Source organism: Streptomyces sp. NPDC059477 (genome assembly GCF_042749375.1).
GTDB lineage: Bacteria > Actinomycetota > Actinomycetes > Streptomycetales > Streptomycetaceae > Streptomyces.
The window spans coordinates 1-56,996 of the sequence record NZ_JBHYUG010000028.1 but is presented as its reverse complement, the minus strand read 5'-3'; the positions used below and the strand labels follow the sequence as shown (position 1 = coordinate 56,996).

Sequence of the window (56,996 nt, the reverse complement as noted above, 5' to 3'; positions counted from 1 at the left end):
AGCTGGGCCTTGAAGGCGGCGAAGGACCCGAACGACTCGGCGATGGCGTCGGCCAGATCCCCCACGCCGTCGGCGGCCAGCGGTTCGCCGCCGCCGTCGCCGGTCATGTTGTGCCAGTAGATGGAGTGCAGGATGTGGCCGGAGAGGTGGAAGGCGAGGTTCTTCTCCAGGCCGTTGATGGAGCCCCAGGTCTCCTTGTCACGGGCCTCGGCGAGCTGGTCGAGGGTGTCGTTGGCACCCTTGACGTAGGCCGCGTGGTGCTTGTCGTGGTGCAGCTCGATGATCTCGGGGCTGATCACGGGGGCGAGTGCGGAGTAGTCGTACGGCAGTTCAGGCAGCGTGTAGACAGGCATGCGGTCCCCTTGGACTTAATTGCAACTGATGTGCATCTGCACGCTAACAGCAGCAGGCCGCGGATGCCGATCAGGCGTTGGACCTAGGTCCCGGTCCGGCGGGATGTCACCGGCCCGGAAACCGGCATGACAAACGCCCGTCCGGCGAGTGCCGGACGGGCGTTTCTCATCAGGCCCCGATCGGCCCGTCACGCCTCCTTGATGACCTCTACCTTCTTGTCACCCGCGGCGGCGTGCGCCGGGGCGGTGGCGCCGAGGGCGAGGAGCGCGGCGGCGAGAGCGGCGAGGGCCGCGATGCCGATACGGCGGATGGTCATGGTTCCCCCCATGTGGTCGGTCCGGTCGATGTCCGGTTCGTCCGGGGCAGCAGAGTCCCATGCCCACCCACCGCGGACAAGACCGGGCGGTCACCGGGCGGCCCCGGCTGTCGTCGCCGGTCAGGCGGACTGCTCCGCCGCCTGCTCCGCCGTCAGCCGGGGCTCCGCCGTCGCCGAGCGCATGGCCAGGGTCGTGGGGGCGGGTGTGGGGTCGGCCGGGCGGCGGGTGTGCCAGTCGGTGACGGCCTGGTACGCGGCGACGACCTCCAGGAGGCGGTCCTCCTCGTAGGGCTGGCCGCCGAGGATCACCCCGGAGGGGACACCGCCCACGAACCCGGCGGGGAAGCCGATCTGCGGCAGCCCCAGCAGGTCGAAGGGGACCACATCGGTCTGGAACACCACGTCGCAGTCGTCCAGGATGCCGTCCAGCACCTCGCGCAGCAGATGGTTCTTGGCGCGCTGGGCGGTGATCCACTCGTCGCCGGAGAGCATCAGCCCCTGGAGCCAGCTCAGCAGGGACACCCCGAACTTGCGGGGGTCCTCGCGCAGCCAGTGCCGGAAGGGTTCCGTGCGCTCGGAGAGCCGGGCCGCGTTGAAGGCACCGGTCAGCAGGGACCAGTCGTCCGGGTAGGTGATGTCGACCAGGGTCACCCCCGGGATGGAGTCGAGCTTGGCCAGCAGCGCGGAGCGTACGTCGGCGGCGGAGGAGAGAAAGTTGGCCGGGACGCCGATGCGGGTGGCGTGCCGCAGCTGGACGGTGCCGCGCTTGGAGCGGACCGGGGTGGCGGCCTTGACCAGGTCGGGTACGGCGGGCAGGCCCAGGGTGCGCGGGTCGTTGGGGTCGGGTCCGGCCATCACGGAGAGCATGAGCGCGGCGTCCATGGCGTCGCGGGCCAGCGGTCCGGGGTGATCGCGGGTGAAGGACAGCGGGATGACGCCGTATACGGAGGCCCGGCCCATGGTGGGCTTGAGACCGGTGAGATTCTGCCGGTTGGCCGGCAGCACGATGGATCCGCCGGTCTGGGTGCCGATGGCGGAGGCCGCCATCCGTCCGGCGACCGCGCAGGCGGAGCCGGTGGAGGAGCCGCCGGGGTCGGTCGCGGGGTTGTTCGGCGTCCAGGCGTTGACGGTGGTGACCGTGCCGTTGGGCAGGGTCGCGCGGGTGGTCGCCAGCGGCCCCATCTGCCCCTTGCCGAGCACGATCCCGCCGGCCCCGGTGAGCCTGGCGACGGCGGTGGCGTCGTACGCGGGGACGAAGTCCTCGAAGATGTACGAGTTGCAGCGGGTCGGCACGTCCTTGGTGAAGTAGTTGTCCTTGATGCAGAGCGGGACGCCGTTGAGGACCCCGGGCCTGCTGCGCTTGTCGGCGGCCCGCGCGGCGGTGAGCGCCCGGTCGGCGGTCACCTCGGCGAACGCCTTGTAGACGGAGTCGAAGGACCCGATCCGGTCCAGGTACGCCTCGACCAGGGTGACCGAGGTCAGCTTGCGCTGCCGCATCAGCACGGCGGCCTCGGTGAGGGTCGCCTCGGTCGGGTCCCGGCGGGCCGCGTCCCGTACGGCGATGTCGGGGAGGTAGGGCGTCGTGCCACCGCCCGCCGTCACGGGGGCGGCGACGGCCGGCGAGGGAAGGGCGATGCCTCCGGCCACCGCGCCCGTGACGGCGGCGGAACCGGCGAGGAACGTACGGCGATTGAGGGCACGGCGCTCGACGCCGGGCGTGACGTCGCCGCTCACTTGACGGGCGCTCACCTGTCGGCCACTCACTTGGCGTCCGCCTTTCCGGTCCAGGACTCGGTGATGGACGGGTAGAGCAGGGGCGCGGCGGCCTGCTGGGCGTAGGCGGGCGCGGGCTCACGGGCGGCGGGCGGAATCCAGCCCGCGATGGACACCGGGGACGTGGTCACGAACGTCCGCAGGGAGGCGAGGGCCTGGGCCCGGGTGGGGACCCCGGTCTCGGCGTCGGGGGTCTCGGGCAGCATCTCCAGATCGAACCCGGCGAGCGCGAGTCTGGTGCGTATGTAGGCGTCCACCTGTTCGGTGGTGGGCGGCTGGGGCTGGCTCAACGTATCCTCCCTCGGTCTGCGTGGGGGGCGGACAACTTGGCCAGACTTCATCACCCATCCATATCCGCCCCATTAAGCCCGCGTGTCACGGTTGTTGCCCACATTCCCGCCCCCCTCTCCCCCCTTCGGCCGGCCCGCGTCAGCGCGGGGCGAGGATCGCGCTCACCCCGAACTCGAACCGCTCGTCGAAGGACGCCGGGGCGAGGTGTCCGGCCACGCGGTGCAGGGAGGGGTGGGTCGTCGCGGAGATCGCGCTCGCCAGGAGGTCGCCCAGCGGGCGGTGGTCGACCGCCTGTTCCTCCTGGGTGAGGCCGAGGGTGAAGTAGATGACGGACCAGGCGGTCCAGGCGACCTCGCGGTCCCCGAGATCGCAGCCGAGCACCGCCTCCACCAGGGCCTCGGCGAAGCGCAGGGTGTTCGCCTCGGCCGCGTAGGTCCCCACCACCAGCATCGCGCCGTCGCGGTGCGACAGCAGGGCGCGGCGGTAGCGGCGGGCCAGTTCCCGGGCGCGTTCGTCGGGGGCGTCCGGGAGGTCGCCCAGCGGGATCTCGCCGAGGACGGCGTCCGCCATCAGTTCCAGCATCCGGGCCTTGGTCTTCACATGCCACTGCACGGTGTTGATCCGGACGCCGAGGCGGTCGGCGACCGCGCGCGTGGACACCGCGTCCAGGCCCTTCTCGTCCAGAAGGTCCAGCGCCGTACGGATCACCGTGGCCGGATCAAGTCGTTCCTGTTGCCTATTGGTCACTGACCTAGTTTACTGCACCCACATGCTCTAGGTCAGTGACCTAGAGACTCCCCGGCGGCAGCCCTGCCGCCGCGCACCCCGAGGTGGTCGCATGGAAACGCAGCAGGTCGTCATCGCCGGAGGCGGACCGGTCGGGCTCTGGCTCGCCGCCGAACTACGGCTCAACAATGTCTCGGTCACCGTCCTGGAGCAGCGCACCGAGGTCGACCAGCGCTCCAAGGCGCTCACCGTGCACCCACGCGGCGTGGAGGTGCTCGCCTCCCGCCAGGTGCACCAGCGCTTCCTGGACGAGGCCCTGAAGATCTCCACCGGCCACTTCGCCAACCTCGCCGACCGGCTCGACTTCTCCGTCCTGGACACCCCGTACCCCTACACCCTCTTCATCCCGCAGGCCCGCACCGAGGAACTCTTCGAGGAGTACGCGCTCGGACTCGGCGCCACCATCCGGCGCGGCCACCGCGTCACCGGCCTCACCGAGCACCCCGACACGGTGACCGTCCAGGTGGAGGGCCCGCAGGGGTCGTACGAGATACAGGCCGAGTATCTGGCGGGCTGTGACGGCACCCGGAGCACCGTGCGCCAGGCCGCCGGGATCGACTTCCCCGGCACGGACTCCACGTATCTGGGCTGGCTCGGCGACGTGCTGTTCGACAACCCGCCGCCGCCCGGCTTCAACCGCTTCACCGAGCACGGCGGCCTGATGATCGTGCCGCTGCCCGACAACCGGTGGCGCATCGCCGGTACCGATCCGCAGAGCGCGACCACCGAGTGGCCCGGCGACTTCACCATGGAGGAGCTGCGGCGCAAGACCCGCACCATCGCCGGGGACGACTTCGGCATGCGCGACCCGTCCTGGCTCTCCCGGTTCGGCAACGCCACCCGGCTGGCCACCCACTACCGGCGGGGCCGGATCGTGCTCGCGGGCGACGCGGCCCACCAGCACTACCCCACCGGCGGGGTCGGCATGAACGTCGGTGTGCAGGATGCCTTCAACCTGGGCTGGAAGCTGGCGGCGACGGTCAACGGCTGGGCCTCGGACGGTCTGCTGGACAGCTACCACACCGACCGTTACCCGGTCGGCGAGCAGCTTATGGAGCACAGCCGCGCGCAGACCTATCTGTTCCACGCCTTCTCCCCCGAGGGCCTCGCCCTGCGCGATCTGCTCAGCCGGATGGTGCCGCGATCGCGGGAGTTCAGCGATTTCCTCGCCGGGCGGCTCACCGCGCTCGACGTCACCTACCCCGGCGCCGACCCGGCCGCCCACCCGCTGACCGGCGTCCGCGCCCCCGACCTCACCTTCACCGGCACGGACGCCGACCTGTTCGCGCTGCTGCGGGCGGACTCGTACCTCCTCGTCGACCTCACCTCCGGCGGGGTGCTCGCGGGGCGCGGGCAGGAGCGGATCGCCGTGCGGGGCGGGGCGCTGGACCGCGTACCCGAGGGCTGGGACGGCGTGCGCGCGGCCCTGATCCGGCCCGACGGCCATGTCGCCTGGGCCGGGACGGAGCCGGACGACACCAAGCTGGCCGCCGAGGCGGACACCGTCATCGCGAGCGCCCTCGGCCGCGCGTAGCCCCTCCGGAAGGAACGGCACGATCATGGATCTCGCACTGAAGGACCGGGTGTACGTCGTCACCGGCGGCACCCGAGGGCTGGGCCACGCGGTCGCCCGTGAGCTGGTCGGCGACGGGGCCAAGGTGGTCATCACCGGCCGCGACGGGCGGCGGGCCGCCGAGGCCGCGGCCGAGCTGGGCCCGAACGCGGCCGGGGTCGCCGTGGACAACGCCGACCCCGAGGCGCCGGGGCGGCTGATCGCCACCGCGCGGGAGCGGTTCGGCGGCTTCGACGGCATCCTCGTCAGCGTCGGCGGACCGCCCGCGGGCCGTCTCGCGGACAACACCGACGCGCAGTGGCAGGCGTCGTTCGACTCGGTGTTCCTCGGCTCGGTCCGGCTCGCCCGTGCCGCCGCCGCCGAACTGGGCGACGGCGGGGCCATCGGCTTCGTGCTGTCGATCACCGTGCACGAACCCGCCACCGGCATGGTCATCTCCAACGGGCTGCGGCCCGGACTCGCCGGTTTCGCGAAGTCCCTCGCGGACGAACTGGGGCCGCGCGGCATCCGCGTCTTCGGCCTGCTGCCGGGCCGGATCGGCACGGACCGGATGCGCGAGCTGGACGGACTGGCCGCCGACCCGGGCGCCAGCCGGGCCGCCAACGAGTCGGGCATCCCCCTGCGGCGCTACGGCACCCCCGAGGAGTTCGGCCGCGCGGGCGCCTTCCTGCTCTCCCCCGCCGCCTCCTATGTGACCGGCGTCATGCTTTCGGTGGACGGCGGCGCCCGGCACGGCTTCTGACCGCCGGTCGCGGTGATGCCGGGGCGGCAGGAGGGGCAGGGGGGCACCCCGAACGGCCCTATCATCACCCTACGTGCGAGTGCGGCTACCGGCGGTCGTGAACTATGTGGAGTGGTTCGGCCGCCGCCGGCCGCACCCGCGCGCCATCCCAGGCACGAGCGGAGCCCGGCGGGTGCGCGACGGAGCGTCGCCCGTCCGGGCGTGAGGAGACGGACACATGGCGAAGGCGAAGTTCGAGCGGACCAAGCCGCACGTGAACATCGGCACGATCGGGCACGTGGACCACGGCAAGACGACGCTGACGGCGGCCATCACCAAGGTGCTGCACGACGCCCATCCGGAGCTGAACCCGTTCACGCCGTTCGACGAGATCGACAAGGCGCCCGAGGAGCGGCAGCGCGGCATCACCATCTCCATCGCGCACGTCGAGTACCAGACCGACGCGCGTCACTACGCGCACGTCGACTGCCCGGGCCACGCGGACTACATCAAGAACATGATCACCGGCGCCGCCCAGATGGACGGCGCGATCCTGGTCGTGGCCGCGACGGACGGCCCGATGCCGCAGACCAAGGAACATGTGCTGCTGGCCCGGCAGTCCGGGGTGCCGTACATCGTCGTCGCGCTGAACAAGGCCGACATGGTGGACGACGAGGAGATCCTGGAGCTGGTCGAGCTGGAGGTGCGCGAACTCCTCAACGAGTACGAGTTCAACGGCGACGACGCGCCGGTCGTGCAGGTCTCGGCGCTCAAGGCGCTGGAGGGCGACAAGGAGTGGGCCGAGAAGCTCCTCGGTCTGATGAAGGCCGTCGACGAGCACATCCCGCAGCCCGAGCGCGACACCGACAAGCCGTTCCTGATGCCGATCGAGGACGTCTTCACCATCACCGGCCGCGGCACGGTCGTCACCGGCCGGATCGAGCGCGGTGTCCTCAAGGTCAACGAGACCGTCGACATCATCGGCATCAAGACCGAGAAGGCCACGACCACGGTCACCGGCATCGAGATGTTCCGCAAGCTGCTCGACGAGGGCCAGGCCGGTGAGAACGTCGGTCTGCTGCTGCGCGGCATCAAGCGCGAGGACGTCGAGCGCGGCCAGTGCATCATCAAGCCGGGCACGGTCACCCCGCACACCGAGTTCGAGGCGACGGCGTACATCCTGTCCAAGGACGAGGGCGGCCGTCACACCCCGTTCTTCAACAACTACCGTCCGCAGTTCTACTTCCGCACCACCGACGTCACCGGCGTCGTGACCCTCAAGGAGGGCATGGAGATGGTCATGCCCGGCGACAACGCCGAGATGACCGTCTCGCTCATCCAGCCGGTCGCGATGGAGGAGGGCCTGCGCTTCACCATCCGCGAGGGCGGCCGGACCGTCGGCGCCGGGCAGGTCACCAAGGTCAGCCGGTAGATCGGGGCACACCGGAAGGCGCGGCTACGGGGTTCCGGACCGGTAGGCGCGCCACGCCGGGCGGACACCTTCGTGAACTCACGCGTTCGGCGGTGCGAACAAGACGGACACCCCGGTGAGGGATACCACCCGGAAAACTGCTCCGGCCGGTCCACATGTCCGGGCCCGGCGGCGTTAGGGTTGTCGTACGCGGCGGCTGGCGGCCGGGCCTTCGGAGCGCGGGCGCCACGACCGTCCCGGTCCCTCGCCGCGTCCCCGAAACGAAGGTGTCATGCCCGCTGTGAACGCCCCCGGCCCCGGAAACCTCGACGACGACGACTACCCCGCCTACACCATGGGCCGGGCCGCAGACGTGCTCGGCGCCACCCCCGCCTTCCTCCGGGCCGTCGGCGACACCGGACTGATCACGCCCCTGCGTTCGCAGGGCGGGCACCGCAGGTACTCGCGCCGCCAGCTGCGCGTCGCCGCCCGCGCCCGCGAACTGGTCGGCCAGGGCACCCCCGTCGAGGCCGCCTGCCGGATCATCGCCCTGGAGGACCAGCTCGACGCCGCGCTGCGCCAGAACCGGGACATGCGCCGCCGGCTCGACGCGTTCGGTGCGCACGGTGGTACGCACGGTGGTACACGCGGCGCGGATATCTGATCCCGCCGGTACAGAAACAGCTCCATCGGCGGCATCAGAATTCCCGGGACGCCCCGGAAAGCGCATCGCCGCCTCCGGCCGACCTGTGTTAGCTTGATAGCAGTTGCAGTTTTGGTTGCCAGAGATTTATCTTTGCAGAGCTTTCCGGATCTTTCCGGAGGGGTGATCATCGCGGCGACTCGGCTCCGTAAAGTGCGGAGTCCGGTACTGCCCCCCAAGGGAGATTCAATATGGCATCTGGCACCGTGAAGTGGTTCAACGCGGAAAAGGGCTTCGGCTTCATTGAGCAGGACGGCGGCGGCGCCGACGTGTTCGCGCACTACTCGAACATCGCCAGCTCCGGCTTCCGCGAGCTTCAGGAAGGCCAGAAGGTTACCTTCGACGTCACGCAGGGTCAGAAGGGCCCGCAGGCCGAGAACATCGTTCCCGCCTGACGCTGACGCGAAATCGTCGCGAGCCAGTGGCTCGCGCATCACCATGAACTGGGGCCCGCGCTCTTGGGGTGCGGGCCCCAGCTCATTGTTTTCCGGACTTCCGCTGGCCCGCGTCGCCTCTCGGCCGCATTCCCGGAATTCCCGGTCCATCGATAGACCCGGCCCCATTCACGGGCCCGGCTCTTCTTTTTTCTTCGGCTCATTCTTGCGAATCCGCGTGCGGCAACGCCGCCGGACGGAATTCCTCGATACGCCGCATCGAGGAAGGTTCCCATGAACCGCACCCGTCGCACCGGCGGCACTTCCGGTGGTTTCCGCGCGGACCGTCAGTCCGCGCGCTCGTCCGGCTCCGGCTCCAGCCGTGGCAGCCGCTTCCGTGGTCAGGAGAGCGGCCGTCAGGGCCCGCGTCCCGGCAAGGGCGGCGGGGGCGGCTCCCGCTCCGCCGCGCGCCCCCAGGAATTCACGCTGCCGGTCACGCTCACCGAGCCGCTGCCGGCCGTCGAGACGTTCGCCGAACTCGACATGCCCGAACGGCTGCTGGCCGCGCTCACCGCCGAGGGCGTGACCGTGCCCTTCCCGATCCAGGCGGCCACCCTGCCCAACTCGCTGGCCGGCCGGGACGTCCTGGGCCGGGGCCGCACCGGCTCCGGCAAGACGCTCGCCTTCGGCCTGCCCCTGCTGGCCCGCCTGGACGGACAGCGGGCCCAGCCCGGCCAGCCGTTCGCCCTCGTCCTGGTACCGACCCGGGAACTGGCCCAGCAGGTCACCGACTCGCTCACCCCGTACGCCCGCGCCCTGCGGCTGCGGCTGGTCACCGTGGTGGGCGGCATGTCCATCGGCCGCCAGATCAGCGCGCTGCGCAGCGGCGCCGAGGTCGTCGTGGCGACGCCCGGCCGCCTCAAGGACCTGATCCAGCAGGGCGCCTGCCGGCTGGACCAGGTCTCCGTGACCGTCCTGGACGAGGCCGACCAGATGGCCGACATGGGCTTCATGCCGCAGGTCACCACGCTGCTCGACCAGGTCCCGGCCACCGGGCAGCGGCTGCTGTTCTCGGCCACCCTGGACCGCAACATCGATCTGCTGGTACGCCGCTACCTCCACGACCCCGTGGTGCACTCGGTCGACCCGTCCACCGGGACGGTCACCACCATGGAGCACCACCTGCTGCACGTGCGCGACACCGAGAAGCACGACACCGCGACGGAGATCGCCGCCCGCGACGGACGCGTCCTGATGTTCCTGGACACCAAGCACGCGGTGGACCGGTTCACCAAGCAGTTGCTGTCCGTCGGGGTGCGCGCCTCCGCGCTGCACGGCGGCAAGTCCCAGTCCCAGCGCAACCGGACGCTCGCCCACTTCAAGGACGGCCATGTGTCGGTTCTGGTGGCGACCAACGTCGCCGCCCGAGGCATCCACGTGGACGACCTCGACCTCGTGGTCAACGTCGACCCGCCCGGCGACCACAAGGACTATCTGCACCGCGGCGGCCGTACCGCCCGCGCCGGCGAGTCCGGCACCGTCGTCACCCTCGTCCTGCCGCACCAGCGGCGCGCGGTGGACCGGCTGATGGCCGACGCCGGGATCGCGCCGCAGAACCTCCGGGTCCGTCCGGGCGAGCCCGAACTGAACCGCATCACCGGCGCCCGGACGCCGTCCGGCGAGCCGGTCACCATCACGGTCGCCGCCCCGGCCGACACACGACGCGAGGGCAAGGGCTCCTCCGGGCGCAGCCGCCGGGGACGTGGCGGCGGGTCCGGTGGCGGCAACGGCCGTGCCGCCGGGTCCGGTGGCAGTGGCCGCAGCGGCGGTGGCTCCGGCGGGAGCGGCCGTACCGGCGGTGGCGGTTCCGGCACCGGTGCCGGTGCCGGCGGTCGTACCGGCGGTGGTCATGGCGCGGCCGGGCGGAGCGCGGGGCCGGGTGCCGGCGCCCGGACCGCCGGCCGGGTCCGTCGTGCCGCCCCGCGGAACAACCCCTGACCCGAGCACGGGGACACGCTCCCAGCAGCGGTCGGGACGGGCTGCCGCCCGTTCCCGGCCGCGTCCACGACGAGGAGAGGCCCTTGACGTCACCGATGCTCCTTTCCACCGGGACACCGCAGGCCGGTGCCCCCGGTGACTTCGCCGATGGCACCGGGCTGACCGCGCGTGACGCGATGGGCGCTCCCGGGCCGCAGGTCGACGACCACATGGCGGTGGACGTGGCCCTGTCCGTGCTCATCGGCGCGCGCGTCCACCATCTGCTGCTCCGGGACGAGGACGGGCGGTGCACGGGTCTGGTCACCCGGGCCCAGCTCGCCGCGCACCGCGGCGGCACCTGGTACGGCGACCGGACCCGGCTGCGGGACATCCCGCTGGACCGCGGACCGTTCACCGCGTCCGTCTCGACGCTCGGCGAGGCGGAGGACGCCATGCGGGTCCGGACCCTGGATGTGTCCCCCGTGATCGACGAGCACGGCTACGCCCTGGGCGTGCTCACCCTGGTTCCCTGACCGCCGAGCCGGTCGCGCTCGCGCGGCCGGCCTCTTCGGAGTTCTTCCCCACCCTTGTGGAGGCAGCCATGCGCTGTGTCATCGCCCGTTTCCCCTTCGACCTCACCAAGAGCGAGGTCGAGCAGTCGATGAGCGGTATCACGCCCGAACCCGTCACCGGTGTGTCGGTGACCATCGACGGCCAGGTGTACCCCGTGATGCAGGTCGGTGAGGTGGTCACCAGGCTCGACCGCCGTGACTTCACGACCGTCGAGATGCGCCGCGCCCTGACCCGGCTCGGCTTCCCCTGCCACGAGTCCCGCCCGGCCGCGCCGGCCCGCGACCCGCTCCTCGGCGAGGACGCGCTCGGCTGGTGACGAGGTGACGGGGGCGGTGGTTGGAGATCACTCTCCCCCGCGCGTCGCATGCTCAGCCGCTCGCCCCCGTCCCGGTCGGCGGGACGGGGGCGGATGCGCTGGAGTGCCGCTGCCGGTGCCGGTGTCAGTGGCCGGAGATCGGATGCGGGGCGTACGGCTGTTCCAGTTCCGCGATCTCCTTGTCGGTGAGGGTGAGTTCGACGGCGGCCACGGCGTCCTCGATGTGACCCGGCCTGGACGCGCCGATGACCGGGGCGGTCACCGTGTCCCGGTGCAGCAGCCAGGCGAGGGCCACTTGGGCGCGCGGGACCCCGCGCTCGGCGGCGATCCGGGTGACGGCCTCGACGACGGCCCGGTCACCGTCCTGGTAGAGGGTGCTGCCGTAGTCGTCGGTGGCGCTGCGGCCGGTCTCCGTGCCCCAGTCACGGGTGAGCCGGCCCCGGGCCAGAGGGCTCCACGGCAGTACGCCGACGCCCTGGTCCACGCAGAGGGGGATCATCTCGCGCTCCTCCTCGCGGTAGATCAGGTTGTAGTGGTTCTGCATGGCGACGAACCGGGTCCAGCCGCCCAGCCGGGCGGTGTACTGGGCCTTGGAGAACTGCCAGGCGTACATCGAACTCGCCCCGAGGTAGCGCACCTTGCCCACCCGCACCAGATCGTGCAGGGCCTCCATCGTCTCCTCGATGGGGGTGTGCGGATCCCAGCGATGGATGTAGTAGAGATCGACATAGTCGGTGCCGAGCCGGGTCAGACTGTGGTCGATCTCGGTCATGATGGCCTTGCGGGACAGTCCGCCCCCGTTGGGGCCCGGCCGCATCCGGCCCTGCACCTTGGTCGCCAGCACGATCTCGTCGCGGTCCGCGAAATCGCGCAGCGCCTTGCCGACGATCTCCTCGCTGGTGCCGTCCGAGTAGATGTTCGCGGTGTCGAAGAAGGTGATGCCGGCGTCCAGCGCCTGCCTGATCAGCGGGCGGGTCTCCGCCTCGTCCAGGGTCCACTCGTGCGTACCCCGGCCCGGCACGCCGTAGGTCATGCATCCCAGGCAGATCCGGGACACGTCCATTCCCGTCGAACCGAGCTTCACGTACTGCATCGTCGCTGCTCCTGTCATGGTGTGGGATCGAATGGTAACGCCGTTAACGCCAGTCCGGCCCGGAGGGCCACACATGCCGGTGGGCCGCGTCAACGCCCCGACGCGCATTAACATCGTTAACATGCCGACCGGTCAAGAGGACTCCGCGCCCGCACGAACCGAGGACCCCACTCCCGTACGAGCCGCCGCCCCACCCCCCGCGACCCGCGCCCAGGCACTGGTGACGGCCGCCCTGCGGATCGTCGACGACGGAGGACTCGAAGCGCTCACCATGCGGCGGCTCGCCGACGCCGTCGGGCTCCAACTGCCCGCGATCTACCGCGTCTTCGCCAACAAGGGCGTTCTGCTGGACGAGATGGCCGAGGCGATCCTCGCCGACGCCCTCACCGAGAGCCGGGGCGAGCCCTGGCAGACCGAGGTCGCCGCCCTCGCCCGGCGGCTGCGCCGCGCCCTGCTCGCCCGGCGCGACGGCGCCCGGATCGTCGGCGGCAGTTACGCCGCCCAGCGCCACAACCTCGCCTTCGCCGACCGCCTCATCGGCATCATGCGGCAGGCAGGGCTGCACGGAACCGCCGCCCTCTGGGCCACCACCACGGTCTTCTGCTACGTCCTGGGCGAAGCCCTCGAACAGCAGGGCCAGACCGAGGACGTCCTCGACCGGCTCGACCTCGCCGGCGCCCGGCAGACCTACCCGCACCTCTACGCCACGCCCGTCGAGGAGATCATCAACTTCGACGCGCGCTTCGAATTCGGCCTCGGCCTGATCCTGAGCGGCCTGCACCAGCGGGCGACCACACCCGAGGACCGACCAGGCGAACGCTAGTCGCATCAGGACCGCTCACGAAACGACCGGGTCCGTGCGCCGGAACCTGATGCCGGTGACACCGCGCGCTATTGGTACGGGGGGTGGGGCGCCGTGACGGGATCGCGGCGGCGCGGACCACCGCTGCGCCTCGACCCCGTGGCGCCGCTCCTGGACGAGCCCACGCAGGGCGTCGACATCGCGGCCCAGGCCGACCTGCACCAACGGCTGCTCGACGCCGCGTCGGCCGGAACGGCCGATCTCGTGGCCCGGTCCGCCGCGAGCCCCGAGGAGATCTTCGCGGCGACCCGTCTCCTTCTGGACCTCGGGGTTCCGGCCTCTACGCGGCGGGGGGCCAACCCGGAGGCGGCCCGGCTCAGCGGAGTCGACGTCACCCGGATGACCTGGGGAGCGCTCATCTCGTCCGGAGTGCTCGCGGCGGTGGCCGGGGGCGTGCTGAGCCTCCAGCCGGGCACCGTCCCGTTCTCCGGCGGGGTGCCGTACCTGCTCCCCGCCTGTGCCGCGGCTGAGGCGGGCGGGCCCCGCCGGGGAACGGCTTCGTCCCCGCCACCACCGCGCGAGACCCCCCACCGGCGCGCGGGACCGGCGGCGCCTCAAGTGGTGGTGATCCGGATCGTGCCGACGGCTTCCTCGGCGTGGCGCATGGCGTCCGCCGAGGTGGTGCCCCGGGTCATCACCGAGCCCGCCCGGTCCCAGGAGCTGCACAGTTCGCGCACGGTGTCGCCGGGCTTCAGGTGGAGGGACAGGGAGAGCACGTCGGGCAGACGGGCCGCGTCCTCGGCGCCCTCGACCGACACCACCTCGCCGGGGACCGCCTCCAGGAAACGGACCGCCGCGCCGCCGGCCGGCTGCCGGGGCAGGGGCTCGGGGCACTCGCCCCGCATGACGGTGTAGAACGCGCCCGCCAGATTGATCCGGTACGCCTCCTCGATCAGCATCGGGATGCCGTCGCCGGGGAACCGGCCGGCACACTCCACCAGGTACGGGCGGCCGTCGCTGACGATCCACTCGCAGTGCACCATGCCGCTGCCGAAGCCGACCGCACGCAGCACCGTCTCGGTCTGGGCCACCAGCAGTTCGCCGAGCGACTCCGGGATTCCGGCGGCCGGCACGGTGTGTCCCAGCTCGATGGGGCGCGAGCCGGGGTAGAGCACCTTGCCGGTGACATTGGAGAACAGCACCTCGCCCGCGCTGACCAGCAGTTCGACGCTGTACTCGGCGCCGTGGACGTAGGTCTCGATCAGCATGCGCAGTTCGCGTTCGCGGTCCGGCACCCTGTCGCCCTCGTCCTGGCTGACGCACTCCGTCCACGCGGCATCCAGGTCGTCCAGGGAGTGCAGCACCTTGGTGCCGACGGACGCCTGCCGGTTGGACGGCTTGAGGACCACGGAGCCGGGGTGCGCGGCCACGAACTCCCGCACCTCGTCCGGGGAGGTGACCTCCCGGGACACCGGGTTGAGGACGCCCGCGGCCCGGGTGACCCGGCGCAGCAGCGACTTGTCCCGCATGATCCGGGCGGCACCGGCCCCGGCCCCCGGCACTCCGTACCGTTCGGCCAGCCGGGCCGCGAACGGTGTCGCGTACTCGACCAGCGGGGCCACCACGGCCGGGTCGAGGTCGGGGTAGGTGTTGAAGAACTCGTCGGCGGCGGCGGGGAGCTGGTACTCCCACTCGATCAGCTCGCGCAGCATCGCGGCGCCCTCAAGGGCGTTCTTGACGTCGCTCTTGCGGATCACGTCCGGCTCGTCGATGACGATCACCGAGCCGGGGGCGAACTCCTTGATGTAGGGCAGGACATTGACGTAGCCGACGATGATCCAGGGTCGCTCGGTCATGGGGCTTCTCCTGTCAAGGGGGAAGGGGACGGTCAGTCGCGGATTTCGAGCGTGCAGCACTTCACGCTGCCGCCCGCCTTGAGCAGTTCGGCCAGGTCCACCCGGTGGGTGCGGAAGCCATGGGCGCGGAGCTTGCCGGCCAGGGCGGTGGCGGGCTCGGGGAGGATGACGTTGCGGCCGTCGGAGACCAGGTTGAGGCCGAAGGCCAGGGCGTCCTCCTCGTCCGCGAGGACGGCGTCCGGGAACAGCTGTCGCAGGACGCGCAGGCTCTGCGGGTCGAAGGCGCCGGGGTAGTAGACGATCTCGTCGTCGTCGAGGGCGGCCAGCGCGGTGTCCAGGTGGTAGAAGCGCGGGTCGACCAGCTTCAGGCTGACCACCGGACGGCCGAACAGCGCCTCGGCCTCGGCCTGGGAGCGGGGGTCGGAGCGGAAGCCGTTACCGGCGAGGATGGCGCCGCCGGTGGTCACATAGTCGCCCTCCCCCTCACTCGTGAAGGCGGCCTGGACCACCTGCGATTCCGTATAGCCCTGCTGCCGGAACCACTCGGCCCACAGCCGCGCCTCGGCCTGGCGCTCGGGGTGGTGGAACCTGGAGATCAGGGCCTTGCCGTCGACCACCAGGGCGCCGTTCGCGGCGAACACCATGTCCGGGAGTCCGGGGGCGGCGTCGATCGTACGGACATGGTGGCCCAGCTCGATGAACAGCGCGCGCAGGTCTTCCCACTGGGCGATCGCCAGCTCACGGTCGGTGGGCTTGTCCGGGTCCATCCACGCGTTGATGCGGTAGCTGACCTCGAAGTGGTCGGGACGGCACATCACATACGTACGGGTGCGTGCCTGACGGGGGATCCGAGCGGGGATCGGGGTGGCCTCGGGCGCGAGGAGACCGGTCATGGGGTGGGTCCTTTCGGGGCGGGGGGAGGGGGTGGGGGGCGCGTGCTCGTCTCTCGGGGGTCAGGCGGTGATGCCCAGGCTGAGGGGAAAGCCGGGCCTGCCGCCCAGGAGGTGGGCGCCCGCGGACTGGAGGATCTTGTCCTGGGCCACCACGTGCTGGCACATCGTCATGGTGTCGCGGAGCCAGCGGTCGAGCGGGCCGGGCTTGTAGATCGCGGCGGTCTGCATCAGGTCGTAGAGCCGCAGGACGATGGAGCGGGCCGTGCGGAAGGCGTGCAGCCGGGAGAGGGGGAGCGCGGCACGCTCCTCGGGGGTGAGGGCGTCGAGGGTGCCGGTGGTCTCCAGCACCTCCCACTGGCGTCGCATGGCGCCGTACACCGCACTGCGGGTGGCGTTGAAGTCGGCCTCGCACTCGGCGAGGGTGACCTGCATCCGCCAGTTGTCGGCCCAGCCGCCGCCCCCGGCGGGGGACTTGGCCAGCACCTGCTCGCGTACCCAGTCCAGTGCGGCGCGGGCGACGCCGAGCGGGACGCCGGGCATGTTGCGCATGTGCACCTCGGGCTGGGCCAGCGGGCCCTCGCCGTTGCGGACCGTGCCCAGGGTGAGGGTCCTGCCCTCGGGGACGAACACGTCGTCGATGGCGTAGTCCCAGCTGCCGCTGCCCGCCAGGCCCGTGGTGTGCCAGGTGTCGATGATCTCGACGTCCGCGCGCGGCACCATCAGGAGGATCGAGTCGTGGGCGCCGTCGACCAGGTGGGGTTCGCCGTCGTCGTAGAGGAAGGCTCCGGAGATGACCCAGTCGGCGTGGGTGATGCCGCTGCCGAACTGCCAGCGGCCGGAGAGGCGGTAGCCGCCCTCGACGCGTTCTGCCCGGCCCACCGGGAAGAGCAGTCCGGCGGTGGTCATGTCGAGGCGGGGGAACATCTCCTTGGCCACCGTCTCGTCGAGGAACGAGGCGTAGAGGCCGGAGTCCATCCCGATCATGGCGGCCCAGCCGGCCGAGGCGTCGCCATGGGCCAGCGCCTCGACCACCTCGGTCTGCTCCACGGAGGTCAGCTCCGGGCCGCCCCAGGCCCTGCTGAAGCCCATCCGGAACGCGCCGGTGGAACGGATCAGTTCGACCACGTCGGCGGGCAGGCGGCGGTTCTTCTCGATCTCGGGGGCGCGTTCGCGTAGCTGCGGGGCGAGCGCCTTGGCGGCGGCGAGGATCTCGGCGGCGGTGTTGGGGACCGCCTGGGTGTGCGGCATGTCAGGACTCCTTGGTCATGGTCGTGGCGGTCGAGGTCGTGGCGGTCATGGTCGTGGCGGTCGGGGTCGTGGCGGTCGGGGTCGTCGCTGTCATGGCGGTCGCCAGTTGGTGGAATCTGCCGTGCAGGAAGAGCAGGGGGGGCTGGTGGTCGCGGACGCCGGTGGAGACCACCTCGCCGATCACCATCGTGTGGTCGCCGACGTCGAAGCTGTCCCAGAGCACGCACTCCAGGCCGCTCTGCGCGTCCAGCATCAGGGCGCCGGTGGCCGGGCCCGGCCTGGCCTGGAGGGCGTCGACCACCTCGGCGCGGTCGCCGTGGCTTCTGGCGAGCTGCCGGGCCAGCGGTTCGGCGTCCGAGTCCAGGATGGAGATCGCCCACTTCTTGGTGGTGAGCAGATCGCCCAGGAACCGGGAGCCGCGGCGCAGCGACAGCGAGACCAGCGGCGGGTCGAGCGACACCGAGGTCAGTGAGTTGAGCGTCACCGCGTCGTGGCTGCGGAGACCCTCGTGGTCCGCGTAGGTCGTGGCGACGCAGACACCGGTGGCGAAGTTGCGCATCGCGCCGCGCAGATCGGGTGACATGACAGCTTCCTCCTCGGAAGGGCGTACCAGCCGGTGCTAGACGGCCTGGGCGAAGGTGAAGACCCGCTCGGGGTCGTAGCGGTGCTTGACCGCGCGCAGCCGGTCCAGGTTGGGGCCGAAGTAGGCGGCCTGGGCCTCGGGCAGATCGGGGTCGGCGAAGTTGGCGTACGAGGCGTCCCGGGCGTGCGCGCCCATCGCGGCGTGCAGTTCCGTCAGCCAGTCGAGGTTGGCCCGGCGCACCTCTTCCGGGTCCCCGGTGGACCAGGACGCGTCCATCGAGATCAGGAAGAGCACGTCGCGGTGGGGGAAGGCGGTCTCGGTGACGGGCACCCGGTTGATGGCGCCGCCCCAGGTGAACAGGGCGATGCCGGCGCCGTCCGGATTGCCGCTGCCGGGCCATTTGCGCAGGGCGGTCAGCAGGGTGTCGACGCCGGCCTCGGTGAGGGGCTCGGCGATGGTCCGGGTGCGGACCGCGAAGGGGTCTCCCGAGGTCTCGTGGCGCAGGTAGTCCTTGGCCTCCCAGTAGGTACGGTCCTCGATGTCCGCCCTGGTGGGTGCGGCGGCCGTCAGCGCGGGCGCCAGCAGGTCGCGCAGCTCGGCGGCCGGGCCCAGGTGCTGGCCGATCACGGAGACGATGCCGTCGTCGTCGCCGGAGCGGCTCACCCCGATCCGGGCGGCGAACCGGTCCGGCGCGTCCCGCATGATCCGCTGCATCACCGGCAGCACCGTCTCGGCGTCGTCCAGGGGCCACAGCACGAGACAGGTGGAGCTGGCGACCGTGGGCCGGGCCTGGAAGGTGAAGGAGGTGTTGATCCCGAAGTTGCCGCCCCCGCCGCCCTTGCAGGCCCAGAACAGGTCGGGGTGCTCGGTCTCGTTGCAGGTGATCTGCCGGCCGTCGGCGAGGACGATCTCGGTCTCCACCAGGGAGTCGCAGGTGAGGCCGAACGCCCGGGAGACGGCGGCCACTCCCCCGCCCAGGGTGAGGCCGCCGATGCCGACCTCGTCGGAGTTGCCGAGCGGCACCGCCAGGTCGTGGCGCTGTAGTTCGGCGTACAGCTCGCCGGAGCGGGCCCCGCCGCCGACGGTGACCAGTTCCCGTTCGCGGTCCACCGTGACGGTGTTCAGGCCGTGCAGGTCGAGCACCAGTCCGGTGGTGGCGGCCTGCCCGGCGTAGCTGTGGCCGCCGCCCCGGGCGACCACCGGCACGCCCTGTTCCCGGGCCCAGGCGATGCCCCGGACGATGTCGGCGACGTTCGCCACGGAGAGCGTCGCGGCCGGGCGGACGTCCGCGTACCGCTTGTTGAACGCGCCGCTGTTCTCCTCGAAGCCGGGCTCTCCCGGCAGCCGCACCGTTCCGTCCACCTGCTCGCGCAGGCTCCGCCAGTCGGTCATCCCGCTTCCTCCGGTTCCGTCGCGTGCACCGGTTCGGTCGCTCTCTCCGGTCCGGTCGCTTCCTCGGGCGCCGCCCTGTCCTCCGGTCCGGTCGCCTCCTCCGGTTCCGTCACTTCCGACAGGTACGAGACGCCGGTCTCGGCGTGCGGCCCGTACCGCTCCCACTCCTCGCGCAGCAGCAGCCCGCCGCCGGTGTCCTGCTCGGGGGTGTTGACGGTGTGTCCGGCGATCACATCGCCGTCGGCCAGCACCATCGTGTAGGCGAGGTGGAGGGTGCCGTCCGGATCGCAGACCCCGTTGACGTTGCCCCGGCGGACCGGTCCGCCGGCGAAGTCCGCCCAGACCAGGTCGTCCTCCTGGTGGTAGCGGGCCGTCACCCCGTCCGAGGCGGCCACCTTGCGGAAGCGGCGGCCGTCGTAGTCGATGGCCGGGGCGGCCCGCCCGGCGGCCCGCCCGGCATCCTCGGTGCCGCTCACGTGTCCACGTCCAGCAGTCCCGCCGGCATCTCCAGCCGGGCCGTCACGTCCTTGCGCTCCAGCGGCTCCGCGTCCAGCGCGACGGCGGTGACGGCGGCGGCGAGCCGCTCCTGGCAGCTCTCCTGGTCCTCGCCCGTGCAGACCACGAAGGAGTGCCGGGCGAGGTAGCCGCCGGGCGGGAGCCGCAGTTCCGTGCCCGGTTCCACCATCGGGGCGGCGGTCACCAGACCGGGCAGTCCGGCCGGCACCCGCACCTCGCGGACGGTGACGTCCTCGGCGGGGTAGCCGAAGCGGATGCCCGCGACCCCGTGCCGGGTGAAGGCGGTGTCCGGACGCAGCCCGGCCGCGACCTCCACCAGCAGCTCGCCGGGGTCGATCCCGGTGGCGATCCGGCCCAGGAACGGGATCAGGTCCCCACCGAGCCGCCCGTTGATCTCGATGATCACCGGGCCGTACGAGGTGAGCTTGACCTCGGTGTGGGTCATCCCGTTCTCGACGCCGAGCACCTCGTGGGCCTTGGTCAGGATGTCGGTCAGTTCCTGGTCGTGCAGCAGCGGGTCGGCCGCGTCCACGACATGGCCCACCTCCTCGAAGTACGGGTGGTGCCCGGTCTCCTTGCGGGCCACGAACATCGGCCGGTACTCGCCCCGGTGCACCACCCCGTCGATGCTGATCTCGGGGCCGCGGGCGTAGCCCTCGACGATCGCGCCGCCCCGGAACGGCTCGTCGCCGACCAGGCTGGCGTTCGACGCGATGAGGTACGCCTCGTCCAGCTGTGACTCGTCCTCGGCGAGCACGACGCCCATCGAGGCGCCCAGGGCCCGGGGCTTGACGACCACCGGGTAGCCGATCCGGGCGGCCACCGCGCGAGCCTGCTCCAGTGTGTCGGTCATCTCGAAACCGGGCTGGGGCAGTCCGGCGGCGGTCAGTACCGAGCGGGTGCGGTGCTTGTCCCGGCAGCCCTGCACACCGTCCGGGCCGAGGCCGGGGAGCCCGAACTCGGCGGCCAGTTCGGCGGCGGGCATCACCAGGGGTTCGTCGTAGCAGAAGATCCCGATGACGGTCCGGCGGGCCGCGATCTCCCGGGCCGCGGCGCGCAGTTCCTCGTGGTCGAAGACATTGACCACGGTGATCTCGTCGAAGTACTCCTGCTGCCAGTTGGGCTTGAGGTTGTTGACCAGGACGAGCTTGAGGTCCAGTTCGGCGGCCCGGCGGGCGGCGGACTCGATCAGGTACTCGCGATAGACCTTGAGCCCGCTGCCGATCACCAGCAGCACACGGTCGTCGGAGGTCGCGGCGTCGGAGGTCATGGCGCCGGGCGTCGTGTCGTCGGGGGTCATATCGTCTCCTCTCGGAAGTCTGTGGTGAGTGCTTCGAGAATGCGTTCGGCGACCAGCGGGGCGGTGCGGAAGCCGTCTCCGCCGCTGGCCGTGCGGGCCCAGGTGCTGGGGCCGATCCGGACCAGGTGGGCGGCGCCCGTGCGGGCGTCCACCAGGTAGTGGCAGCGCTTGACCGCGATCACCGTGTACCGGTCGGGCTCGGTCAGGATCGGCTCGGCGAGCACCTGCTCGGCCCACTGCCGTTCCTCCTCCGGCGTACCGGCGGTGACCACGCTCGCCTCCCGGCAGGAGGAGGCCGAGCTGACCTTGAGGAGCGTCCCGTCGCCCGGGGGCAGCAGCCAGGCCAGGCCGTGGGAGCCGATCCGGCCGATGCCGGGGGTGCGTTCCCAGGCGGTGGCGAGCTGCTCGGGCGGCTTGAGGTAGACCAGGGTCTGGCGGTGCAGCACCATCGGCAGGTCGACCAGGTTCTTCGACCAGGGGCCGGTGGCGATCAGGGTGAGGTCGGCGTCCAGGGTCTCCGCGTCGGGCAGGTACACCCGGCCGGTCTCCGGGTCGACCGCCTTGACCTCCTGCCAGGGGCGCAGGGTGACGTTCGGCTGCTCGTTCAGCCAGCGGACCAGGACCTGGAGCGCGTGGTCGGCGAGCAGGATGCCGCCGTGGCGTTCCAGCACCCCGACCGTGTTCTCGGGGAACCGGACATGGGGCACGGTGTCCGGGTCGATCAGGCGGACCGGGAGGTCGGCGGCGCGGGCCGCGTCCATCACGGCGTCCGCCTCGTCGGCCGGCCAGGCGGTGATCATGCCCACCCGGCGGTAGAACTTGGCGCCGGTCAGGGCCTCCAGGGCCATCCAGCGGCGGTGGGCCACCGCGATCCGCCGGGAGGCGGCCAGGTCGGCCAGGTCGAGCGCGCGGACGGCCCGGTGCTGGTCGAAGGAGGTGGAGCCGGGGTTGGGGATGGCGTCCCGGTCCAGCACCGTGACGTGGTGCCCGGCGAGGGCGCACCGTACCGCCGAGAGCAGTCCGGTCACCCCGGCGCCGATCACCAGTACGCGTTGTGCGTCGGTGGCCATCTCACACCGTCCCGGTGTCCAGCCGTGGCAGGTCCCGTACGGTGATCGCGGTCGTCCGGTCGGCGGGGGTCAGCCGGGTGTCGATCCCGGCCCGCTCGGCAAGGTCGATCAGGATCGGGGCGGCGCCCCTGAGCAGCGTCTCCACCTGGTGGCAGAAGTCGCCGGCCCGGGCGTCGGTCACCTCCCAGCGGTCCAGCCGGCCCAGTTGCTCGGCCAGGGTCTCGGCGGCGCGGCCGAGGCTGAAGGTGTCGAGTTCGTAGGCGGCGGCGAACCGCTCGGTGATCCGGTCGGCGGCCTCGCGGGAGGCGGCGGAGACGGGCAGGGTCTGCCCGGTCCACCGTCCGGCCTTGGCGGCCACCCGGTTCCAGGGCTCGACCAGCCGGGCGCCGGTGACGGCGGCCAGTGCCGACCAGCCGAAGTTGGTGCGCTGGTGCTCGGGGCTGGTGGCGGCCAGGTGGTAGCGGCCGACGTCGCGGGGCAGCCGGTCGGCGAGTTCCCGCCCCCAGACCAGGTGGCCCCGGCTGGTGGAGAATTTCTGGTGCTCCAGCTCGTAGAACTCGTTGGTGACGAAGCGGGCGGGCAGGGCGTAGCGGTCGTGCAGGGCGAGCAGCATGGCCGCCCCGGCGATGGCGAAGGGGAAGGTGTTGTCGAAGCCGAGGAAGTAGACGACCTCGGTGTCGGACTCCGGCCACCACAGTTCGTCGTCGGCGGACACCACCTCGCCGTGCCGTTCGGCGGCGAGGACGGTGGTGTAGATGGACCAGGCCATCGTCTCGGCGTTGGGGTTGACGCTCTGCCCGGCGGTCTCGGCGAAGGGGGCGGGGATGCCCCAGGAGATGGGATAGGTGACGGGGAAGTCGGGCAGCGGGCGGGCCAGCATCTCCTCGACGGCCTGGGCCATGTGCGGGCGCAGGGCGGCGCCGGTGCTGGCGAAGTACTCCCGCAGCCGCTCCCGGTAGTCCTCCAGGGGCAGTACCAGGACGGGGACCTCGCGCAGTTCCAGGGTCTCGTCGGGGTGCTCGGTGGAGCGGGGGTCGATGAGGTCGCCGGCCGCCAGGGGGTGGCCGCAGCTCTCGCAGAGCCCGGCGCAGCCCTCGGCGAGGCAGTTCGGGCAGCCGCCCTTGACATAGCCGTCGACCAGGTACTGCCCGGTGCGGGGCGCGTAGGGGAAGAGAGTGGGCCGCAGGACGAGTCTGCCCTCGTCGTGGAGGCGGCTGACGAACTGGAGCACCTGCTTGGTGAAGCGTTCCTCGTCCCGGGTGAAGGCGTCCACCGCGATGCCCAGGGCGGCGAGGGTCGCCTCGATCCTGGCGGTGGAGTCGGTGACGAGTTCCCCGGGGGTGATGCCGAGGCGGCGGGCGGTGGTGACGACGAAGGTGGAGGTGTCCTGGGCGCCGGTGCCGAAGACGGTGTCGCGGCCCACGGCGCGCTGGTAGCGGGTGAAGACGTCGGCGGCCAGGAACGGCCCGGCGAGGTGGCCGAGGTGCAGGTCGCCGTTGGCGGTCGGGGCGGGGGAGATCACCGCCGTGCGCTTGGTCATGCCGCGGCCTCCTTCTGGTGGCGGGTCAGGAAGTACTCGGACATGTCGGTGTCCCACCAGATGCCGTAGTACTCGAAGTCCTCGGCGGAGGGGTTGACGACCTTGTGGGTGCAGCCGGGCGGGAGGTGGACGATGTCACCGGCGGCGAACTCGTGGTGGACGCCGTCCACGACCAGGGCGGCCCGGCCGCTCATCGCGATGAAGATCTCGTACTCGTGGTGGCTGTGCGGGGTGGACTCGCCGCCGGCCCGTACGACGCACCAGGCGCCCTCGAAGGGGGCGTTGAGCGCGTCCCAGGGCTGGAGGCGTTCGCCCTCGATGCCGTAGGCGGGGGTCAGGTTGGCGCGGTCCAGGCGGCGGATCTCCATCAGCGGCCTCCCGCCGTGACGGTGACGCTGCGCCGGTCGAGCAGGTCGCCGGTGATCTCGTGCGAACGCTGGGCGAGGACGCTCAGCAGGGAGTCGGAGATGCCGTGGGTGGCCTCGTTGAAGCCCTGGAGGTAGAGGCCGGCGCGGGTGTCCTCGCCGAGGTCCACCCGGTAGCGGCGGTCCACCTCGATCTCGTCCAGGCCCACCTGGGCGGCCAGGCCGCGGACCAGCGCGGGCATCCGCTGGTCATAGCCGGTGCCGAGCAGCACCAGGTCGCAGCGGTACCGTTCGACGCGGCCGGTCCTGCGGTCGCGCAGTTCGAGGACGACCTCGCCGTCCTCCTCGCGGGCGGCGACGACCTCGGTCATCGGCCGGACGGCGGAACGCTGGGAGCCGGTCAGTTTCTGCTCGTAGAGCATCATGTAGGTCTCGTCGAGGAACGGGGCGGCCAGGCCCGCGTAGTTGGTCTGGCGGACCTCGTCGAGGATGTCCTTGCGGGCCTGCGGGGAACTGGCGTGGAAGTCGTCGACGAAGGACGGGAAGAACAGCTCGTTGACGAACTTGCTGGTCTGGTAGTTCATCAGGCCGACCGAGCGGTGGATGAGCGTCGGCTGGCTGAGCGGCAGGTCCTGGTGGACCGAGACGAACATCTCGGCGGCGCTCTGGGCGGCGCCGATCACCGCCACCCGTACCGGGCGGTCGATCGGGTACCGGGCGATCCGGCCGGAGTACTGGGAGCTGTGGATCACGCGGTCGGCGGGCAGGTCGGCGAACTCGGCGGGGACACGGGCGTCGCGGCCGGTGCCGACCACCAGGTCGCGGGCGTCGATGGTGTCGCCGTCGGCGAGGGTGACGCGCCAGCCGATCACGGTGCCGTCGTCGGCGCGGCGCGGGGCGGCGCCACGGGCCCTGGCGTTGTAGCGGACTCCCACATGGTCGAGGGAGGTGGCCACCCACTGGAGATACTCGGAGATCTCCCGGCGGAAGGGGTTGAAGGTGCCGAGGTTGACGAACTCGTCGAGCCGGCCCTTGGCGTGCAGGAAGGAGAGGAAGGAGAAACGGCTCTGCGGGTTGCGCAGGGTCACCAGGTCCTTGACGAAGGAGACCTGGCTCCGGGCGAACGGCAGCAGCAGATTGCGCTGCCACTGCACATCGGGGTGCTGTTCCAGGATCAGGGTGTCGGCCGCCAGGCCGGTGGCGCCGGACTCCTCGATCGCCACCGCCAGGGCCAGGTTGGACGGGCCCGCGCCGATCGCCAGGACCTCGACCTCGTGGTTGGTCATGCTCTTCCACCTCGCTACTCGTCCCACCGCCCGTTCGAGCGAGCAGGTGAACGGCTCGTTCTTCTGTTCGAGTTCCGTTCGGTAGGACGAGTACAGCGAGAGCGGCTGTTGATCGACAGACTTGTCCGAATCGGACAATCAACGTGCGGTTGACCGGAATTGACCGGGTGGTCAGGTCAGCTGGCGGGCGGCGGCCTGCGGCCGGATGCGGGGGAACGGGACGGAGTGGCGGGACAGCAGGTTGCGGGCCGGATCGCGGTCCGCGACGAAGGCCCGCGCCAGCGGGTCGAGCCGGTAGGCACCCAGCCGGTCGGTGGCCCGGAGCATGCCCGCCTCGACCAACTCGTCGATCAATCGGTCGGCTCCGGCCAGAATTGATCCGTCGGCCCGAAGCTCCAGCTGCGGCAGCTCCGTCAACCGGTCGAGCAGATCGGCCGCGCCGCAGCTGAGTTGGACATACGCCGAGTGGAGGACCTCCCGCAGGGAGAGGTCACCGACGCTCAGCCAGTCCAGCAGCGCCTCGGGGCGGTCGAGCCGGTTGACCGCCCAGCGCAGTGACATCCCGGGGTGGGCGAGGAGCTTGCGGGTGGCGATGTCCAGCGCCAGCGGCAGATCGCCGCACAGCTCGGCCAGCCGCTCGGCGCTCGCCGGGTCGGCCTGGGCGCGTTCCGGCAGCCCCCGGGAGATCAGCGCGACGGAGTCGGCCCGGGGGAGCAGTTCCAGCCGGATCCGGTGGACGTCCCGCAGGCCGAGCAGCGAGGAACGGCCGACGACGATGGTGGTACTGGTCGCCGAGTCGACCAGCAGCGGGCGGACCTGCCGCTCGGAGTGCACGTTCTCCAGCAGCACCAGCACCCGGCGCTGGGCGAGCAGCGAGCGGTAGAGCCCGGCCCGCTGGTCGGCCGCCGCCGGGATCTGCCCGGCGGGCACCCCCAGCGCCGCGAGGAACTCGGCGATCAGTCCCGGCACGTCGTACCCGCCCTCGGGCACCGGGCCGAGATCGGCGTAGAGCTGGCCGTCCACCATGGCCGCGGCGAGGTCGTGCGCGTGGTGCAGGGCCAGTTCGCTCTTGCCGACCCCGGCCGGACCGCTGATCACCACCGGTCCGGCCGGGGCGGAGGCGAGCCGTACCAGCTCGGTGTTGCGGCCGACCAGCCCCTGCGGGCGGGGCGGCAGCTGGAAGGGGGTGGGCAGCGCCGGGACGGTGGCCAGGGCCAGGGCCGGGGCGGCGACCGCGGTCCGGGGCTGCTCGGGTCTCGCCGGGGCCGTGGGCCCCTGGGGTATCGCCTCGGCGGTCGGTTCGGGCGGTATCGCGTCGGTGGCGGACGACCGGGGAGGCGCTGCGGCTGCCGGCCGACGGGGGTCGGGGGCGGGCGTCGGGTGCCGGGGGCCGTGGGGGGCCGTCGACTGCTGGTAACCGTGGGCGGGCGTCGGCTGCTGGTAGCCGTGCGCGGCCGTCGGCTGCTGGTAGCCACGCGTGGGCGTCGGCTGCCGAGAGTCCGGGGCGGCGGTCGACTGCCGGGAGTACGTCCGCCCGGCCGCTGCCCGCCCGGCCCCCGGCTGCCCTCCCGGTTGCCCGCTCATCGGCTGCCCGTCCATCAGTTGCCCGTCCATCGGCTGCCGGGAGGCCGGCGGCACAGGTGGTGGCGGCGGTGCGGCGGCCGGTGCGCCCGGTGCGGTCTGCGCCGCCGGGTGCGGTGGCGGCGCCGGTACGCCGCCGGCCGCCGCCTCCAGCCAGCGGCGGCGCCATTCCTCCCGATCGCCGCCGCACGCCGCCACGTACGCCAGCGCGACCTGGAGCGTGGGCAGCCGGTTCCCGTTGGCCGCGCTGGACAGCACCGAGGCCGAGTACATCGCCGCCTTGGCCATGTCCCGGTACGTCGGACTGCCGGCCTCGATACGCAGCCGGCGCAGACGGCTCGCGAACTCCGCGACCGCTCCACCCGAGGCGTCCACTGATTTCTCCGGCCTCCCCATTCCCATCCCCTCATCTCTTGTACAGGTACTGGATGATTCGTACACATGGACAACACGAGGGGTGGGCCGGACCGATGTGAGCGGCCGGCCCTGCCCCGTGCGTGACGCACGTCCTCAGGCCGTGAGGCTCCTCCGTGTGCCTCAGCGAGCGAAGCTGCTGTTGACCGCGCCGAAGTCGAGCGCGCCGGCCAGTTCGTCGTACGTGCCCTTGCCGAGCAGTTCGGCGGCGGCCCGCTGGGCGAGGGTGTAGGCGGCCTGGGCGACGGCGGTGCCGACGCTGACCCGGCGCACACCGGCCGCCTCGAACTCGGCGACCGTGGGCGCGCCCGGCCCGGCCATCACGTTGAGCGGCAGCGGCTGGCCCTTCACCAGCTCGGCGAGGACCGTGAGGTCGACCAGGCCCGGCACGAACAGGCTGTCCGCCCCGGCCTCGGCGTAGACGGCCGCGCGGGCGAGCACATCGGCCTGCCGTCCCTCGGGCGCGCCGATCTGGAAGAGGAAGACATCGGTACGCAGGTTGATCACCAGCTCCGGCAGCCCGGCCAGCTCCGCCGCCTGCCGTGCGGCGCGAATCCGCTCCGCCTGCTCGTCGGCCGTGAACAGTTCACCGTTCGGCTGGGAGTCCTCGATGTTCACGCCGACCGCGCCGGCCCCGATCACGGCGGTGACGGTCGCCGCCACGTCCTCGGGCGTGGGCCCGTAGCCGCCCTCGATGTCGGCGGTCACCGGCACCCGCACGGCGTCGGCGATCCGGCGCACCGCGGCCACCATCTCGTCCCGGGTGAGCGCCTGCTGGTCCGGCTTCCCGGCCGACCAGGACACCCCGCCGCTGGTGGTGGCGATGGCCTGGGCGCCGGCCTGGGCGATGAGCGCCGCGCTGCCCGCGTCCCAGGCGTTCGGCAGCACCAGTACGCCCTTCTCGTGCAGCTCGCGGAGGGTGGCGGCCTTGGTCTGCTGAGCGTTCGCCATTACGGCACCTTTCACAAAGGGGGGATTTGTTTCGACGTACTCGACTTGCTCGAAGTACGCGGCTTGCTCGAAGTACGCGGCTTGCTCGATGTACCTGACTTGCTCGACGTACTTGACTTGCTCGATTTATCGCAGGTTTCCGGACAAGGAATGAACGGGATCGCGGGGACTCCGTCACCTTGCCGCCCGCCAGGTCCGGGCCGGAGAGCGGCATCGGGGCCCCAGGGGCCCGGGTGGCGCCTCCGGTGGAGCACGGGGAGGCGCCATCTCCAGGGCGGAAGGGGACGGGAGCGGGACGGGGCCGACGGGGTGGGGTGCGATGGGGTGGGATGCGATGGGGTGGAGAGTGGTGCGCTGGAACACGTGAACGGTCAGACGCGCGCGGGCTCTTCGATCAGGGTCTTCTCGATCCCCGGACGCCGCGTGCGCAGGGACAGGAACCCCGCGCCGATGCTGAGGGCACCGGCGACGTACCACGCGGGCGCGTAGGTGCCGAAGCCGTCGCGGGTGAGACCGGCCGCGGTGGCGGCGAAGGCGGCACCGAGCTGGTGCGCGGCGAAGACCCAGCCGAAGACGATCGGGGCGGACATCCCGAAGTACTCGCGGCACAGGGCGACCGTCGGCGGCACGGTGGCGATGAAGTCCAGGCCGAACAGGATGACGAACACGATCATGGCGCCGGTGATCTTGTCGTCGAACAGCTGGGGCAGGATCAGCAGCGAGACGCCGCGCAGCAGGTAGTAGCCGAGCAGCAGGACGCGCGGGTCGTAGCGGTCGCTGAGCCAGCCGGACAGGACCGTACCGATGAGGTCGAAGATGCCGATCATGGCGAGCAGCCCGGCGGCGGTGACCGAGGTCATGCCGTGGTCGTGGGCGGCGGGGATGAAGTGGGTGTTGACCAGCCCGTTGCTGGTGGCGCCGCAGATCGCGAACGCGACGGCGAGCAGCCAGAACGCCCTGCTGTGCACGGCGGTCTTCAGACCGTCGATGGCGAGCCGGGTCGCGCTGCGGGTGGCGGGCGGCGGGGTGACGATCTCGTCCGCGCCGTACGGGGGGATCCCGACATCGGCCGGGTGCTCACGGAAGAACAGCAGCACGAACGGCACGGTGGCGAAGGCCACCAGGGACACCACGATCGCGGCGGTGCGCCAGCCGCCCGGCGCCTCGGAGAGCGTGGCGACGAGTGGCAGGAACACCAGCGAGCCGGTCGCCCCGCCCGCGGTGAGCAGGCCGGTGACCAGCCCCTGGCGCTTGACGAACCAGCGGGTGCCGATCGTGGCGACGAAGCCCAGCGAGATGGAGCCGGCGCCGAGGCCGACCAGCACGCCCCAGAGCATCACGAGCTGCCAGGAGGCGTTCATGAAGATGGCGAGTCCGCTGCCGAGGCCGATCAGCGACATGGCGCCGGCGGTCACCTTGCGCACGCCGAATCGTTCCATCAGGGCCGAGGCGAACGGCGCGGTGATGCCGTAGAGGGCGAGGTTGACGGACATGGCGAAGCCGATGACCCCGGTGGACCATCCGAACTCCCTCTGCAGCGGCTCCACCAGAGCACCGGGGGTCGCCCGGAACCCGGCCGCCGCGACCAGCGCGACAAATCCGATGGCCGCGATCATCCATGGCCAGACTTGCTTCTGACGAATCATGCGCCCAGCGTGTTCGACACCTCACCACCCCGGAAAGCGGAGCGGGGACACCTTGTCAAGTCCATGCGGAGGTGGGGCTGTTGGGGGTAGCGGGTCGCCAGGGCTACGAGTGCCGTAGCCGGTCGGGAGCGCCGGTAGCCCGGTGGGCATTCGCCCGCCGGGCCGGTCAGGTGCTCAACGTCAGGCCCGCCGGGCCGGTGCGTACCTCCGCCGCGGGCCCGTCGGTGTGCCCGGTCCAGGGGCACAGGGGCACAGGCGCACAGGCGCACAGGGGGTACAGGCGCACACGGGTTCAGGCGCACCCCGCCACCGCCCCCTCGGAGCCCTCACCCGCCGATCGTGACCCGCCCCGTCGACGTCGTCTGATCGGTGTCGGACGAGCGCACGGTCACCGACACCGTCCACTCCCCCGCGAGGGCCAGCCGGGCCGGGCCCGTCCACACCCCGGTGCCGTCGGGCCGCAGGGGCACTTCCAGCGGCCCCAGGTCACGGGCGGGCAGAGTGAAGGCCAGCTGGACCTCCGGTACGTCCGCCGGTGCCCCGCCCACCTCGCGCAGCTCCAGCCGGACGGTGTAGCCGCCTGCCGTCGCCGGGGTGAGGATCGCCGTGGCCGTGCCCTGGGCGTTCGAGGTCCCGCCACCGGTGTCGAACGGGATCGCCGACGTGACGGTCCCGTCCGGCGCCACGCTCACGGCCGGGCCCGGGGCGGCGGCCGACACCTCCTCGGACGCCGTACGTGGGGGCGGCGTGGAGGTGAGCAGTGTCGTCACCCCGACCACCACCACGGCCACCACCGACTCCGCCAGGACGGAACGCCGCAGACGCGCCCGCGCGGACTCGCCCTCCGGTCCGCCCACCTCCCCCCGCAGCCGGGCAAGGAGCGACCGGGACACCCACGCCGCCGCGAGCATGAGGATCACGCACCCGATCTTGACCAGCAGCAGTTGCCCGTACCCGGTGTCGAACAGGGCGTCCCAGGAACCCACTTCACGCCAGGAGCGGTAGAGCCCGGTCAGGACGAGGACCGTCACCGAGACGAGGGCGACCACGGAGAAGCGTTCCACCGCCGCGCCCCCGACGCCCTGCCGGAGTCCGGCCACCAGCGTCGCCAGACCGCCCAGCCAGACCGCCATGGCCAGCAGGTGCAGCACGGTCACCGGCACGGCCAGCCAGACCTGGGCGCCCTCGGAGGAGTGGTTCGTCATGGCCCAGGTCGCCGACAGCCCGACCGCCAGCGCCGCTGCGGCCATGCCGAGCCGCGCCCGCGACCGCCGGGGCCCCTCGGTACCGGACTGCCCCAACTGCCCCACCAGCAGCACCAGGAACACGCCGCTCGCGACGAGCAGCACCAGCCTGAGCGCCAGCGCGAGGTAGATCCGTTCGTCCACGGGGACATGGGCCTGCGCGGACGCCGGATCCTGCGACGGAAGGATGCCGTTGCCCTGTTCGTACGGCCCGCGCAGCATCATCTGCACCACCGTCGAGCCCAGCAGGGCGATCCAGCCGGTCACCAGCAGCCGCTGCACCCGCCGGACGGACACCCCCGCCGGCCAGCAGATCAGGACGAAGGCCACCGCCCCCGTCAGCAACGCGAACGCGGCGTAGGCGACCCCGCGCGTGGTGCCGTACAGGAAGGAGATCACCCCGTCCGTCCCGGCGCCCTGGAGGGCCTCGGCGGAGGCGGCGGAGACGGCCGAGGGCGCCCCGATGGAGAAGGTGAAGGCGCCGCCGACGGGATGCGAATCGGCGGAGATCACCTGCCAGGCCACCGTGTAGGTGCCGTCGGCGAGGCCGTCGCGCAGGGGGACCCGTACGGTGTCGGCCCGGTCGGCGGCGTGCGCCGGGGCGCCCGTGTCCACCCGCTCGCCCTCGGGGTCGAGGACGCGGAGCGAGGCGGAGGGCAGGGTCACCCCGTCGTCGAAGGTGAGCGTGACGGCGGTGGGCTGCCTCGGCAGCACCGAGTCCTGCGCCGGGTCGGTGGAGACGAGCGAACCGTGCGCGGACGCGGTGCCCGCCGAGCCGAGCACGGCCAGCACGGCCGCGAGCACGGCGATCAGCGCGCCGATGATGCGGTGCGCCCGCACGGTTGATCCCGTGGTCATACCTGCCTGCTCCCCCGTGGGTTGGCGATCCCCGTACGGCTCCACGGCCGGGAGCGGCGCCGAGCCGTGCGCGTTGACGGCCGCTCGCAGCCGGGCCCGGCTGTCGCGGTCCCGGAACCTATGGCCACTGTTTCACGGGATCGGTCGGCGGGTTGTCCAGCGTCAGGGCGGTGCAGCGGACTCCGCCACCCCCCTTGGCCAGTTCGGTCGTGTCGAGTTCGACCACCTCAAGGCCGCGGTCGCGCAGTGCGGCGGCGAGCAGCGGCGCACCCCGGGTCATGGTCACGGTGGTTCCGTCGCTGACGAGGTTCAGCGCGAACCGCGCCGCCTCCTCGACGGACACCTCGATCAGGTCGACCCCGAGTCCGCGCAGGGTCCGCAGGCTGCGGGCGTCGAGGGCGCGCGGGCAGTACGCGAGGGTGTCCGGGGCGATGACCCCGACGGCCAGGTCCAGGTCGTACCAGCGGGGGCTGACCGTGCGCAGCGGCACCACCTCGTAGTCGAGTTCACGGGCGAGCACCTTGAGCATCCGCTCGTCGGTGCGCTGGCCGTACGCCGCGAGCAGCAGGTCGCCGCAGGCGAGCGCGTCGCCCTGGCCGCTGAAGGCGTGGGGCGCCTCGATGACCTCGAACCGCCGGTCGGCCAGCCATGCCTTGAAGTACGGCACCTCGGCCTCGCGCTCGGGCGGCGGTGAGCCGAGTATGGCCCGTTCGCCGCGGATCACGGCCGCGTTGGCGGTGAACACCATGTCGGGGCACTCCGGTGCGGACGGCAGGTACTCGACCTTGCGGCCGGCCGCGAGGTGCGCGGCGACGATCGTCTGGTGCTCGGCGAGCGCCGCCTGGATGTCGGGCTGGATCGCGGTGTCCATGTAGGGGTTGATCTCGTAGTCGACCCGGAAGTGGCTCGCGTCGGAGACAAGCAGTTCGCTGTTCACGGTGCCCTCTCTCTGGTTCGCGGAACGGGATGGCCTCGACCTGAGTCCACCCGAGCGGCGAGTTGTTCGCGAGCCTTGACCGGCAGAAACAATCAAGTACGGGACGCGCGTGCCGATCCGCGAGGACCCGGAGTGCGGCCGGACATCAACACATCGGGTCTGCGGCCCCGTGACCGGTCAGGAGGCCGCAGACCCGTTCTGCTTTTTGCGACTTGCCGTGCTGGACGCCGTGTGGCTCAACCCTCAAGCGTCACGTCGAACAGATCCAGCTGGAGCAGCGGGGTGACGCTGACATTCCTGGTCCGGGTGGACCAGCCCGATTCGACTTTCTGGTACCACAGCGGAATCGCGGGCATGTCCTGGAGAATCAGGCTCTGCGCCTGCCGGTAGAGCGCCCAGCCCTCCTGTTCCGTGGGTGCCGCGTCCGCCTCGGCCAGCAAGGTGTCCACTTCCGGATTGGAGTAGCCGGAGCCATTGACGGCCGCGTCCGTACGGAAGATCGGGTTGAGGAAGTTCTCGATCGACGGGTAGTCCGCGACCCAGCCGGAACGGAAGGGGGCGCTGACCTTCTGTTCGTTGATCAGCTTGCGGAATTCACCGAAGGTCGGGACCGGCAGATACCTGGCCTCGACACCCAGGGCCGCGGTGATGGTGGTGCAGGCCGCGTCGATCCACACCTCGTTGGCCGAGTCGTCGTTGGAGGTCAGCTCGATGGGCCCCTGGAAGCCGGAGGCGTCGAACAGCGCCTTCGCCTTTTCCGGTTGATAGGTGCACAGGTCCGCGCCGGGATCGGCGGCGTATCCGGGCACGATCGGGGGCACGAACCCGTCCGGCAGCATTTTGTCGCCGTCGAATGCCTTGTCGATCACGAACTGCCGGTCGATGGCCATCGAGATCGCCTGCCGCAGACGCGGATCGCGAAAACGCGGATCGTAGAGCGGGAAGGAGATCGACTGCACGCCCATGTACGGCTTGGACACACAGCGCCCGGCCAGTTCCCGCTTGTACCGGCCGCCGTCGAGCGCGTCCGCCGGGACGAAGTCGAGATAGTCGAGCTTGTTCGCCACCACGTCCGCGTAGGCGTCCTCAAGCATCCGGTAGAACCGGAATTCCACCCCGTCCACGCGCGGCTTGCGCGCTCCGGCGTAGGCGTCGTACCGCGTCAGGACGATGTTCTCGCCGGGGGTGTGCGACGCGAAGCCGAACGGCCCGTTGCCGATGGGATGCGCTTCGAATGCCTTGCGGTCGGCGAAGAAGGCGCGCGGCAGCGGGAAGAACGCGGCATAGCCGAGCCGGGTCACGAAGGCGGAGAACGGCGCCGACAAGGTCACCTCGAAGGTGCTGTCGTCGACCACTTTCAGCCCCGACAACTCGTCCGTCGATCCACTCTGGGTCGCTTCATAACCCTGGATGTGGGAGAGGTAATCGGCGCCCTGGAGTCTGTTCGGGCCGTACGCGGTGTAGTTCCAGGCGTCGACGAAACTCGCGGCGGTCACCGGGGTTCCGTCGTGGAAGGTCCAGCCCGGATTCAGGGTGATCCGGTAGACACGGGAGTCGGACGATTCTATGGACCGGGCCACCGCGGTACGGGGTTCAGCCGTGTCCGGGTGGTATTCGACCAGGCCGGTGAAGAGGGCGTTCACGATTTTCACGCTGTCGCGTTCGGTCGCGTCGCCCGGCACCAGCGGATTCTCCGGTTCCGTGCCGTTCCAGCTGATGATGTTCATGCGTGTGCGTCCCCTCGGGTCATCGGATCGGATCGGATCGAGCGGATCTGGCCGGCTCTGATCGAGCAGATGGGCCGGCTCTGCTGGGATCAGGCGGCCTGAAGACCGGCCTTGAGCGCCGTGGCGATCTCGACCGCGCGGCGGGCCTGGAACTCGATCGCCCCCAGCTTCTCCGCGCCGGGCGGGGTGGCGTCGTAGGCGACATGGCTGGTGCCGTACGGGTTTCCGTTGCCCCTCGCGAACTGGACCGGGTCCGCGTAGCCGGGGGCGACGATGATCGCGCCCCAGTGGTAGAAGGTGTTGTTGAGCGCCAGCAGCGTGCTCTCCTGGCCGCCGTGGGCGGTGGCGGTCGAGGTGAACGAGGAGACGACCTTGTTCACCAGTTTGCCCTGGTTCCAGAGGTCGCCCGTGCTGTCGATGAACTGCTTGAGCTGCGCGGCCGGCAGGCCGAAACGGGTGGGTGTGCCGAACAGCAGGACATCGGCCCAGTCCAGGTCCGCGGGCGTCGCCTCGGTGATGTCGCCGGTGGTGGCGACATGCGCGGTCCATTCCTGACTCGTCGCGATCGTGGCCTCGGAGGCGGTCTCGGAGACCTTGCGCAGACGTACCTCGGCACCGGCCTTCTCGGCCGCCGCGGCAGCCGCGGCGGCGAGCTTGTGCACATGTCCGGTGGACGAGTAGTAGATGACGGCGACGTTGGTCACGATCACAGCTCCAATTCGCGGTGGACGGCCCTCTCGGAAATCGACTCTGGCGCCACGGCCGGAGCGGCGGCAAACAACCGGCCGCGATTTCATCACCTTGCGGATGTGAGCACCGGAGGCGATTCGCGGTCCGGCCGGGCGGACGGCGGAATCGGGCGGGCGGAATGGGACCTGCCGCCCGATCCGTCACGGGTCTATGTCAACTCGGCGCCCTGTCCGGAGGATCCGCTTTCTAAGCTGTTCCGATATCCGCGGTCCGTATTCCACCCGCCACCGAGCCTCCGGCTCTCCGGCTCTCCGACCCACCCTCCCGCCGAACCTCCGACGAAGATGGAGCGTTGCCAACCCATGTACGCAGATCAGACACCCGTGGGCCGCACGCCGCCCTGGGCCGGCCGGGGCAACCGGGCGGCGGTCCTCGGCTCGCCGGTCGGCCGGTCCCTGTCGCTCACGCTGCACCGTGCCGCGCACGCGGCCATGGGACTGCACTGGAACTACGAGGCGATCGAGTGCGACGAACCCGCCCTGCCCGCGCTGTTCGACTCGCTCGGCGACGACTGGGCCGGCCTCTGCCTGACCAGGCCATTGAAGCGGGCTGTGCTGCCGCTGGTCGACGAGGTGTCGGACCTGGCTCTGGATGTCGGCGGTGCGGACACCGTGGTCTTCCGGCACGGCCGGAGCTTCGGTGACCACACCGGCCCGCACGGAATCACCACCGCGCTGCACGAAGCCGGACTCCGGGCGCCGGGATCGGCCGTCGTGCTGGGCGGTGGGAGCGCGGCCTGTTCCGCGCTGGCCGCGCTGCGGGAGGTCGGCGTCAGGGAGCCGGTCGTGGTGGTCCCGGAGCGCCGTCACGCGACCGAGGTCGAGGCGGCGGCCGGGCGGTTGGGCGTCGCGGTCGATCTGCGCCACTTCGACGCGTTGGACCGCTCGCTCCAGGGCGTCGCCGTGGTCGTCTCCACCCTGCCCGCGCACGCCGCCGACCCCCTCGCCCCGGCCGTCGCGCACTGCGGGGCCGCCGTCCTCGACACGGCGTGCTCGGCCTGGCCGACCCGGCTCACCAAGGCGGCGGGCTTCGCCGGCCGGACCGTGGTCGACGGCCTGTCCCTGCGGCTGCACCGGACGGTACGGCAGATCGAGTTGCTGACGGGCACGGCGGATCCGACGGTTCCGGCCGAACCGGGTGATCCGATCGGCCTTACCGGCACGAGCGGCATGACCGACCCCTCGATGTCGGCGATGTCGGCGATGTCGGCGATGTCGGCGATGCGTAACGCGGCCCGCGCCGAACTGATGCGGCGGGCGGCCCTGGAGGCCGACCCCGCCGTCACCGGCGGAAGACTCCGCTACGGCAGGCTCCGCTAAGGGGCCGAGGCACCGGCGGCCCGCAAGGCGCCGAAGCGCTGCTGACGGGCCGCGCCCAGCACCAGGATCGCGTGCGCCACGGAGCAGAGCGTCACATGCCGGTGCCAGCCGGCGTACGAGCGCCCCTCGAAGTCGCGCATGCCGACCCGTGTGCTGACCCCCGTGAAGTCCTGGCTCACCCGCCGGGTGAGTCGTCCCAGCCGCAGCAGCGCGGCCGGAGGCACGTCCAGCAGGTTGGACAGCCACAGCTCGGGCGACCGGCCCTTCTGCATCGGCCAGCCGCCGACCAGCGTCAGCGGCCGGTCGGACAGCGGCGTCGCACCCGCTCTGCGGACCCCCGGCATGGTCACCCTGGCCCCGCTCACCAGGACCGATCGCGTGACCGAGTACTCCGGGTCGACCCAACTGACCGGCTTGGACAGCTTCTTCCCCCGCTCGGCCAGTTGCTCGGCCTGGAAGAGCCGCCCTCCCGAACCGGGCTGGCCGGGGTCGAAGCCGACGACGCGGGTCGCCCCGTCGACGCGCATGACGAACGGTATGCCCCGGCGCGTGAACTGCTCCACGAGGGCCCGCACGTCCAGGGTGCGGGCGTCCAGGACGGCCGGCCTGCGGCGCAACCCCCAGGCGGGATCGGCGAGTTCGGCGACCGTGTGCACGACGCCCGTCTCGACCCGCATGGCCGCGGCGTCGTCCGGGATCCGGGCCCGGCGCCGCCGCTCCTCGTTGTCCAGCCACTCGGACGGCAGGTTGAGGTCCCAGTTGACGGGCACGCTCAGTTGCTCGCTGGCCAGGGAGACGCCGTACGCCTGCTGGCTGTTGACGACGCGGCCCAGGTCGAAGCGGAAGGACTCCTCGACGCCGACGGAGTGCACCCCGGCCTTGGGGATGGCCATTAAGTCGATCACCCATGCCTGCGGCAGCAGCACCCGGTCCAGATGGCGGGCGAGCGTCTGCCGTACGGGCCCCCACGCCCAGGAGGAGTTGCTGATGAAGTGATGCAGGCTCTGTTCGGCGGCGCCGTGGTCGGCCACCGCGGCCAGGGCGCGGATGGACTTGCGTCCCGGCACCGACAGCAACCCGGAGACGTACCACTCACCCCTGGTCCGCTGATCGCGCCGTTTGAGCGAGGCGAGCATCCGCCGGCAGAACTCGGTGACGAAGTCGTCCGTGACGTCGCCCGCTGTCTGCACCACCCTCTCCACGGTTTCCATGGCTCCCCCTACTGGTTCCTGACCGTCAATGAGAACGACCATACAATACCGGGCGGTTGGTTTTCTACTTGGCCGCGTCCTTCACGAACTCCACACCGAGCAGCCCGTCTGTGGAGTAATATACCGCACGGTTGGTTTGTTAGGGTGGTACTTGTCAGACCGCCGTGACGATCACCGCAGGATCACCGCGGGATCGCCGCAACGAGGGAGAGGTCATGCCACGTCAAGAACGAGCCGAACGCACGCGTGAGCTGGTCGTCCGGGCCGCGGCCACGCGCTTCGACGAGACGGGCTTCGCGTCGACGAGTCTGAGCGACATCGTGGAGACGGCCAGAGTCTCCAAGGGGGCCCTGTACTTCCACTTCAGTTCGAAGGAGAAGCTGGCCGAGGCGGTCGCGGCGCAGTCGGGCGCGGACTGGCGGGGCATCGTCCGGGCGGCCAGGGCGCCCGACGGCCCGACGCTGCAAGCGCTGATCGACATGACCCACGGTCTGGCCCACCGGATATGCCACGACGTGGTGTTCCGGGCGGGCCTGCGGCTCTGCGACGACCGCTGGCCCGGCGAGGAGCGGTACCCCAGTCCGTACCCGAGCTGGAACCGGGCCGTGGCGCTCCTGCTCGCCCGGTCCGACCGCAGGGGGGAGCTGCTGCCCGGCCGCGATCTGGGACAGGCGGCCCGTATGGTCACGGCGACCACGGCCGGCGTCGAGATGCTCTCCCGCCAGGACCCGGGCTGGCTGGCCGCGCCGGTGGTGACCGGCGCGTGGGACGCCCTGCTGCCCGCGCTGGTGCCCGCCGAACAACTGGGCCGCTTCCGCCCCTCCGGAAACACCTCCCCGCCCGGCCGCTTCCATCCCCCGGACCCGTTGATCGACCCGGCCGCCGCGCCCACCGCGGCTCCGCTGCTCCTGGCCCCGCGACGGGTGCCGACGCCGGGGCGGGGGCTGGGAGGTCCAGGGGAACCGGCGGGGCGGAGCGAACGGGCGGAACCGGCCGGGCGGGGCGGCCCGGGGGAACCGGCGGGCTCGCACGTCCGCCTGGGGTGACGGAACGACACCGAGGCGTCTGTGCCCGCCCGCCTCCCGGGCCCCGATCAACAGCCGAGGCCCCCCCCGAGCGCCGCGAGCACCAGCGAGTGCTCAGCCCTTGACACTCCCGAGCGGCAGCCGATTGCCCGCTGGGCCCCCAGGCGTCGTCAGCCGGAGTTGACCGCCGAGGCCCGACCGTCGAACGCCCACCGATGCCTGCCCGCGAGGACCCCGAGCACCAGCCGCTACCGGCCCGTTGAGGCCCCGGGCGTGAGCCGCTGCTCAACCACCGAAGCGCGCCCCCAGGGCATCACCGGACACCTGCCCACCAGGGCCCCACGCATCAGGGGTACCCGACGGCCGAGGCCCGACGCCGGTGCCCAACCGCCGAGGCCCGACCGCCGAATGGCGTCAGCCGGTGCCCGCCCGTTGGGCCTCCGCGCCCGCCTCCCGGGCTCCCGCATCCGCCTCCCGGCCCCCCGCATCCGCCTCCCGGGCCACCGCGCTCGCCTCCTGAAGCCGCGCCCCCCGGTCCGGGCTGGTGTCCAGCCGGGCCAGCGCGGCGGGGACGGCGATGGACGGCAGGATGTGCTTCCACATCGCCGACACCCGCTGCTCCAGATCCAGCAGCCCCGAGCTGACCTGCGAGAAGGCCTGGATGCCGGTGAAGGAGCCGACGATCAGCTCGGCCGTCTCGCGGGAGTCGACGTGCGGCAGCACCTCGCCATCACCCTTGGCCTGCTCCAGCAGCTCCTCGCACACCTTGGCCCAGGCCAGGAAAGGGCTGCGGGCCGCGAAGTCGATGGACCCGCGCTCCAGCGCCAACCGGCTCCCGGCGCGCAGCATCGCGTCGTTCGGCAGCGTGTGGGCGACGGTCATCGCGAGGTCCACCACCTCCTGGAGCTTGGAGGTCTGCGGCGGCACATGCAGATGGAGCGTCTGCTCCTCCAGGACCCCGCGCGCCAGGTCCTCCTTGGACGGAAAGTGGAAGTACAGGGCGCCCTTGGTCACCGACACCCGGGACAGGATCTCCTTGATCGACGCGGCGTCGTAGCCCACCTCGTCGAAGACCATCGCCGCGCCTTGCAGGATGAGCCGCCTCGTCTCCACTGCCCGCGCCTGCTGTGCCATGCCGTTCTCCCAGTTGCTGTAGTCAGTCCTCCGCGACCGAAGTGGTGGTCAGCGCGGTCGGTACGACAACTTATCAAGTCGGCGACGCCACCCCATAGAAAAAAACCGACTAACCTGTATTGTAGCTGTCAGCCGACCAAGGGTTCGAATTTCCGTTACTGGGGGGGAAATGTCTGAATCGTTGCTCTCGATCGAGGTGGCACCGAAGGCCGAGCTTCCTTTGCTCACACCCGCACCACTGGTCTCAAAGCTCACGAACACCAGAAACACCCAGAACACTAGAAACACCCAGAACACCTGGAACACCTCGAACACCTGGAACACCTCGAACATCGTCATCCCGGCACAGCGCCAGCACTCGCCGTTCACCACCACGGTGCCCAAGGAGTACGTCCATCGCGCCGCCGTGGCCGAGGTACTGCTGACGAGCTGGCTGCGCGTGGACGACTCGCGCTTCATCGCCTCCGCACAGTGGCCGCGTACGCACAGCTACTTCACGTCCCCGTGCGGACAGCACTACGACTCGACGCTGGTCGCGGAGACCATCCGCCAGGTCGGCACACTGGTGTCGCACGCCGAGTACGGCGTGCCGCTGAACACCCACTTCATTCTGAACAGCCTTCAGTACACGTGCGATCCCGAGCAGTTGAGGGTCCTCGGCACGCCGGCCGAGCTGTCGCTGTCCGTCACCTGCTCGAAGCTCCGCCGCAAGGGCGATCAGCTGGCCGGGCTGGATGTCGCGGTCGACATCCTGCGCGACGGCAAGCCGGTGGGCTCGGGCGTGGCGAAGGCGACCATCCTCCGGCAGGAGGTCTACCGCCGGATCCGTGGCACGCGCCTGACACCGGACCCGGACGCCGGACTGCCGCTGGCCGAACCCATCGAACCGGCACTGGTCGACCGCCGGTACGCCCCGGACGTCGTCCTCTCCCCCGGCGACGCCCCGCACCGCTGGCTGCTCCGGGCCGACCGTCGTCACCCCATCCTGTTCGAGCACCCCAACGACCACGTCCCCGGCATGGTCCTGCTGGAGGCAGCCCGCCAGGTCACCCGCCTGCTCGCCCCCGGCAGCACGGCGACAGCGAGCGAGAACGCCTTCGAGCGGTACGTGGAGCTGGACACCCCCTGCGAGATCGAGGCGGAGGAGCACGAATCGCCCGACCCGACGGTGAAGGTCGTGTCGGTACGGGCCGTACAGGAGGGCCGAACGGCATTCACCAGCACCATCACCCTGGCGATGCCGACGGCGTAGACACACGGCAGGGATCTGCCCCTCCACGCCTGGCAAAGGACGACGAACGGGGTTCCGCAGCACGCGGAACCCCGCTCGTCGCGTGGTGCGGAACCCCGTTCGTCACATCAGCCGCGCCAACAAGTACCGGCCGCGGCCTCCGCGTCCAGGACCCGCAGCAACTCCTCCCCCACCTCACCCGGCGACCGCACCAGATGCCGTACGCCCGCCTCGCGCATCAACTCCCGCTGGAAGCCGTGCTCGAAGGAACTGGGGTTCCCGATGAACGGCACCCCGAGTGCGCGGGCGGCCTCGGCGACCCGCGCCACGTCATCGATGACGAGCACCTGGTCGGGCCGGAGTCCAAAGATCTCCGTGATGATCTCGCGGAGCCCGGGACGATAGGCGTCGGTGCACACATACCCGGGTTCGTCGAAGAGCCGGGCGTGCTCGCCGAGGGCGCTGTCGAAGTGGGAGCGGTCGAGCCCGCCGTAGCAGACCGTCCGCAGCCCCAACGAGCGCAGCGCTTCGACCATGCCGACCGCGCCGTCGAGAATCCGCACCGGATGACGCTCCAGATAGCCGGCCCGCTCCTGGAAGTACAGCTCCCGGACCTTCTCCGGCGACCAGCCGATGCCCGCCGCCTCACCGATCACCCGGGCGGCGTCGTCCTGCCGCTGCGAGAAGATCAGCCGTTCCAGCTCGGCGGTGTAGACGCCGCCCCGGCTGACGATGAAGTGATGGATCACCGGACTGAAGGTGTCGTTCAGCATGACACCGTCGATGTTCACCGCGGCGGCCCTTAGCTGCCGCAGTGGTCTGCCCCCCGTCACGCGCTACACCGCCGGGTCGAGACGGAAGACGCTCCCGCCGATGGCGAGTACGTACAGTTCGCCGTTGCCGCCCTGGGCGAAGGAGATGACCTCGCCGCCGTTGACGCCGAGGTCGGTCATGCCGGTGACCTCGCCGTTCTTCAGCTGCAAGGAGCGGACGGTGCCGTCGCAGTAGTCGGAGTACACGTACTGACCCTTGAGGGCCGGGATCGCCTTGCCCCGGTAGACGTAGCCGCCGGTCACCGAGCAGCCCCAGTTGGTGCGGTCGTACTCGTAGGCGGGCGGCACGTGGTTGGCGGGTTCGGTGCCGCCGCGGAACGGGTGGGTGCCCTCCATCTGGCCCCAGCCGTAGTTCTCCCCGCCCTCGCTGTCGGCCCGGGCCCAGTCGATCTCCTCCCAGTCGTTCTGGCCGACGTCGCCGATCCACAGGTCGCCCTTGACCGCGTCGAAGGAGAACCGCCACGGGTTGCGCAGCCCGTAGGCCCAGATCTCGTCCCGCGCGTTCGGGTCGTCCACGAACGGGTTGTCCTCCGGGATCGCGTACGGTGTGCCGCCCCGGGGGTCGATCCGCAGCATCTTGCCGAGCAGCGTGTCGAGACTCTGCCCGTAGCCGTGCGGGTCGCCGCCCGAGCCCCCGTCGCCGAGCGCGATGTAGAGGTAGCCGTCGGGGCCGATCTTGATGTCGCCGCCGTTGTGGTTGGCGTAGGGCTGCGTCTGGGTGATGACCGTACGCCGGGTGTGCGGCTGGATCTTGCCGTTGCGTACGGCGAACTCGTCGACGGTGCTGGTGCCTTCGAGGTCCGTGTACGAGATGTAGAAGTACGCGAACCTCTTGTCGAACGCGATGCCCAGCAGCCCGCGTTCGCCGTCGGTGGTGGTGTCGGCGGAGATGTCGAGTACGGGCCGACTGAGCCCCTGGTCGCCCAGAACCCGTACGGTTCCCGCGCGTTCGGCGATCCAGACCTTCCCTCCGGGTCCGGCGGCACCGGCCGTCGGATTCTGGGCCGTGGCCACGTTCGTGAGCGCGACCTTCGCCGCAGGCCGCGGGGCGGCGGCCTCGTCGGCCGACGCCGTGGTCAGGGCGAGGGAGGCGACGAGACAGATGGTGCCGATGATCGCCGAGCTTCTGGTGCGGACTCTCACCGTGATCCTCCTGGATGCGGTGCATCGGCAGGTCGCGCGGCTGTGGAGCCGGTCACGGGATGATGCCGCCCGCGCCGTCGCGCAACCTGGGTGGGTGGGGGTGGCGCAGTGCTACTGGCTGGCACGGGTGAGGATACTGGGACAGGGCGGTTTGGTATAGACCACCTGCCGCCGGAAGCCGGACGTCCGCCCCTGGCGCGTGCCGCCGGGGCAGACTCAGGCACTACCTGACGGCGAAGCCGACGAACGCGGCCCAGGCCGCGCTGTCGACCGCGAGGCCGGGTTGGGATATGTCCTTGGAATCGCGTACGCGGACGAGGTGAGGCCGGACGGCGACCTCGATGCACTGCCCTCCATCTCCGGCGCTGTAACTGCTCTTCGCCCAGGCCAGCTCAGCGGTCTCACACCTGGAACATTCCACGCTCATCCCTCTCCCAGCAGATTCGAAAGGCGGACACCTGTCGCCGACGCGCCGCCAGGGGCAGGCTCAGGCACTACCTCACGGCGAAGCCGACAAACGCGGCCCAGGCCGCGCTGTCGACCGCGAGGCCGGGTTGGGATATGTCCTTGGAATCGCGTACGCGGACGACGTGAGGCCGGACGGCGACCTCGATGCATTCGCCGCCTGAGCCGGTGCTGTGGCTGCTCTTGAACCAACCAGACGCAGGCAGGGCGACCGAGGGGCAAGCCACTTCGATGCACTCGCCTCCGTCACCCGTGCTGTAACTGCTCTTGGACCAGGCCGGTTCGGGCTCAATGTTCATGTCTCTCCCAGCAACTTCTCGACAAAGGTCAGTGATGCGCGCGGTGTGAGCGCCTGTGCCCTGAGGATGCCGTACTGCTCCTCGACCTCCCGGACCGCCTTGCGCTCCGTGTGCAGACGACTGTCCTTGTACCCCTCCATGTACGCGATCCTCCGGCCGTCGCGCGTCTCGATCAAGGTGAAAGGGCCTTCGAGTCCGGCATGCTCCTCCAGCTCGGTCGGCATCACCTGGATCTCGACATTGCGGCGCTGGGCATGGAGGAGGATGTGCTCCAACTGGCCCCGCATGACCGCCCAGCCCCCGAGCGGCCTCCGTAGGACCGCTTCCTCGATGACGAAACTGATCGTGGGCGGCGGTACGGCATTGAGCAACTGCTGCCTGACGAGTCGGGCCGCCACGCGCTCATCCATGATCTCGTCGGACAGCAAGGGCCTCCACATCGTGAACACCGCTCGGGCGTACTCCTCGCTCTGCAACAGCCCCGGCACGGCTTTCGTCGCGTACACATGCAACGCGACCGCGATGCGCTCCAAGTCCGCCGCATCCTGGAAGAACACCGGATACTGCGCCCGAGCCACCTCCTCCTTCAACTCCTTGAGCACCTCACCCGCGTCCAGCGCCTCGTCCGCCTGGTCGATGAACCTCGGAGGCGGAACCCGGCGCCCCTGCTCATACGCGGCGATCGTGGAAGCCGAATAGCCCATCAGCGCGCCGAACTCGGTCCGTTCAAGCCCCGCCCGTAACCGGAACCGCTTCAACTGGCGCCCGAAGGCGCGGAGGATGCCCGATCCCGGCTCGCGCTCCTCCTCCGTGCCGGAGGGCTCGTCCTCGACCGGTCCCGTCTGTTCGCTCATACCCGCACCGCCTCCTGTCCGGCCAACGCGGCCCCGCGCCGACCGTCACGCTCCGTCCCGCCCACACCTGCCGAGCCGCCACGTACAGCTACCGTCCGTGTGCGTTTCGTGTCCCGTCACGGTAAAACCCGCACGTCAGCGTGGACCCCATGAATCAGGAGACTTCCCCCGCAACGGGGGTCGCGCCGGTGCACGAGTTCTCCATGCGCTTCACGTCCTCCACCCGCGGCGCCCGCCTCGCCCGTACCCTCGTCTCGCGGCGGCTGGACACCTGGGGCCACCCCTACGACGGCGACGTGAACGAGACGCTGACGCTGATCACTTCGGAGCTGGCCGGAAATGCCGTACGGCATGGGCATGTTCCGGGGCGGGACTTCCAGGTGCGGCTGACGGAGACGGACGTCGGCGAGACGCGCGTCCTGCGCGTGGAGGTCACCGACACCCGCCTCGAACGCGTACCCCCGCTCGCGCCGCACGAGCCGCCGGGGGATCAGGAGTCGGGGTGGGGGCTGTTCATCGTGGCGCGGCTGGCGTCGCGGTGGGGGGTCGCGCCACGGGACTGTGGGCCCGGAAAGACCGTGTGGGCGGAGTGGCGGTTGCCGAAGGCAAGGGTACAGATCGGCCATTCTTCCGGCGGCTGACAAGTTCGGCGGACGCAGGAACTGCTCCTCCAGCCAGGGCCGGTACTGCGCACCCTCGTCGGAAGGGAGCGGGCCATCGGGTCCCCGGCTCATCCCTTTGCTGCTGCGCACCCCCCGACTATCGTGAAGTCATCCGACAAGCAAACGCCCGTTCCCACGCGATGTGGCACCGGCGTGGACCCGAGGGGGCGGGGAGTGGCGGTCGTACTGCCGGACTGGCTGGACACGGCGCTGGACATCGTGGGGATCGCGTGGCCGAACGTGGACGAGGACGCGTACCGCGATATGGCCACGTCGTTGCGGGAGTTCGCGGATGACATGGACGAGGACAGCCACTCGGCCCACGGTCCTGTCCAGCGTCTGCTGTCATCGGGCAGCGGCGAGGCGCTCACCGCACTGGACAAGCACTGGGTCAAGGTCCGCTCCAAACAGGACGACATAGCCGGAGCGGCTCGCCTCGTCGCGGACGCGCTGGACAAGGCCGCGGGTGTGATCGAGGGGATGAAGTACGCCTGCCTCGGCCACCTTTCGGCGATGATCGCGCAAGCGGGCATCTCGCTGGCGGCTGCCCCGTTCACCTTCGGCCTCTCGACGCTGATCTCGGCGGGCACCGTGGCGGCGACCCGGACTCTGGTGAAGAAGCTCATCAAGGAGGCCGGCGAGGAAGCCGTCGGCTATGTCATGACGGCCCTGACCGAGCCGGCCGTGCAGGCCATCGAGAACGTCGCGGCCGATCTGGCGGTACAGATCGGCGCCAACGCCCTCGGCCTACAGAACGGCATCGACACCGGCCAAGCGGTCCAGGCAGGCCGGGACGGCCTGGAGGACGGGGTGGCCGCGGGCAAGGAAAGCCTCCAACTGGCATCGGCCGGAACGGGTACCGGGCCAGGCTCGCTCGGCGGGCTCATCGACTCGTTGAACATCGATCACGGCGAACACGGACGGGCCTCCGGCAAGCTCGTCACCGTCAGCGACAGCGTCAAGGGCCGCACGAAGGGCAAGTTGTCCAAGGTCGGCGACCACCACAGCCGCACCCGGGGCCGCGACAGCATCGCTCAGATCATCGACCCGATCGCCGACCGGGCGCTCAAGACACTCAACAAGGCCACCGACGATCTCGGGGGCCATCTGGGCGGCGGCCTGTCGACCGGCATCAAAAAGACATCCACCGATCAGAAGAGCGTCGACCTCGCCGTCCACGACCGGATCAAACGGATCGACTCCGGGGCGGCCAAGGACGGTGACGGTGGCCGTGGCAGCGGCAGCGGCAGCGGCACTTCGGGCCAGGGACCCGCTCCCGCTTCCGGCCGCAAACCTGCTTCCGGAGGCAACCCCGATCCGGCCCGCAACCCCGATCCCGCCATGAAGATCGATTCCGCCACCCTCTCCCAACGAGCGCGCGAGCTGGACAACAAGGAGACCTGCGGCGACCCGATCGACATGGCCACCGGCCAGATGATCCTCGCCCAGACGGATGTGGAACTTCCCGGCGTGCTCCCACTGTTGCTGCGCCGCACCCATCTGTCGGGCTGTACGACCGGCTCCTCCTTCGGTCCCTCCTGGGCATGCACCCTCGACGAACGGCTGGAGCGCGACGAGGCGCTCGGGGGACTGTGGTGGTATCGCGAGGACGGTTCCGCGCTCGCCTACCCTCGGGTGCCCGACGTGCCGGGAGACCGGGTGAGCCCGGCGGAGGGAGCCCGGCTGCCCCTCACCTACATCACCCGCAATGCCGGTTACGTACTTACCGTGCGGGATCCGCGCACCGGCCTCACCCGGCACTTCGAGCCCGGCACCGCACGCGACGAAGTGTGGTGGCTGGTCAGCCTTGAGGACCGCAACGGGAACAGCGTCACCATCGAACGCGACGAGCACGACGTACCGCTCACCGTCAGCCACAGCGGTGGCTACCGCATCCAGGTCCACTCCGACACCGAACACCGTCGGGTCGTCGGCCTGTCGGCACTCGGCACCGGGACACCCACGCGCCTTCGCACCTTCGACTACGACGACACCGGGAATCTGACCCAGGTCCACAACGCCGTCGACGCCACGACGCGTTTCTCCTACGACGACGCCCATCGCCTGACCGGTTGGCGGGACTCCAACGACTCCGAGTTCAGCTACACGTACGACAACGCCGGGCGCGTGGTCGCCACCCGTGGCACGGACGGGATCCTCGACTCGACGGTGTCGTACAGCGGCCCCCACAGCGACGGCACGAGCACCGTCACCTACACGGACTCCCTCGGCCACGCCACGGTCCACCGGTCCAATCGTCACGGCCAGATCATCGCGATCACCGATCCGCTCGGCCACGCCACCACCCAGCGGTGGGACCGTCACGACCACCTGCTTGCCCACACCGACCCCCTGGGCCGCACCACTCGCTGGGAATGGGACGCCGACGGCAACCTGACAGCGGTGACCGCGCCCGACGGATCCGTCACCCGCGTCACCTACGGCACCGGCCACCTGCCGACCCTGCTGACCGGCCCCGACGGAGCCGAGACCCGCCAGGAGTACGACGAGCGCGGCAATCGCACCGCGGTCACCGGCCCGGACCACGCCACCGTCCGTTTCACCTACCACTCCACCGGCGCCCTGGAGAGCCAGACCGACCCGCTCGGCCAGGTGCTGCGCCTGGAGAACGACGCGGCCGGTCTTCCTGTGGCGGTCAAGGACGCCCGGGGCGCCCGCACATCGTGCCGCAGAGACACCCTCGGACGGCCCGTCGAACTGACCAACGCGCTCGGCGGGACCAGCGGTCTCACCTGGGACACCGAGGGCCGCCTCGTGTCACGGACAGCCCCCGACGGCAGCCGGGAGACCTGGGAGTGGGACGGCGAGGGCAACTGCCTCACCCACACCGACCCCCTGGGCGGGAGCACGACCAGCACCTACGGACCGTTCGACCTGCTCGCCACCCGCACCACACCGGACAACCGCACCCACACCTTCCGTCACGACACCGAGCAGCGCCTCGTCCAGGTCGTCAACCCCGCCGGTCTGACCTGGGACTACCGGTTCGATCCCGTGGGGCGCGTCGCCGCCGAGACGGACTTCGACGACCGCACCACCACCTGCGCCTACGATCCGGCAGGTCAACTGGCCCGCCGCACCAATGCGGCCGGCGAGAGCGTCGACTACGCCTTCGACACCAACGGACGCCTCGCCGCCAAGACCGCGGGAGAGACACGCACCTCGTTCTCCTACGATCCGGCGTCCCGTCTGACGGCCGCGGCAAGTCCCGGCTGCCGACTGGAGTTCTCCTACGACATCGCGGGGCGCCTGCTGACACAGACCGTCGACGGCGCCACCCTCACCCTCGGGTACGACCCGGCGGGTCGCCGGATCAGCCGCACCACCCCCACCGGCGCCCGCACCTCCCTCACCTGGGACGAGGTCGGCAACCGCAGCGGTCTCGCCCTCGACGACCGGCACACGCTGTCCTTCGGCCACGACCTCCTCGGCCGCGAGACCGAGCGTGCCATCGGCAACCACCTCGATCTCGCGTCGTCCTGGGACTCGGTGGGCCGCCTCACCCGACAGCACCTCACGACACGCCCGGGCCGCCGCGTACGCGCCCGTGGCTACACCTACCGCGCCGATGACCATCTGATCGCGGTTCACGAGGAGGTCACCGGTCGCGGCACGTCCTACGACCTCGACCGGACCGGCCGCCCCCTGCGGGCCACGGGCCCCGCCGGACCCGAGGCATACACCTACGACGCCTCGGGCAATCAGCTCACCGCCCACTGGCCGGACCGCTCCGCGGACCCATCGGCCCGCGGCGAGCGCCACTACAACGGCACCCGCGTCACCCACGCCGGCGACACCCGCTACCGCTACGACGGGGCCGGCCGCCTCGTCGAGCGGGTGAAGAAGCGGCTGTCCCGCAAGCCCGACGTCTGGCGGTACGCCTGGGACGCCGAGAACCGCCTCGCCTCCTGCATCACCCCGGACGGAGCCACCTGGCACTACCGGTACGACCCGCTCGGCCGCCGCACCGCGAAGCACCGCCTCGACGAGTCCGGCCAGATCGTCGACACCGTCCGCTTCACCTGGGACGGCACCCGCCTCGCGGAGCAGACCACGAACGCCACGGGCGCCACGCTCACCTGGGAGCACGACGGCCACCGGCCCCTCGTCCAGTACGAGCGCAAACCACTGCCCGACGAGGAGGTCGACTCCCGGTTCTTCGCCATCGTCTCGGACGTCGTCGGCACCCCGACCGAACTCGTCGCCGAGGACGGCACGATCGCCTGGCACACCCGGACCACGGTCTGGGGCACCACGGCCGTCAACCCCGACGCCACCGCGCACACGCCCCTGCGCCACCCCGGCCAGTACGCCGACCCCGAGACCGGACTGCACTACAACTACTTCCGGCACTACGACCCGGAGACCGCGCGCTACGTCAGCCCCGACCCGCTGGGCCTGCTCCCGGCACCCAACCCGGTCGCCTACGTCGACAACCCGCTCGACCTCTGCGATCCGCTCGGCCTCGCCCCGTGCCGCAAGGACCACTACGCCCACGGCGGCAGCGTCCGCTACAAGGGCCTCGACCACCTCGGCCGGCCGACCGGTGTCTCCGCCTCCGTCCGTCCCGCCATGCTGCACCAGGGCACCGAAGCGGGGAGGTCCACCCCGCCGGGCTGGCGCGGAGAGGGAAGGGCGTTCAACGAGGCCCGCGGCCACCTCCTCGCGGACCGCCTCGGCGGCGCGGGCACCCACCACAACGCCAAACACAACCTGGTCACCCAGACCCAGGACCCGACCAACTCCCCCTACCAGCGGGACCTGATCGAAGGTGAGATCTACAAGGCCGTGAAACGGGGCGAGGTCGTCCAGTACGACATCACCCCGATCTACGAGGGCACCAACCCCATCCCGATCCGACTCGAATACGCCGCCCACGGCAACAGGGGATTCGAGCTGACCGGCTGGCTCGACAACCCGGCGGCCGGTGTGCGCACCGCCGTACCGGGATGGAAACCCTGAACTGGGTAGAGTGCCCCACCGGCCTCCGGCGTCGCACGGACGCCCGAACCACAAGCCGAGCCCCAGGAGCCCTGGCCCATGCCGCGCACCACCCCACCGCGCCCGATCGATGTGGAAGCCGTCTTCCCCGAGCTGGCCGCCGAGCGTCGCACCGCGACCCGGCTGCACCCCCGCCGAGGCGCACCCACAGCACGGGACAGTTCTGTCGGGGGACCACTGCTCTGGCCCGCCGATGAACCCTGGCCGGTCTGCACGATCCCCCACAAACGCGGCAGCGGCTACCGGCTCACCGACGTACTGAGGGAACGGGAGATCCTCGAACGCGCCTGGCAACGCGATCCGAGGAACGGACCCACCGCCGAGGAGTCCGACATCCTCGCGGGGTTCAAGCGGGGCCGGCACGCCCCGCACCTGGCGGACACGGACCCCATTCCACTCCTTGCCGTGGCCCAGCTGTACCGCCACGACGTCCCCGGTCTGCCGGACACCGGGGAGGGCGATCTGCTCCAGGTCTTCTGGTGCGGCTTCGAACGGCATGGTGAGAGCCGCCACGAACCTCATGTGGAACTGCGGTGGCGGCACTCGGACAGCACCGGCCCCTGGCTGACCGAACAACCCGCCCCGGAGGTGGTCGGCCGCGAAGAACTCGTGCCGTCCCCCTGTGTGCTGTATCCCGAACAGGTGGTCGAGCACCCCTACCTGATGACCCTCGACGCCGAGCTGCGGGACCGCATCGCCGCGTGGGAGGGCCCCGACACCGAGGGCGACCGCTACCTCTCCGAGCTGTCCACCGCTCCCGGCTGGAAGGTCGGCGGATACCTCACCTGGCCCCTCACCGGACCGAGCCCCTCGCCCTGCACCCGCTGCGGCACCGAACCCACCCCCCTCCTCACCGTGAGCCACACGGAATGGGATCCCAGCACCACGAGCTGGATCCCCTACGAGGACCGAGCGGACACCGACGTCATGGGCGCCAACACCCCCACCGACGTCTCACCCGGCCGCGGCCGGCTGACCATCGCCCTGTGCCCCCACGACCCGAGCCATCCGCCCACGCTCATCACCCAGTGACCAGCACAGCGACCGGCACCCCGCACCGACACCCCACAGGGTCCGCCCGCGCGAACAACAGCTCAGGAACCCTTCCCCACCGGCTCCAAAATCGCCACACACTCCACATGCGAGGTCATCGGAAACAGATCGAACGCCCGCAGCATCCGCACCCGATACCCCCCCTCCCGGAAATACCCCAGATCCCGAGCCAACGCCGCCGGATCGCACGCCACATACGCGATCCGCCGCGCCCCCAGCGTCGCCAGATGCTCCACCGTCTTGCGCCCCGCCCCCGCCCGGGGCGGATCGAGGACGATGAGGTCGACCTCCGTGATCCCGGTGCGCGGCAGCACGGCCTCCACCTTCCCCTGCTCCACCCGCACCCGGTCGAACTCGGCGAGGTTGTGCCGCGCGTCCTCCACGGCCCGCTTCCCCGACTCGATGCCGAGGACCGCGCCCTTCTCGCCGATCCGGTCGGCCAGCGCGCCCGCGAAGAGGCCGACCCCGCAGTACAGGTCGAGCGCCATGTCGCCCTTGCGCGGCAGCAGCCCCTGCATCACCGCCGTCACCAGCGTGTCCGCCGCCTTGGGATGGACCTGCCAGAAGCCACCGCTGCCGACCCGGTACGTACGGCCGTCAGCGCGCTCCCGGACGAACGGCCGGCCGTGCACCCGGTGCACGCCGCCGTCCTTCTCCTCCACCCGCATCACCGACACCGGCCGGTCCAGCTCGACGATCGGCAGCCGGGCCCCGGGCCGCGGGGTGAGGATCACCTGGCGGTCCTGCGACCCCGTCGCCGCGATCGCCTCCACCGACGCCATCCCGGCCCAGTCCCGCTTCTCGACACCCAGCTCGCTGACACCCTCCGCCGCGATCATGCAGTGGTCGACGGGCTCGACCTCGTGCGAACGGTGCCGACGCAGCCCCGCCCGGCCGCTCTCGGCGTCCACCGCGTACTGCACCCGGGTCCGCCACTGCGGCACCTGCCCGGCCGGCAGCTTGTCGCCCTCGGCCGGCATCACCGTGCCGTCCCAGCCGGCCTCCTCCGGCGTCAGCCCCGCGAGCCGCTTCAGCTGCTCCGCCAGGACCTCGCCCTTCAGCCGCCGCTGCGCACCCGGCTTGGCGTGCTGCCAGTCGCAGCCACCGCAGCGGCCGGGGCCCGCGTAGGGACAGGGCGCCTCGACCCGGTCCTTCGACGCCGACCGCACCTCGACCGCGTCCGCCCGCAGATAGCGGGCCCCCTCCTCGCCCTCCGTCACGCGCGCGACCACGCGCTCCCCGGGCAGCGCGTGCCGGACGAACAGCACCTGACCGTCCTCGGTACGGGCGACGCAGTGCCCGCCGTGCGCGACGGGCCCGACCTCGACCTCGTACTCCGCCCCGACCAGCGATTTCTTCGGTTCTGCCTGCATGGCGGAAGGCTCCAGTACGTCAAAGGGGAAGGGCCGGGCAACAGCCCACCAGTCTACGTCCCCCGACACACCCGTCAGTCCAGGCTGACGTCCTTCCCCCGCCCCTCGGACCCCGCAGCCCCAGCGGCCCCACCGGCCTCCCCGGACTTCCCCGCCCCCGCAGCCCCCCTCCGCACCGCCCCCGGCGCGTTCCACTCCTGCCGCTTGCGCGCCCGCTGCCGGGCCACCTCCGACGACTCCAGCTGATACGGCACGGACGTCACCATCACCCCCGGCGTGAACAGCAGCCGGCCCTTCAGCCGCAGCGCGCTCTGGTTGTGCAGCAACTGCTCGTACCAGTGCCCGACCACATACTCGGGAATGATCACGGACACCGCGTCCCTGGGCGACTCCCGCCGCAGACTCTTCACGTACTCGATCACCGGCCGGGTGATCTCCCGGTACGGCGAGTCCAGCACCTTCAGCGGTACGTCGATCCCGCGCCGCTCCCACTCGTCGCGCAGCGCCTTCGTCTCGGCCGGGTCCACGTTGACGCTGAGCGCCTCCAGGGTGTCCGAGCGCATCAGCTTGGCGTAGGCGAGGGCACGCAGCGTCGGGCGGTGGATCTTCGAGATGAGGACCACCGAGTGGACCCGCGACGGCCGCACGCTGTCGTCGCTCGGCCCCTCGACCGCCGCCAGTTCCTCCGCGACCCGGTCGTAGTGGCGCCGGATCGCGGTCATGATGCCGTAGAAGATCACCATGCCGAGCAGCGCCACCCACGCGCCGTGCGTGAACTTGGTGACCAGGACGACGACCAGCACCAGCCCCGTGAAGAAGGCACCGAACGTATTGATCGCCCGGGAGCGGAACATGTGCCGCCGCTTGCCCGGGTCCTTCTCGACCGCGAGATGCCGGTTCCAGTGCCGGACCATGCCTATCTGGCTGAGGGTGAAGGAGACGAACACACCGACGATGTAGAGCTGGATCAGACGCGTCGAGTCGGCCCCGTAGACCCACACCAGCAGCCCGGCCGCGCCCGCGAGCAGCACGATGCCGTTGGAGAAGGCGAGCCGGTCGCCCCGGGTGTGCAACTGGCGCGGCAGATAGCGGTCCTGGGCGAGTATCGAACCCAGCACCGGGAAGCCGTTGTACGCCGTGTTCGCGGCGAGGAACAGCACCAGCGCGGTGGCCGCCGCCAGCACCAGGAAGAAGAAACTGCCGGAGCCGAAGACCGCCTCGGCGACCTGGGAGATCACCGGGTTCTGGACATAGTCCGAGCCGACCGGGACGCCGTTCTCCAGCAGATCGTGCGCCGGGTTCTCGGCCATCCGCACATTGCTGGCCATGGCGAGCCCGATGATCCCGCAGAACATGGTGACCGCCAGCAGCCCCATCAGCGCCAGCGTGGTCGCCGCGTTGCGCGACTTGGGCTTGCGGAAGGCGGGGACGCCGTTGGAGATGGCCTCCACGCCGGTCAGCGCGGCACAGCCCGAGGAGAAGGCCCGGAGCAGCAGGAAGACCAGGGCAAAACCGGCCAGGCCCTGATGTTCCGCCTTGATCTCGAAGCCCGCCGTCGGCGCCCGCAGGGCATCGTCCAGCACCAGCCCGCGATAGGCGCCCCACGCGATCATGAGGAAGACGCCCGCGACGAACACGTACGTCGGAATCGCGAACAGCGAGCCGGACTCGCGGACCCCGCGCAGATTCATCACGGTCAGCAGCACGATCACACCGACCGCGCAGGCCACCTTGTTCTCGACCACGAACGGGATCGCCGAGCCCAGGTTCTCGATGCCGGAGGAGATGGAGACGGCGACCGTCAGGACGTAGTCGACCAGCAGCGCGCTGGCGACCGTGAGCCCCGCCTTGGGACCGAGGTTGGTCGTCGCCACCTCGTAGTCGCCGCCACCGCTCGGGTACGCGTGCACGTTCTGCCGGTAGGAGGCGACGACCGTGAACATCAGCACCACGACCGCGAGCGCGATCCAGGGGCTGAAGTGGTACGCCGACACACCCGCGATGGACAGCACCAGCAGCACCTCGCCCGGCGCGTACGCCACCGAGGACAGCGGGTCGGACGCGAAGACGGGGAGGGCGATGCGCTTCGGCAGGAGCGTCTCCCCCAGCCGGTCACTGCGCAGTGCGCGCCCGATGAGAATCCGTTTGGGCACGTCGGTCAGTTTGGACACGACTGAGGATCGTACGGCTTCGAACGCCCGCTCGCCCACATCGTGACCCGAGATCCGCCCCACACCTCGGCCCGCCACCCCCGGGCCCGCACAGCGCGCCCCGATCCGCCCCACAGATGAATCACAGCTCTGCCCCACGGGTGAATCACAGCCCCGATTCGGCGGCCCCGCCGACGCCCCTCCGGTACGAGCCGACCCCCTTCCGGTACGACAAGCGTGCCTGTACGACGATCCCCTCGACGCCGGCACAGGCATCCACGCCGCTCCAGGCGTCCTCATGGACGTCGGGACAGCCACCGTCACCGACGTCGGGTCAGCCACCAGCAGACTCCCGCCGCATCCCCGGAGGTCCCATGCCCGCGACCGCAGAGCTGATCGGCGCCACGCTCGCCCTCATCGGCCTCGGTGTCCTCACGCTGCTCAGTGTCCGAAGGATCAGCAGACGAGCCGACAGCCCCTGACCGCCGTTCACACGGGTTGCCGTCCGCCGACCGTGCGTGTGTAGCTTGGGCGACGGTCTGAGACCCTAGAACCAGCCAAGTCAATAACCCTTGACCTCGGAAGGACGGTCGTGCACATCGTCATCATGGGCTGCGGCAGAGTGGGTTCCGCTCTCGCCCAGACCCTGGAGCAACAGGGGCACACGGTCGCCGTGATCGACCAGGACCCCACCGCCTTCCGACGCCTTGGCTCCTCGTTCGGTGGCCGCCGGGTCACCGGCGTCGGCTTCGACCAGGACACCCTGCGCGAAGCCGGCATCGAGGAGGCCGGCGCCTTCGCCGCCGTCTCCAGCGGCGACAACTCCAACATCATCGCCGCCCGCGTGGCCCGCGAGATGTTCGCCGTCGAGAATGTCGCCGCCCGGATCTACGACCCCCGCCGCGCCGAGGTCTACCAGCGCCTCGGCATCCCCACCGTGGCCACGGTCCGCTGGACCGCCGATCAGATGCTGCGCCGCCTGCTGCCGTCCGGCTCCGAGCCGCTGTGGCGCGATCCCACCGGCGGCGTCCAGCTCGCCGAGGTACATGCCTCGCACGCCTGGGTCGGTCACAAGATCAGCAAGCTCCAGGAGGAGACGGGCGTCCGGGTGGCGTTCCTGACCCGCCTCGGCGAAGCGATGCTGCCCTCCTCGCAGACCGTGCTGCAAGAGGGCGACCTGGTGCACGTGATGATGCGCACCGACGAGGTGGAGAAGGTCGAGGCGGCGTTCGCCGAAGGCCCGAAGGAAGGCGGCAACTGATGAGAGTCGCCATCGCCGGCGCCGGCGCCGTGGGCCGCTCGATCGCGGGCGAACTGCTGGAGAACGGCCACGAGATCCTGCTGATCGACAAGGCCCCGACCGCGATCTCGGTCGAGCGGGTACCGCAGGCGGAGTGGCTGCTGGCCGACGCCTGCGAGATCACGTCCCTGGACGAGGCGGCCCTCCAGCGCTGCAACGTCGTCATCGCCGCGACCGGCGACGACAAGGTCAACCTGGTCGTCTCCCTGCTCGCGAAGACGGAGTACGGCGTCCCGCGCGTCGTCGCCCGCGTCAACAACCCCAAGAACGAGTGGCTGTTCAACGAGGCCTGGGGCGTCGACGTCGCCGTCTCCACCCCCCGTCTGATGTCCGCCCTGGTCGAGGAGGCCGTCAGCGTCGGCGACCTGGTCCGCCTGCTGCGCTTCAGCCACGGCGACGCCAACCTCGTCGAACTGACCCTCCCCGAGGAGTCCGCCCTCGCCGGCACCCAGGTCGGCGACGTCGACTGGCCCGAGGACACCTCCCTGGTCACCATCATCCGCGGCACCCGCGTCCTCACCCCCACCCGGGAGGACTCCCTGGAAGCCGGCGACGAACTCCTGTTCGTAGCGGCCCAGGCAAGGGAGGAACAACTGGAAGACCTGCTGTCGGTACGCCGGGAACCGACGGCGGACTAGCAATCCGAGAACAGCCGAAGGGGGGCCCCCCCCCCCCAGGCGGGGGGCGCGGGTGGTGTTGGGG

50 protein-coding genes and 1 pseudogene (1 of these 51 running past the window's edge) are annotated in these 56,996 nt (G+C 71.0%); 18 read left to right on the top strand and 33 right to left on the bottom strand.

Features of this window, described 5'->3' with window-relative positions; translation table 11 throughout:
• From ACFXAZ_RS16820 to ACFXAZ_RS16800, 5 genes are all read right to left on the bottom strand, one after another.
• Positions 1-353, bottom strand: partial view of a superoxide dismutase gene (locus ACFXAZ_RS16820; protein WP_384590882.1) — the 5' portion only. It extends 289 nt beyond the left edge of the window; the window shows 353 of its 642 coding nt (coding positions 1-353); its start codon is at positions 351-353; its stop codon lies off the left edge, out of view.
• Positions 354-541: 188 nt separating this feature from the next.
• Positions 542-670: a hypothetical protein gene (locus ACFXAZ_RS16815; RefSeq protein WP_384590879.1), complete on the bottom strand. Its 129-nt coding sequence runs from the start codon at positions 668-670 to the stop codon at positions 542-544.
• A 120-nt stretch (positions 671-790) separates the two neighbouring features.
• Positions 791-2,404 carry an amidase family protein gene (locus tag ACFXAZ_RS16810; protein ID WP_384590876.1) on the bottom strand — a complete coding sequence of 538 codons (1,614 nt, stop codon included), beginning with the start codon at positions 2,402-2,404 and terminating at the stop codon, positions 791-793.
• Between the two features lie 26 nt (positions 2,405-2,430).
• Positions 2,431-2,733 carry a hypothetical protein gene (locus ACFXAZ_RS16805; protein WP_384590872.1) on the bottom strand — a complete coding sequence of 101 codons (303 nt, stop codon included), beginning with the start codon at positions 2,731-2,733 and terminating at the stop codon, positions 2,431-2,433.
• A gap of 139 nt (positions 2,734-2,872) precedes the next feature.
• A complete protein-coding gene (locus ACFXAZ_RS16800; RefSeq protein ID WP_384590869.1) occupies positions 2,873-3,481 on the bottom strand; it encodes a TetR/AcrR family transcriptional regulator C-terminal domain-containing protein in 609 nt (202 codons plus the stop codon).
• A gap of 91 nt (positions 3,482-3,572) precedes the next feature.
• On the opposite strand from ACFXAZ_RS16800, the gene ACFXAZ_RS16795 reads away from it, so the two are divergent.
• The 8 genes from ACFXAZ_RS16795 (at position 3,573) to ACFXAZ_RS16760 (ending at position 11,168) form a co-directional block, all read left to right on the top strand.
• Entirely contained in the window at positions 3,573-5,054 is a 1,482-nt protein-coding gene (locus tag ACFXAZ_RS16795; protein WP_384590866.1) for an FAD-dependent monooxygenase, read from the top strand.
• A 25-nt stretch (positions 5,055-5,079) separates the two neighbouring features.
• Positions 5,080-5,835, top strand: a complete 756-nt coding sequence (locus ACFXAZ_RS16790) for an SDR family oxidoreductase (RefSeq protein WP_384590863.1) — start codon at positions 5,080-5,082, stop codon at positions 5,833-5,835.
• A gap of 217 nt (positions 5,836-6,052) precedes the next feature.
• Complete coding sequence (gene tuf / locus ACFXAZ_RS16785; RefSeq protein WP_384590860.1) at positions 6,053-7,246, top strand: elongation factor Tu; 1,194 nt, start codon at positions 6,053-6,055, stop codon at positions 7,244-7,246.
• Between the two features lie 271 nt (positions 7,247-7,517).
• Positions 7,518-7,889, top strand: coding sequence for a MerR family transcriptional regulator (locus ACFXAZ_RS16780; RefSeq protein WP_384590856.1), 372 nt, complete (start codon positions 7,518-7,520; stop codon positions 7,887-7,889).
• A gap of 230 nt (positions 7,890-8,119) precedes the next feature.
• A complete protein-coding gene (locus ACFXAZ_RS16775) occupies positions 8,120-8,323 on the top strand; it encodes a cold-shock protein (protein WP_382692235.1) in 204 nt (67 codons plus the stop codon).
• 273 nt (positions 8,324-8,596) lie between these two features.
• The gene (locus ACFXAZ_RS16770) at positions 8,597-10,300 is read left to right on the top strand and encodes a DEAD/DEAH box helicase (protein ID WP_384590853.1); all 1,704 of its coding nucleotides are present in this window, start codon (positions 8,597-8,599) and stop codon (positions 10,298-10,300) included.
• 176 nt (positions 10,301-10,476) lie between these two features.
• Positions 10,477-10,812, top strand: coding sequence for a CBS domain-containing protein (locus ACFXAZ_RS16765; protein ID WP_384590974.1), 336 nt, complete (start codon positions 10,477-10,479; stop codon positions 10,810-10,812).
• A gap of 68 nt (positions 10,813-10,880) precedes the next feature.
• Positions 10,881-11,168 (top strand): SCO5918 family protein, encoded by a 288-nt coding sequence (locus ACFXAZ_RS16760; RefSeq protein WP_384590850.1) that lies wholly within the window; start codon positions 10,881-10,883, stop codon positions 11,166-11,168.
• Positions 11,169-11,292: 124 nt separating this feature from the next.
• Here ACFXAZ_RS16760 and ACFXAZ_RS16755 read toward each other — a convergent pair whose 3' ends face one another.
• On the bottom strand, positions 11,293-12,261 hold the full coding sequence (locus tag ACFXAZ_RS16755) for an aldo/keto reductase (protein ID WP_384590971.1): 969 nt from the start codon (positions 12,259-12,261) through the stop codon (positions 11,293-11,295).
• 121 nt (positions 12,262-12,382) lie between these two features.
• On the opposite strand from ACFXAZ_RS16755, the gene ACFXAZ_RS16750 reads away from it, so the two are divergent.
• Complete coding sequence (locus ACFXAZ_RS16750; RefSeq protein ID WP_384590847.1) at positions 12,383-13,084, top strand: TetR/AcrR family transcriptional regulator C-terminal domain-containing protein; 702 nt, start codon at positions 12,383-12,385, stop codon at positions 13,082-13,084.
• 93 nt (positions 13,085-13,177) lie between these two features.
• Positions 13,178-13,579, top strand: a pseudogene (locus tag ACFXAZ_RS16745) (hypothetical protein); the annotation flags it as partial.
• 98 nt (positions 13,580-13,677) lie between these two features.
• On the opposite strand, the gene ACFXAZ_RS16740 reads toward ACFXAZ_RS16745, so the two are convergent.
• The 18 genes from ACFXAZ_RS16740 to wrbA form a co-directional block, all read right to left on the bottom strand.
• Positions 13,678-14,919: an ATP-grasp domain-containing protein gene (locus tag ACFXAZ_RS16740; protein ID WP_384590844.1), complete on the bottom strand. Its 1,242-nt coding sequence runs from the start codon at positions 14,917-14,919 to the stop codon at positions 13,678-13,680.
• 32 nt (positions 14,920-14,951) lie between these two features.
• Positions 14,952-15,812 carry a dimethylargininase gene (gene ddaH / locus ACFXAZ_RS16735; protein ID WP_384590841.1) on the bottom strand — a complete coding sequence of 287 codons (861 nt, stop codon included), beginning with the start codon at positions 15,810-15,812 and terminating at the stop codon, positions 14,952-14,954.
• 60 nt (positions 15,813-15,872) lie between these two features.
• Positions 15,873-17,060 (bottom strand): acyl-CoA dehydrogenase family protein, encoded by a 1,188-nt coding sequence (locus ACFXAZ_RS16730; protein ID WP_384590838.1) that lies wholly within the window; start codon positions 17,058-17,060, stop codon positions 15,873-15,875.
• Position 17,061: 1 nt separating this feature from the next.
• A complete protein-coding gene (locus ACFXAZ_RS16725; protein WP_384590835.1) occupies positions 17,062-17,643 on the bottom strand; it encodes a flavin reductase family protein in 582 nt (193 codons plus the stop codon).
• 36 nt (positions 17,644-17,679) lie between these two features.
• Positions 17,680-19,035 carry an FAD-binding oxidoreductase gene (locus tag ACFXAZ_RS16720; RefSeq protein ID WP_384590832.1) on the bottom strand — a complete coding sequence of 452 codons (1,356 nt, stop codon included), beginning with the start codon at positions 19,033-19,035 and terminating at the stop codon, positions 17,680-17,682.
• Positions 19,032-19,511, bottom strand: coding sequence for a hypothetical protein (locus tag ACFXAZ_RS16715; RefSeq protein WP_384590829.1), 480 nt, complete (start codon positions 19,509-19,511; stop codon positions 19,032-19,034). The genes ACFXAZ_RS16720 and ACFXAZ_RS16715 overlap by 4 nt, the downstream gene beginning before the upstream one ends.
• Complete coding sequence (locus tag ACFXAZ_RS16710) at positions 19,508-20,851, bottom strand: acetyl-CoA carboxylase biotin carboxylase subunit family protein (protein ID WP_384590826.1); 1,344 nt, start codon at positions 20,849-20,851, stop codon at positions 19,508-19,510. Before ACFXAZ_RS16710 ends, ACFXAZ_RS16715 begins: the two co-directional genes overlap by 4 nt.
• On the bottom strand, positions 20,848-21,921 hold the full coding sequence (locus ACFXAZ_RS16705; RefSeq protein WP_384590823.1) for an NAD(P)/FAD-dependent oxidoreductase: 1,074 nt from the start codon (positions 21,919-21,921) through the stop codon (positions 20,848-20,850). Before ACFXAZ_RS16705 ends, ACFXAZ_RS16710 begins: the two co-directional genes overlap by 4 nt.
• A gap of 1 nt (position 21,922) precedes the next feature.
• Complete coding sequence (locus ACFXAZ_RS16700) at positions 21,923-23,461, bottom strand: class I tRNA ligase family protein (protein WP_384590820.1); 1,539 nt, start codon at positions 23,459-23,461, stop codon at positions 21,923-21,925.
• Positions 23,458-23,829, bottom strand: coding sequence for a cupin domain-containing protein (locus tag ACFXAZ_RS16695; RefSeq protein ID WP_384590817.1), 372 nt, complete (start codon positions 23,827-23,829; stop codon positions 23,458-23,460). Before ACFXAZ_RS16695 ends, ACFXAZ_RS16700 begins: the two co-directional genes overlap by 4 nt.
• A complete protein-coding gene (locus tag ACFXAZ_RS16690) occupies positions 23,829-25,112 on the bottom strand; it encodes a SidA/IucD/PvdA family monooxygenase (RefSeq protein WP_384590814.1) in 1,284 nt (427 codons plus the stop codon). Before ACFXAZ_RS16690 ends, ACFXAZ_RS16695 begins: the two co-directional genes overlap by 1 nt.
• A 171-nt stretch (positions 25,113-25,283) precedes the next feature.
• On the bottom strand, positions 25,284-27,068 hold the full coding sequence (locus ACFXAZ_RS16685) for a helix-turn-helix domain-containing protein (protein WP_384590811.1): 1,785 nt from the start codon (positions 27,066-27,068) through the stop codon (positions 25,284-25,286).
• A 162-nt stretch (positions 27,069-27,230) separates the two neighbouring features.
• Entirely contained in the window at positions 27,231-28,058 is an 828-nt protein-coding gene (locus ACFXAZ_RS16680; RefSeq protein ID WP_384590808.1) for an isocitrate lyase/phosphoenolpyruvate mutase family protein, read from the bottom strand.
• Positions 28,059-28,429: 371 nt separating this feature from the next.
• Positions 28,430-29,704 carry an MFS transporter gene (locus tag ACFXAZ_RS16675; RefSeq protein WP_382692218.1) on the bottom strand — a complete coding sequence of 425 codons (1,275 nt, stop codon included), beginning with the start codon at positions 29,702-29,704 and terminating at the stop codon, positions 28,430-28,432.
• Between the two features lie 326 nt (positions 29,705-30,030).
• The gene (locus ACFXAZ_RS16670) at positions 30,031-31,806 is read right to left on the bottom strand and encodes a FixH family protein (RefSeq protein WP_384590805.1); all 1,776 of its coding nucleotides are present in this window, start codon (positions 31,804-31,806) and stop codon (positions 30,031-30,033) included.
• A 118-nt stretch (positions 31,807-31,924) separates the two neighbouring features.
• The gene (locus ACFXAZ_RS16665) at positions 31,925-32,743 is read right to left on the bottom strand and encodes a dimethylarginine dimethylaminohydrolase family protein (RefSeq protein ID WP_384590802.1); all 819 of its coding nucleotides are present in this window, start codon (positions 32,741-32,743) and stop codon (positions 31,925-31,927) included.
• A gap of 236 nt (positions 32,744-32,979) precedes the next feature.
• Complete coding sequence (locus ACFXAZ_RS16660; RefSeq protein ID WP_384590799.1) at positions 32,980-34,470, bottom strand: ABC transporter substrate-binding protein; 1,491 nt, start codon at positions 34,468-34,470, stop codon at positions 32,980-32,982.
• 89 nt (positions 34,471-34,559) lie between these two features.
• The gene (gene wrbA, locus ACFXAZ_RS16655; protein ID WP_384590796.1) at positions 34,560-35,174 is read right to left on the bottom strand and encodes an NAD(P)H:quinone oxidoreductase; all 615 of its coding nucleotides are present in this window, start codon (positions 35,172-35,174) and stop codon (positions 34,560-34,562) included.
• A 348-nt stretch (positions 35,175-35,522) separates the two neighbouring features.
• Between wrbA and ACFXAZ_RS16650 the strand changes: the two genes are divergently transcribed.
• On the top strand, positions 35,523-36,539 hold the full coding sequence (locus ACFXAZ_RS16650) for a shikimate dehydrogenase family protein (protein ID WP_384590793.1): 1,017 nt from the start codon (positions 35,523-35,525) through the stop codon (positions 36,537-36,539).
• On the opposite strand, the gene ACFXAZ_RS16645 is transcribed toward ACFXAZ_RS16650, so the two are convergent.
• Entirely contained in the window at positions 36,536-37,750 is a 1,215-nt protein-coding gene (locus tag ACFXAZ_RS16645; RefSeq protein ID WP_384590790.1) for an IS701 family transposase, read from the bottom strand. The two genes, ACFXAZ_RS16650 and ACFXAZ_RS16645, sit on opposite strands and share 4 nt — an antisense overlap.
• Positions 37,751-37,965: 215 nt before the next feature.
• On the opposite strand from ACFXAZ_RS16645, the gene ACFXAZ_RS16640 reads away from it, so the two are divergent.
• A complete protein-coding gene (locus ACFXAZ_RS16640) occupies positions 37,966-38,796 on the top strand; it encodes a ScbR family autoregulator-binding transcription factor (protein WP_384590787.1) in 831 nt (276 codons plus the stop codon).
• 393 nt (positions 38,797-39,189) lie between these two features.
• Here ACFXAZ_RS16640 and ACFXAZ_RS16635 read toward each other — a convergent pair whose 3' ends face one another.
• Positions 39,190-39,909: a ScbR family autoregulator-binding transcription factor gene (locus ACFXAZ_RS16635; RefSeq protein ID WP_384590785.1), complete on the bottom strand. Its 720-nt coding sequence runs from the start codon at positions 39,907-39,909 to the stop codon at positions 39,190-39,192.
• Positions 39,910-40,078: 169 nt separating this feature from the next.
• Between ACFXAZ_RS16635 and ACFXAZ_RS16630 the strand changes: the two genes are divergently transcribed.
• The gene (locus ACFXAZ_RS16630) at positions 40,079-41,161 is read left to right on the top strand and encodes a ScbA/BarX family gamma-butyrolactone biosynthesis protein (RefSeq protein WP_384590782.1); all 1,083 of its coding nucleotides are present in this window, start codon (positions 40,079-40,081) and stop codon (positions 41,159-41,161) included.
• Between the two features lie 107 nt (positions 41,162-41,268).
• Here the strand turns inward: ACFXAZ_RS16630 and ACFXAZ_RS16625 are convergent, their stop codons facing one another.
• The 5 genes from ACFXAZ_RS16625 to ACFXAZ_RS16605 all read right to left on the bottom strand — a co-directional run bounded on the left by ACFXAZ_RS16625 (position 41,269) and on the right by ACFXAZ_RS16605 (position 44,734).
• Positions 41,269-41,973 carry an HAD family phosphatase gene (locus ACFXAZ_RS16625; protein ID WP_384590779.1) on the bottom strand — a complete coding sequence of 235 codons (705 nt, stop codon included), beginning with the start codon at positions 41,971-41,973 and terminating at the stop codon, positions 41,269-41,271.
• 3 nt (positions 41,974-41,976) lie between these two features.
• Positions 41,977-43,116, bottom strand: a complete 1,140-nt coding sequence (locus tag ACFXAZ_RS16620) for a PQQ-dependent sugar dehydrogenase (RefSeq protein ID WP_384590776.1) — start codon at positions 43,114-43,116, stop codon at positions 41,977-41,979.
• Positions 43,117-43,339: 223 nt separating this feature from the next.
• Complete coding sequence (locus ACFXAZ_RS16615) at positions 43,340-43,543, bottom strand: DUF397 domain-containing protein (protein WP_384590773.1); 204 nt, start codon at positions 43,541-43,543, stop codon at positions 43,340-43,342.
• Positions 43,544-43,610: 67 nt separating this feature from the next.
• Complete coding sequence (locus tag ACFXAZ_RS16610) at positions 43,611-43,880, bottom strand: DUF397 domain-containing protein (protein WP_384590770.1); 270 nt, start codon at positions 43,878-43,880, stop codon at positions 43,611-43,613.
• The gene (locus ACFXAZ_RS16605) at positions 43,877-44,734 is read right to left on the bottom strand and encodes a helix-turn-helix domain-containing protein (protein WP_384590767.1); all 858 of its coding nucleotides are present in this window, start codon (positions 44,732-44,734) and stop codon (positions 43,877-43,879) included. Before ACFXAZ_RS16605 ends, ACFXAZ_RS16610 begins: the two co-directional genes overlap by 4 nt.
• A 149-nt stretch (positions 44,735-44,883) precedes the next feature.
• Between ACFXAZ_RS16605 and ACFXAZ_RS16600 the strand changes: the two genes are divergently transcribed.
• From ACFXAZ_RS16600 to ACFXAZ_RS16590, 3 genes are all read left to right on the top strand, one after another.
• On the top strand, positions 44,884-45,375 hold the full coding sequence (locus ACFXAZ_RS16600) for an ATP-binding protein (protein ID WP_384590764.1): 492 nt from the start codon (positions 44,884-44,886) through the stop codon (positions 45,373-45,375).
• Positions 45,376-45,570: 195 nt separating this feature from the next.
• A complete protein-coding gene (locus ACFXAZ_RS16595; RefSeq protein WP_384590761.1) occupies positions 45,571-50,379 on the top strand; it encodes a DUF6531 domain-containing protein in 4,809 nt (1,602 codons plus the stop codon).
• A 78-nt stretch (positions 50,380-50,457) separates the two neighbouring features.
• Entirely contained in the window at positions 50,458-51,450 is a 993-nt protein-coding gene (locus ACFXAZ_RS16590) for a hypothetical protein (protein ID WP_384590758.1), read from the top strand.
• Between the two features lie 62 nt (positions 51,451-51,512).
• On the opposite strand, the gene ACFXAZ_RS16585 is transcribed toward ACFXAZ_RS16590, so the two are convergent.
• Positions 51,513-52,844: a class I SAM-dependent RNA methyltransferase gene (locus tag ACFXAZ_RS16585; protein ID WP_384590755.1), complete on the bottom strand. Its 1,332-nt coding sequence runs from the start codon at positions 52,842-52,844 to the stop codon at positions 51,513-51,515.
• 74 nt (positions 52,845-52,918) lie between these two features.
• A complete protein-coding gene (locus tag ACFXAZ_RS16580; RefSeq protein WP_384590752.1) occupies positions 52,919-55,015 on the bottom strand; it encodes an APC family permease in 2,097 nt (698 codons plus the stop codon).
• Between the two features lie 571 nt (positions 55,016-55,586).
• On the opposite strand from ACFXAZ_RS16580, the gene ACFXAZ_RS16575 reads away from it, so the two are divergent.
• Entirely contained in the window at positions 55,587-56,255 is a 669-nt protein-coding gene (locus tag ACFXAZ_RS16575) for a potassium channel family protein (protein ID WP_382692199.1), read from the top strand.
• Positions 56,255-56,932 (top strand): potassium channel family protein, encoded by a 678-nt coding sequence (locus ACFXAZ_RS16570; RefSeq protein WP_384590748.1) that lies wholly within the window; start codon positions 56,255-56,257, stop codon positions 56,930-56,932. Before ACFXAZ_RS16575 ends, ACFXAZ_RS16570 begins: the two co-directional genes overlap by 1 nt.
• Positions 56,933-56,996 lie beyond the last annotated feature (64 nt).

Excerpts from the sequence above, each read along its gene's own strand:
- ACFXAZ_RS16815 (WP_384590879.1), bottom strand. The coding sequence starts at position 670 with ATGACCATCCGCCGTATCGGCATCGCGGCCCTCGCCGCTCTCGCCGCC.
- ACFXAZ_RS16795 (WP_384590866.1), top strand. The coding sequence starts at position 3,573 with ATGGAAACGCAGCAGGTCGTCATCGCCGGAGGCGGACCGGTCGGGCTC.
- ACFXAZ_RS16790 (WP_384590863.1), top strand. The coding sequence starts at position 5,080 with ATGGATCTCGCACTGAAGGACCGGGTGTACGTCGTCACCGGCGGCACC.
- tuf (WP_384590860.1), top strand. The coding sequence starts at position 6,053 with ATGGCGAAGGCGAAGTTCGAGCGGACCAAGCCGCACGTGAACATCGGC.
- ACFXAZ_RS16780 (WP_384590856.1), top strand. The coding sequence starts at position 7,518 with ATGCCCGCTGTGAACGCCCCCGGCCCCGGAAACCTCGACGACGACGAC.
- ACFXAZ_RS16775 (WP_382692235.1), top strand. The coding sequence starts at position 8,120 with ATGGCATCTGGCACCGTGAAGTGGTTCAACGCGGAAAAGGGCTTCGGC.
- ACFXAZ_RS16770 (WP_384590853.1), top strand. The coding sequence starts at position 8,597 with ATGAACCGCACCCGTCGCACCGGCGGCACTTCCGGTGGTTTCCGCGCG.
- ACFXAZ_RS16765 (WP_384590974.1), top strand. The coding sequence starts at position 10,477 with ATGGGCGCTCCCGGGCCGCAGGTCGACGACCACATGGCGGTGGACGTG.
- ACFXAZ_RS16760 (WP_384590850.1), top strand. The coding sequence starts at position 10,881 with ATGCGCTGTGTCATCGCCCGTTTCCCCTTCGACCTCACCAAGAGCGAG.
- ACFXAZ_RS16755 (WP_384590971.1), bottom strand. The coding sequence starts at position 12,261 with ATGCAGTACGTGAAGCTCGGTTCGACGGGAATGGACGTGTCCCGGATC.
- ACFXAZ_RS16750 (WP_384590847.1), top strand. The coding sequence starts at position 12,383 with ATGCCGACCGGTCAAGAGGACTCCGCGCCCGCACGAACCGAGGACCCC.
- ACFXAZ_RS16740 (WP_384590844.1), bottom strand. The coding sequence starts at position 14,919 with ATGACCGAGCGACCCTGGATCATCGTCGGCTACGTCAATGTCCTGCCC.
- ddaH (WP_384590841.1), bottom strand. The coding sequence starts at position 15,812 with ATGACCGGTCTCCTCGCGCCCGAGGCCACCCCGATCCCCGCTCGGATC.
- ACFXAZ_RS16730 (WP_384590838.1), bottom strand. The coding sequence starts at position 17,060 with ATGCCGCACACCCAGGCGGTCCCCAACACCGCCGCCGAGATCCTCGCC.
- ACFXAZ_RS16725 (WP_384590835.1), bottom strand. The coding sequence starts at position 17,643 with ATGTCACCCGATCTGCGCGGCGCGATGCGCAACTTCGCCACCGGTGTC.
- ACFXAZ_RS16720 (WP_384590832.1), bottom strand. The coding sequence starts at position 19,035 with ATGACCGACTGGCGGAGCCTGCGCGAGCAGGTGGACGGAACGGTGCGG.
- ACFXAZ_RS16710 (WP_384590826.1), bottom strand. The coding sequence starts at position 20,851 with ATGACCCCCGACGACACGACGCCCGGCGCCATGACCTCCGACGCCGCG.
- ACFXAZ_RS16705 (WP_384590823.1), bottom strand. The coding sequence starts at position 21,921 with ATGGCCACCGACGCACAACGCGTACTGGTGATCGGCGCCGGGGTGACC.
- ACFXAZ_RS16700 (WP_384590820.1), bottom strand. The coding sequence starts at position 23,461 with ATGACCAAGCGCACGGCGGTGATCTCCCCCGCCCCGACCGCCAACGGC.
- ACFXAZ_RS16695 (WP_384590817.1), bottom strand. The coding sequence starts at position 23,829 with ATGGAGATCCGCCGCCTGGACCGCGCCAACCTGACCCCCGCCTACGGC.
- ACFXAZ_RS16690 (WP_384590814.1), bottom strand. The coding sequence starts at position 25,112 with ATGACCAACCACGAGGTCGAGGTCCTGGCGATCGGCGCGGGCCCGTCC.
- ACFXAZ_RS16680 (WP_384590808.1), bottom strand. The coding sequence starts at position 28,058 with ATGGCGAACGCTCAGCAGACCAAGGCCGCCACCCTCCGCGAGCTGCAC.
- ACFXAZ_RS16675 (WP_382692218.1), bottom strand. The coding sequence starts at position 29,704 with ATGATTCGTCAGAAGCAAGTCTGGCCATGGATGATCGCGGCCATCGGA.
- ACFXAZ_RS16670 (WP_384590805.1), bottom strand. The coding sequence starts at position 31,806 with ATGACCACGGGATCAACCGTGCGGGCGCACCGCATCATCGGCGCGCTG.
- ACFXAZ_RS16660 (WP_384590799.1), bottom strand. The coding sequence starts at position 34,470 with ATGAACATCATCAGCTGGAACGGCACGGAACCGGAGAATCCGCTGGTG.
- ACFXAZ_RS16650 (WP_384590793.1), top strand. The coding sequence starts at position 35,523 with ATGTACGCAGATCAGACACCCGTGGGCCGCACGCCGCCCTGGGCCGGC.
- ACFXAZ_RS16645 (WP_384590790.1), bottom strand. The coding sequence starts at position 37,750 with ATGGAAACCGTGGAGAGGGTGGTGCAGACAGCGGGCGACGTCACGGAC.
- ACFXAZ_RS16640 (WP_384590787.1), top strand. The coding sequence starts at position 37,966 with ATGCCACGTCAAGAACGAGCCGAACGCACGCGTGAGCTGGTCGTCCGG.
- ACFXAZ_RS16635 (WP_384590785.1), bottom strand. The coding sequence starts at position 39,909 with ATGGCACAGCAGGCGCGGGCAGTGGAGACGAGGCGGCTCATCCTGCAA.
- ACFXAZ_RS16630 (WP_384590782.1), top strand. The coding sequence starts at position 40,079 with ATGTCTGAATCGTTGCTCTCGATCGAGGTGGCACCGAAGGCCGAGCTT.
- ACFXAZ_RS16615 (WP_384590773.1), bottom strand. The coding sequence starts at position 43,543 with ATGAGCGTGGAATGTTCCAGGTGTGAGACCGCTGAGCTGGCCTGGGCG.
- ACFXAZ_RS16610 (WP_384590770.1), bottom strand. The coding sequence starts at position 43,880 with ATGAACATTGAGCCCGAACCGGCCTGGTCCAAGAGCAGTTACAGCACG.
- ACFXAZ_RS16605 (WP_384590767.1), bottom strand. The coding sequence starts at position 44,734 with ATGAGCGAACAGACGGGACCGGTCGAGGACGAGCCCTCCGGCACGGAG.
- ACFXAZ_RS16600 (WP_384590764.1), top strand. The coding sequence starts at position 44,884 with ATGAATCAGGAGACTTCCCCCGCAACGGGGGTCGCGCCGGTGCACGAG.
- ACFXAZ_RS16590 (WP_384590758.1), top strand. The coding sequence starts at position 50,458 with ATGCCGCGCACCACCCCACCGCGCCCGATCGATGTGGAAGCCGTCTTC.
- ACFXAZ_RS16585 (WP_384590755.1), bottom strand. The coding sequence starts at position 52,844 with ATGCAGGCAGAACCGAAGAAATCGCTGGTCGGGGCGGAGTACGAGGTC.
- ACFXAZ_RS16570 (WP_384590748.1), top strand. The coding sequence starts at position 56,255 with ATGAGAGTCGCCATCGCCGGCGCCGGCGCCGTGGGCCGCTCGATCGCG.